Source organism: Nocardioides eburneiflavus (assembly GCF_004785795.1).
In the GTDB taxonomy this organism is placed as follows: Bacteria; Actinomycetota; Actinomycetes; order Propionibacteriales; family Nocardioidaceae; genus Nocardioides; species Nocardioides eburneiflavus.
Genome location: NZ_SRRO01000001.1, coordinates 2,942,026 through 2,997,246 on the forward strand (window position 1 = coordinate 2,942,026; position 55,221 = coordinate 2,997,246).

55 protein-coding genes and 1 tRNA gene (2 of these 56 cut by a window edge) are annotated in these 55,221 nt (G+C 72.1%); 33 read left to right on the forward strand and 23 right to left on the reverse strand.

All coding sequences use genetic code 11. The annotated features are described in order from the left end of the window. A protein-coding gene (locus EXE59_RS13835) for a M36 family metallopeptidase (RefSeq protein ID WP_210428995.1) crosses the window boundary here: on the reverse strand, positions 1-173 show its start. Its footprint begins 3,664 nt before the window's first position; 173 of the gene's 3,837 nt are visible here — the first part of the coding sequence; its start codon is at positions 171-173; the stop codon falls past the left edge of the window. 92 nt (positions 174-265) lie between these two features. Here EXE59_RS13835 and glgP point away from each other — a divergent pair, with 92 nt between their 5' ends. Continuing rightward, positions 266-2,848 (forward strand): alpha-glucan family phosphorylase, encoded by a 2,583-nt coding sequence (glgP, locus tag EXE59_RS13840; RefSeq protein WP_135839428.1) that lies wholly within the window; start codon positions 266-268, stop codon positions 2,846-2,848. Positions 2,849-2,901: 53 nt separating this feature from the next. Here the strand turns inward: glgP and EXE59_RS13845 are convergent, their stop codons facing one another. Next, complete coding sequence (locus EXE59_RS13845; protein ID WP_135839429.1) at positions 2,902-3,267, reverse strand: hypothetical protein; 366 nt, start codon at positions 3,265-3,267, stop codon at positions 2,902-2,904. Positions 3,268-3,366: 99 nt separating this feature from the next. Between EXE59_RS13845 and EXE59_RS13850 the strand changes: the two genes are divergently transcribed. Beyond that, the gene (locus EXE59_RS13850; RefSeq protein WP_135839430.1) at positions 3,367-4,278 is read left to right on the forward strand and encodes a helix-turn-helix transcriptional regulator; all 912 of its coding nucleotides are present in this window, start codon (positions 3,367-3,369) and stop codon (positions 4,276-4,278) included. Positions 4,279-4,361: 83 nt separating this feature from the next. Next, positions 4,362-4,739 carry a VOC family protein gene (locus EXE59_RS13855; RefSeq protein WP_135839431.1) on the forward strand — a complete coding sequence of 126 codons (378 nt, stop codon included), beginning with the start codon at positions 4,362-4,364 and terminating at the stop codon, positions 4,737-4,739. 6 nt (positions 4,740-4,745) lie between these two features. Here EXE59_RS13855 and glgX read toward each other — a convergent pair whose 3' ends face one another. Next, on the reverse strand, positions 4,746-6,923 hold the full coding sequence (glgX, locus tag EXE59_RS13860; protein ID WP_246056787.1) for a glycogen debranching protein GlgX: 2,178 nt from the start codon (positions 6,921-6,923) through the stop codon (positions 4,746-4,748). A gap of 101 nt (positions 6,924-7,024) precedes the next feature. On the opposite strand from glgX, the gene EXE59_RS13865 reads away from it, so the two are divergent. The 13 genes from EXE59_RS13865 to EXE59_RS13920 all read left to right on the forward strand — a co-directional run bounded on the left by EXE59_RS13865 (position 7,025) and on the right by EXE59_RS13920 (position 16,587). Beyond that, complete coding sequence (locus EXE59_RS13865; RefSeq protein ID WP_135839432.1) at positions 7,025-7,801, forward strand: enoyl-CoA hydratase/isomerase family protein; 777 nt, start codon at positions 7,025-7,027, stop codon at positions 7,799-7,801. 92 nt (positions 7,802-7,893) lie between these two features. After that, the gene (locus tag EXE59_RS13870; protein ID WP_135839433.1) at positions 7,894-8,196 is read left to right on the forward strand and encodes a hypothetical protein; all 303 of its coding nucleotides are present in this window, start codon (positions 7,894-7,896) and stop codon (positions 8,194-8,196) included. A 158-nt stretch (positions 8,197-8,354) separates the two neighbouring features. Continuing rightward, positions 8,355-9,137, forward strand: a complete 783-nt coding sequence (locus EXE59_RS13875; RefSeq protein WP_246056788.1) for an electron transfer flavoprotein subunit beta/FixA family protein — start codon at positions 8,355-8,357, stop codon at positions 9,135-9,137. Positions 9,138-9,160: 23 nt separating this feature from the next. Beyond that, positions 9,161-10,114 (forward strand): electron transfer flavoprotein subunit alpha/FixB family protein, encoded by a 954-nt coding sequence (locus EXE59_RS13880; protein WP_135839435.1) that lies wholly within the window; start codon positions 9,161-9,163, stop codon positions 10,112-10,114. Between the two features lie 135 nt (positions 10,115-10,249). Next, positions 10,250-11,500: a glutamate-5-semialdehyde dehydrogenase gene (locus EXE59_RS13885; protein WP_135839436.1), complete on the forward strand. Its 1,251-nt coding sequence runs from the start codon at positions 10,250-10,252 to the stop codon at positions 11,498-11,500. Between the two features lie 18 nt (positions 11,501-11,518). Next, positions 11,519-11,665, forward strand: a complete 147-nt coding sequence (locus EXE59_RS23810; protein ID WP_168218513.1) for a hypothetical protein — start codon at positions 11,519-11,521, stop codon at positions 11,663-11,665. A gap of 4 nt (positions 11,666-11,669) precedes the next feature. Continuing rightward, positions 11,670-12,338 carry a nicotinate-nucleotide adenylyltransferase gene (gene nadD / locus EXE59_RS13890; protein ID WP_281280315.1) on the forward strand — a complete coding sequence of 223 codons (669 nt, stop codon included), beginning with the start codon at positions 11,670-11,672 and terminating at the stop codon, positions 12,336-12,338. Then, positions 12,335-12,694 (forward strand): ribosome silencing factor, encoded by a 360-nt coding sequence (gene rsfS / locus EXE59_RS13895; RefSeq protein ID WP_135839437.1) that lies wholly within the window; start codon positions 12,335-12,337, stop codon positions 12,692-12,694. The genes nadD and rsfS overlap by 4 nt, the downstream gene beginning before the upstream one ends. Then, positions 12,691-13,281: a histidine phosphatase family protein gene (locus tag EXE59_RS13900; protein WP_168218514.1), complete on the forward strand. Its 591-nt coding sequence runs from the start codon at positions 12,691-12,693 to the stop codon at positions 13,279-13,281. Before rsfS ends, EXE59_RS13900 begins: the two co-directional genes overlap by 4 nt. After that, positions 13,278-13,628, forward strand: a complete 351-nt coding sequence (locus EXE59_RS13905) for a DUF4112 domain-containing protein (protein WP_210428996.1) — start codon at positions 13,278-13,280, stop codon at positions 13,626-13,628. Before EXE59_RS13900 ends, EXE59_RS13905 begins: the two co-directional genes overlap by 4 nt. A 65-nt stretch (positions 13,629-13,693) precedes the next feature. After that, positions 13,694-13,769 (forward strand) — tRNA-Ala (locus EXE59_RS13910). A gap of 139 nt (positions 13,770-13,908) precedes the next feature. Further along, on the forward strand, positions 13,909-15,162 hold the full coding sequence (gene rocD, locus EXE59_RS13915; RefSeq protein ID WP_135839438.1) for an ornithine--oxo-acid transaminase: 1,254 nt from the start codon (positions 13,909-13,911) through the stop codon (positions 15,160-15,162). Positions 15,163-15,201: 39 nt separating this feature from the next. After that, complete coding sequence (locus EXE59_RS13920) at positions 15,202-16,587, forward strand: DUF6226 family protein (RefSeq protein WP_135839439.1); 1,386 nt, start codon at positions 15,202-15,204, stop codon at positions 16,585-16,587. Here EXE59_RS13920 and EXE59_RS13925 read toward each other — a convergent pair. From EXE59_RS13925 to EXE59_RS13945, 5 genes are read right to left on the reverse strand one after another with little or no spacing between them, the layout of a single operon-like run. Further along, positions 16,580-16,861: an ankyrin repeat domain-containing protein gene (locus EXE59_RS13925; protein ID WP_135839440.1), complete on the reverse strand. Its 282-nt coding sequence runs from the start codon at positions 16,859-16,861 to the stop codon at positions 16,580-16,582. The genes EXE59_RS13920 and EXE59_RS13925 overlap by 8 nt on opposite strands. After that, complete coding sequence (locus EXE59_RS13930) at positions 16,848-18,095, reverse strand: low temperature requirement protein A (RefSeq protein WP_135839441.1); 1,248 nt, start codon at positions 18,093-18,095, stop codon at positions 16,848-16,850. The genes EXE59_RS13925 and EXE59_RS13930 overlap by 14 nt, the downstream gene beginning before the upstream one ends. Positions 18,096-18,141: 46 nt before the next feature. After that, a complete protein-coding gene (locus tag EXE59_RS13935) occupies positions 18,142-18,903 on the reverse strand; it encodes an SDR family NAD(P)-dependent oxidoreductase (protein ID WP_135839442.1) in 762 nt (253 codons plus the stop codon). Positions 18,904-18,912: 9 nt separating this feature from the next. After that, the gene (locus EXE59_RS13940; protein ID WP_135839443.1) at positions 18,913-20,163 is read right to left on the reverse strand and encodes an MFS transporter; all 1,251 of its coding nucleotides are present in this window, start codon (positions 20,161-20,163) and stop codon (positions 18,913-18,915) included. After that, the gene (locus tag EXE59_RS13945; RefSeq protein ID WP_135839444.1) at positions 20,160-20,729 is read right to left on the reverse strand and encodes an ArsR/SmtB family transcription factor; all 570 of its coding nucleotides are present in this window, start codon (positions 20,727-20,729) and stop codon (positions 20,160-20,162) included. Before EXE59_RS13945 ends, EXE59_RS13940 begins: the two co-directional genes overlap by 4 nt. Before the next feature lie 293 nt (positions 20,730-21,022). Here EXE59_RS13945 and EXE59_RS13950 point away from each other — a divergent pair, with 293 nt between their 5' ends. Continuing rightward, the gene (locus EXE59_RS13950; RefSeq protein ID WP_210428997.1) at positions 21,023-21,496 is read left to right on the forward strand and encodes a DUF4870 domain-containing protein; all 474 of its coding nucleotides are present in this window, start codon (positions 21,023-21,025) and stop codon (positions 21,494-21,496) included. Here the strand turns inward: EXE59_RS13950 and EXE59_RS13955 are convergent, their stop codons facing one another. After that, positions 21,497-22,285: a hypothetical protein gene (locus tag EXE59_RS13955; RefSeq protein ID WP_135839445.1), complete on the reverse strand. Its 789-nt coding sequence runs from the start codon at positions 22,283-22,285 to the stop codon at positions 21,497-21,499. A gap of 165 nt (positions 22,286-22,450) precedes the next feature. On the opposite strand from EXE59_RS13955, the gene leuS reads away from it, so the two are divergent. Next, complete coding sequence (leuS, locus tag EXE59_RS13960) at positions 22,451-24,934, forward strand: leucine--tRNA ligase (RefSeq protein WP_135839446.1); 2,484 nt, start codon at positions 22,451-22,453, stop codon at positions 24,932-24,934. An 86-nt stretch (positions 24,935-25,020) separates the two neighbouring features. Here leuS and EXE59_RS13965 read toward each other — a convergent pair whose 3' ends face one another. Further along, on the reverse strand, positions 25,021-26,598 hold the full coding sequence (locus EXE59_RS13965) for a S8 family peptidase (protein ID WP_135839447.1): 1,578 nt from the start codon (positions 26,596-26,598) through the stop codon (positions 25,021-25,023). An 86-nt stretch (positions 26,599-26,684) separates the two neighbouring features. Then, positions 26,685-27,554: a helix-turn-helix domain-containing protein gene (locus EXE59_RS13970; RefSeq protein WP_135839448.1), complete on the reverse strand. Its 870-nt coding sequence runs from the start codon at positions 27,552-27,554 to the stop codon at positions 26,685-26,687. Positions 27,555-27,650: 96 nt separating this feature from the next. On the opposite strand from EXE59_RS13970, the gene EXE59_RS13975 reads away from it, so the two are divergent. The 4 genes from EXE59_RS13975 (at position 27,651) to holA (ending at position 32,710) form a co-directional block, all read left to right on the forward strand. Next, positions 27,651-28,508, forward strand: coding sequence for a DegV family protein (locus tag EXE59_RS13975; RefSeq protein WP_135839449.1), 858 nt, complete (start codon positions 27,651-27,653; stop codon positions 28,506-28,508). A 70-nt stretch (positions 28,509-28,578) separates the two neighbouring features. After that, positions 28,579-29,424, forward strand: a complete 846-nt coding sequence (locus EXE59_RS13980; RefSeq protein ID WP_135839450.1) for a ComEA family DNA-binding protein — start codon at positions 28,579-28,581, stop codon at positions 29,422-29,424. Between the two features lie 19 nt (positions 29,425-29,443). Further along, complete coding sequence (locus tag EXE59_RS13985) at positions 29,444-31,711, forward strand: ComEC/Rec2 family competence protein (RefSeq protein ID WP_135839451.1); 2,268 nt, start codon at positions 29,444-29,446, stop codon at positions 31,709-31,711. 12 nt (positions 31,712-31,723) lie between these two features. Then, positions 31,724-32,710 carry a DNA polymerase III subunit delta gene (gene holA, locus EXE59_RS13990; RefSeq protein ID WP_135839452.1) on the forward strand — a complete coding sequence of 329 codons (987 nt, stop codon included), beginning with the start codon at positions 31,724-31,726 and terminating at the stop codon, positions 32,708-32,710. A 58-nt stretch (positions 32,711-32,768) separates the two neighbouring features. Here the strand turns inward: holA and rpsT are convergent, their stop codons facing one another. The 3 genes from rpsT to EXE59_RS14005 all read right to left on the reverse strand — a co-directional run bounded on the left by rpsT (position 32,769) and on the right by EXE59_RS14005 (position 35,091). Further along, complete coding sequence (gene rpsT / locus EXE59_RS13995) at positions 32,769-33,029, reverse strand: 30S ribosomal protein S20 (RefSeq protein WP_129453524.1); 261 nt, start codon at positions 33,027-33,029, stop codon at positions 32,769-32,771. Positions 33,030-33,181: 152 nt separating this feature from the next. After that, entirely contained in the window at positions 33,182-34,135 is a 954-nt protein-coding gene (locus EXE59_RS14000) for a phosphotransferase (RefSeq protein ID WP_135839453.1), read from the reverse strand. Further along, entirely contained in the window at positions 34,132-35,091 is a 960-nt protein-coding gene (locus tag EXE59_RS14005; protein ID WP_135839454.1) for a phosphotransferase family protein, read from the reverse strand. Before EXE59_RS14005 ends, EXE59_RS14000 begins: the two co-directional genes overlap by 4 nt. Before the next feature lie 106 nt (positions 35,092-35,197). On the opposite strand from EXE59_RS14005, the gene EXE59_RS14010 reads away from it, so the two are divergent. Beyond that, positions 35,198-35,995: a maleylpyruvate isomerase family mycothiol-dependent enzyme gene (locus EXE59_RS14010; protein ID WP_135839455.1), complete on the forward strand. Its 798-nt coding sequence runs from the start codon at positions 35,198-35,200 to the stop codon at positions 35,993-35,995. A gap of 59 nt (positions 35,996-36,054) precedes the next feature. Beyond that, positions 36,055-36,570: an SGNH/GDSL hydrolase family protein gene (locus tag EXE59_RS14015; protein ID WP_135839456.1), complete on the forward strand. Its 516-nt coding sequence runs from the start codon at positions 36,055-36,057 to the stop codon at positions 36,568-36,570. Positions 36,571-36,816: 246 nt separating this feature from the next. On the opposite strand, the gene EXE59_RS14020 is transcribed toward EXE59_RS14015, so the two are convergent. After that, a complete protein-coding gene (locus EXE59_RS14020; protein ID WP_135839457.1) occupies positions 36,817-38,256 on the reverse strand; it encodes an HNH endonuclease signature motif containing protein in 1,440 nt (479 codons plus the stop codon). Between the two features lie 174 nt (positions 38,257-38,430). Between EXE59_RS14020 and EXE59_RS14025 the strand changes: the two genes are divergently transcribed. Continuing rightward, entirely contained in the window at positions 38,431-38,958 is a 528-nt protein-coding gene (locus tag EXE59_RS14025) for a GNAT family N-acetyltransferase (protein ID WP_135839458.1), read from the forward strand. Here the strand turns inward: EXE59_RS14025 and EXE59_RS14030 are convergent. Beyond that, positions 38,937-39,866, reverse strand: a complete 930-nt coding sequence (locus EXE59_RS14030) for a DMT family transporter (RefSeq protein WP_135839459.1) — start codon at positions 39,864-39,866, stop codon at positions 38,937-38,939. The genes EXE59_RS14025 and EXE59_RS14030 overlap by 22 nt on opposite strands. Positions 39,867-39,958: 92 nt before the next feature. Between EXE59_RS14030 and lepA the strand changes: the two genes are divergently transcribed. Further along, positions 39,959-41,833: a translation elongation factor 4 gene (lepA, locus tag EXE59_RS14035; RefSeq protein ID WP_135839460.1), complete on the forward strand. Its 1,875-nt coding sequence runs from the start codon at positions 39,959-39,961 to the stop codon at positions 41,831-41,833. Next, on the forward strand, positions 41,830-42,321 hold the full coding sequence (locus tag EXE59_RS14040) for a HutD/Ves family protein (RefSeq protein ID WP_135839461.1): 492 nt from the start codon (positions 41,830-41,832) through the stop codon (positions 42,319-42,321). The genes lepA and EXE59_RS14040 overlap by 4 nt, the downstream gene beginning before the upstream one ends. A 119-nt stretch (positions 42,322-42,440) precedes the next feature. Here the strand turns inward: EXE59_RS14040 and EXE59_RS14045 are convergent, their stop codons facing one another. Continuing rightward, entirely contained in the window at positions 42,441-43,532 is a 1,092-nt protein-coding gene (locus EXE59_RS14045; protein WP_135839462.1) for a winged helix DNA-binding domain-containing protein, read from the reverse strand. Between the two features lie 2 nt (positions 43,533-43,534). Continuing rightward, positions 43,535-43,999 (reverse strand): XdhC family protein, encoded by a 465-nt coding sequence (locus EXE59_RS14050; protein ID WP_135839463.1) that lies wholly within the window; start codon positions 43,997-43,999, stop codon positions 43,535-43,537. Positions 44,000-44,022: 23 nt separating this feature from the next. Between EXE59_RS14050 and EXE59_RS14055 the strand changes: the two genes are divergently transcribed. The 3 genes from EXE59_RS14055 (at position 44,023) to hemW (ending at position 48,266) form a co-directional block, all read left to right on the forward strand. After that, positions 44,023-44,955 carry an aminoglycoside phosphotransferase family protein gene (locus EXE59_RS14055; protein WP_135839464.1) on the forward strand — a complete coding sequence of 311 codons (933 nt, stop codon included), beginning with the start codon at positions 44,023-44,025 and terminating at the stop codon, positions 44,953-44,955. Positions 44,956-45,130: 175 nt separating this feature from the next. Continuing rightward, complete coding sequence (locus EXE59_RS14060; RefSeq protein WP_135839465.1) at positions 45,131-46,972, forward strand: AMP-dependent synthetase/ligase; 1,842 nt, start codon at positions 45,131-45,133, stop codon at positions 46,970-46,972. A gap of 76 nt (positions 46,973-47,048) precedes the next feature. Beyond that, entirely contained in the window at positions 47,049-48,266 is a 1,218-nt protein-coding gene (gene hemW, locus EXE59_RS14065; protein ID WP_135839466.1) for a radical SAM family heme chaperone HemW, read from the forward strand. A gap of 152 nt (positions 48,267-48,418) precedes the next feature. Here the strand turns inward: hemW and EXE59_RS14070 are convergent, their stop codons facing one another. The 3 genes from EXE59_RS14070 to EXE59_RS14080 all read right to left on the reverse strand — a co-directional run bounded on the left by EXE59_RS14070 (position 48,419) and on the right by EXE59_RS14080 (position 50,629). Next, positions 48,419-49,267, reverse strand: coding sequence for a DUF3097 domain-containing protein (locus tag EXE59_RS14070; RefSeq protein ID WP_135839467.1), 849 nt, complete (start codon positions 49,265-49,267; stop codon positions 48,419-48,421). Between the two features lie 88 nt (positions 49,268-49,355). Then, positions 49,356-49,709 (reverse strand): hypothetical protein, encoded by a 354-nt coding sequence (locus tag EXE59_RS14075; protein ID WP_135839468.1) that lies wholly within the window; start codon positions 49,707-49,709, stop codon positions 49,356-49,358. A 56-nt stretch (positions 49,710-49,765) separates the two neighbouring features. Then, positions 49,766-50,629, reverse strand: a complete 864-nt coding sequence (locus tag EXE59_RS14080; protein ID WP_135839469.1) for an MBL fold metallo-hydrolase — start codon at positions 50,627-50,629, stop codon at positions 49,766-49,768. Positions 50,630-50,717: 88 nt separating this feature from the next. On the opposite strand from EXE59_RS14080, the gene hrcA reads away from it, so the two are divergent. From hrcA to EXE59_RS14095, 3 genes are read left to right on the forward strand one after another with little or no spacing between them, the layout of a single operon-like run. Continuing rightward, positions 50,718-51,740, forward strand: coding sequence for a heat-inducible transcriptional repressor HrcA (hrcA, locus tag EXE59_RS14085; protein WP_135839470.1), 1,023 nt, complete (start codon positions 50,718-50,720; stop codon positions 51,738-51,740). Continuing rightward, on the forward strand, positions 51,737-52,900 hold the full coding sequence (gene dnaJ / locus EXE59_RS14090) for a molecular chaperone DnaJ (RefSeq protein ID WP_135839471.1): 1,164 nt from the start codon (positions 51,737-51,739) through the stop codon (positions 52,898-52,900). Before hrcA ends, dnaJ begins: the two co-directional genes overlap by 4 nt. A 4-nt stretch (positions 52,901-52,904) precedes the next feature. Continuing rightward, positions 52,905-53,645 (forward strand): 16S rRNA (uracil(1498)-N(3))-methyltransferase, encoded by a 741-nt coding sequence (locus EXE59_RS14095; protein ID WP_135839472.1) that lies wholly within the window; start codon positions 52,905-52,907, stop codon positions 53,643-53,645. A 41-nt stretch (positions 53,646-53,686) separates the two neighbouring features. On the opposite strand, the gene EXE59_RS14100 is transcribed toward EXE59_RS14095, so the two are convergent. Together EXE59_RS14100 and EXE59_RS14105 are read right to left on the reverse strand one after the other, a co-directional pair. Further along, complete coding sequence (locus EXE59_RS14100) at positions 53,687-54,748, reverse strand: Gmad2 immunoglobulin-like domain-containing protein (protein WP_135839473.1); 1,062 nt, start codon at positions 54,746-54,748, stop codon at positions 53,687-53,689. After that, on the reverse strand, positions 54,745-55,221 hold the 3' portion of the coding sequence (locus EXE59_RS14105; RefSeq protein ID WP_246056790.1) for a SigE family RNA polymerase sigma factor. The gene runs 66 nt beyond the window's last position; 477 of the gene's 543 nt are visible here — the last part of the coding sequence; its start codon lies off the right edge, out of view; it ends in the stop codon at positions 54,745-54,747. Before EXE59_RS14105 ends, EXE59_RS14100 begins: the two co-directional genes overlap by 4 nt.

Consider the following 55,221-nt stretch of genomic DNA (forward strand, 5'->3'; position numbering starts at 1 on the left):
GCCGGACCGGCCACCGGGTCGCCGAGCGTACGCACGTCGCGTGGGGCGGGGCCGGGAGTGATCGTCTCGGGCTCGGCGGTGGCCGGCGTGGCGATCGTGGTGAGCGTGGAGATCGCGAGGAGCGAGGCGGCCGCGAGGATGGTGCGGCCGAGGCGGTGGCGGGGCTGCGTCATGCCGCAACAACGGCGGGACGAGCCGCGAGGTTACTCATGAGTCGGGCCCGCGCGCTTGGATCGTTCCAAGAAATGCCCTAGCGTGCAGGACCGTGCGAGCGTTCCGACGATTCACCGTCCGTCCTGTCCTGCCCGAGCCCCTGGGCGCGCTGTCCGTCCTGGCCGGCAACCTCCGCTGGTCGTGGCACCCGCCCACGCAGGACGTGTTCTCCTCGATCGACCCCTCGCTGTGGCGTGAGGTCAAGCGCGACCCGGTCCGGTTCCTCGGCGCGGTCGGGCGTGAGCGGCTCGACCAGCTCGTCGACGACGGCGACTTCCGGGCTCGCCTCGACGCGGCCCACGACGACCTCCAGCGCTACCTCACCGAGGACCGCTGGTACGCCCGCAAGGCCGGCACCGACGCGCCCCGCGCGGTCGCGTACTTCTCGTCCGAGTACGGCATCACCTCGGTGCTCCCGCAGTACTCCGGCGGTCTCGGCATCCTCGCCGGCGACCACCTCAAGGCGTCCTCCGACCTCGGCATCCCCCTGGTCGGCATCGGTCTGTTCTACCGCCACGGCTACTTCAAGCAGGCGCTCGACCGTGACGGCTGGCAGCTGGAGTCCTACCCGGTCCTCGACCCCGACGAGCTGCCGCTGAGCGTCCTCCGCGAGGCCGACGGCAGCCGGGCGACGGTCACGATCGCGCTGCCCGACGGCCCCGACCTCGTGGCGCGCATCCTCGTCGCACACGTGGGCCGCGTGCCGCTGCTGCTGCTCGACACCGACATCGAGGAGAACAGCGCCCACTACCGCGACGTCACCGACCGGCTCTACGGCGGCAACTCCGAGCACCGGCTGCGCCAGGAGCTGCTGCTCGGCATCGGCGGCGTGCGCGCGCTGCGGGTGTGGTCGCGCATCACCGGGGCGCCGGCCCCGGAGGTCTTCCACGCCAACGAGGGCCACGCCGGCTTCCTCGGCATCGAGCGGATCCGCGAGCTCACCGTCGCCGAGGACGGCCCGCACCTCGACTTCGACACCGCGCTCGAGGTGTCCCGCGCCGGCACGGTCTTCACGACGCACACCCCGGTCCCCGCGGGCATCGACCGCTTCCCGCGCGAGCTGGTCTCCCAGTACTTCGGCGGCAACAGCCCGACCCCGGGCGTGCCGGTCGACCGGATCCTCGCGCTCGGCGCCGAGGACTACGACGGTGGCGACGCCGGCGTGTTCAACATGGCGGTGATGGGTTTCCGCCTCGCCCAGCGCGCCAACGGCGTCTCGCAGCTGCACGGCCACGTGTCGCGGGGGATGTTCAACGGCCTCTGGCCCGCCTTCGACGAGGCCGAGGTCCCGATCACGTCGATCACCAACGGGGTGCACGGCCCGACCTGGATCGCCCGAGAAGTCATCGAGCTCGCCGCGAGCCGCGGCGCGGACGTCGACGGCGACGACACCGACGCACTCTGGCCGATGGTCGACCAGTTCGGCGACCGCGAGATCTGGGACCTCAAGCGCACCCTGCGCACCCGCTTCATCGAGGACGCCCGCGACCGGATGAAGAAGTCGGCGTCCAAGCGCGGCTACGCTCCGGCCGAGACCACCTGGATCGACACCGCCCTCGACCCCGACGTGCTGACCATCGGCTTCGCGCGACGCGTGCCGACGTACAAGCGCCTCACCCTGATGCTGCGCGACCCCGCCCGGCTCAGGAAGCTCCTGCTCGACCCCGAGCGCCCGATCCAGCTCGTGATCGCCGGCAAGGCCCACCCGGCCGATGAGACCGGCAAGCGACTCATCCAGGAGATGGTGCGCTTCGCCGACGACCCTGAGATCCGCCACCGCATCGCGTTCCTGCCCAACTACGACATCGCGATGGCGCAGCCGCTCTACCCGGGCTGCGACGTCTGGCTCAACAACCCGCTGCGCCCCTACGAGGCCTGCGGCACCTCCGGGATGAAGGCCGCGCTCAACGGCGGGCTCAACCTGTCGATCCTCGACGGCTGGTGGGACGAGTGGTACGACGGCAACAACGGCTGGGCGATCCCGTCGGCCGACGGCATCGACGACCCCGACCGTCGTGACGACCTCGAGGCCAACGCGCTCTACGACCTCCTCGAGACCGAGGTCGTCCCGCGGTTCTACGAGACCAACGACGAGGGCGTGCCGCCGCGTTGGCTGGAGATGGTGCGCCACACACTGAAGTCGCTCGGTCCCAAGGTGCTGGCCACCCGTCAGGTGCGCGACTACGTCCGCGAACTCTACGCGCCCGCGGCGCACACCGCGCGGTCGCTCAACTCCGACTACGCCGGCGCGCACTCGCTCTCGGAGTGGAAGCAGTCCGTACGCGCCGCCTGGCCCGGCGTGCGCGTCGAGCACGTGGACTCCGAGGGTGTCGGCGACCAGGCCGAGGTCGGCGCCACGCTCGCCGTCCGCGCCTGGGTCGCGCTCGGCTCGCTGTCGCCGTCCGACGTGGAGGTCCAGGTCGTGCACGGCAGGATCGGTTCGGACGACGAGCTGACCGCCACCTCCGTCACGCCGATGACCGTGGGGGAGTCCTACGACGGCAACCGCCACCGGTTCGACGCCCTCGTGCCGCTCGCGGTGTCCGGACCCTTCGGCTACACGGTGCGCGCCCTGCCCCGGAACGAGGCGCTCGCCTCGGTGGCCGAGCTGGGGCTGGTGGCCGAGCCGGCCTGAGGTCCTTCGCGTTCGATCCTCATCGGCTCCGACGTCGCGAAGGCAGCGTCGGGTCAGGCGAGGATCAGCCAGAGACCGACGGCAGTCGGGACCACCCCGAGGAGCAGCCAGGGGGAGAGCACGCGCTTGCCGTGGATGGCGAGCCCGGCGGCAACCGCGCCGGCGCCGAAGACGCCCGAGATGACGGCCAGGCCGACTCGTGAGCTGGTCGGACCGTCGAGCATCACGGCCGCGACGAGGATGCCGACCACGAGGTGCAGGATCGTCGTCACGGCCAGCGTGGACATCACCCAGCGCTGCACCCGGGCGAGGTCGCGGGCGTCCTTCTCCGGGTCCTTGATGACCCGACGCGGGGCGTCGAGGTCGAGCAGGTGGCCGCGACCCTTCTCGGTGCGGCGGGCAGGAACGCTGCTGGCCATGCGTCCATTGTCCCAGCCCGGGCCCACGTACGTCGATTCGGTGCAGAATGCGCACGTGCGATCAAGCCGGGAGGTCCACGCGGCCGCAGGCTGGGGGACATGACGACAGCGGCCGACACCTTCGCCGCGTTCCTCGACGTCCTGGCCGAGACCCTCGACCTGGGCGGCGAGGAGCGGGCGCAGCGGCTCCACCTGTCCCGCTTCCACCTCGCGCGCGTGGTGTCGGCGGCGGGTGGTGAGCCGCCGGAGCGGATGCGGCGCCGCCTGCTGCTCGAGCGCGCGGCGTACCGGCTCGTGACGAGCGAGGCACCGGTGGTCGACGTCGCGTTCGAGGCGGGCTTCGGCTCCCACGAGGCGTTCACCCGGGCGTTCTCGCGGGAGTACGGCGCGGCGCCGAGCCGCTGGCGACGCCACCCCACCGGGACCCGGATCGAGGGTCCGAGCGGGGTGCACTTCCACCCGCCCGGGAGCCTCCGGCTGCCGACCTCACGAAAGGTGACGCCGATGGACCTGATGACGCGCATGATCGAGCACCACGTCTGGCTGACCGGTGAGATGATCGACCGCGCCGCCCGCCTCACCGACGAGCAGCTCGACGCCGCGATCGAGGTGCCCATCGGGACGATCGACGACGACATGTCGATCCGCTCGGTGCTCGGGCGGCTCGTCGGCCAGCTCGCCCAGTGGAACGCCGCGGTCTCCCAGCGGTCGTACGACTGGGACCAGGAGCGCGGCAAGTCGGCCAGCACGCTGCGGCGCGAGCTGGCCGAGGAGGGCCCGGCGTTCCTCGCGCAGGTGCGCTCCACCGTCGACGAGGGCCGGCTCGACGACACCTTCGTCGACGTCACGTGCGAGCCCCCGCGGGTGTTCACGTACGGCGGGATGGTCGCGCACGTGCTCACGTTCGCGGCGGTCCGCCGCCTCGTCGTGCTCGGGGCGTTCGAGAACCTCGGGATCACCGACCTCGACGCCGGCGACCCCATGGAGTGGGTGGCCGAGCCCGTGTCCTGACGACCCGCTGCGCGCCCTTGACCCCTGCCGGGACCGGGGCCGAGTGTGGGAGGGCAGCAGCCCGGCCAGCAAGGAGGTCCGCCGTGCCTGACGACCAGTACGCCAGCGTCCGCTACCTCGTCGACGACGTCGACGCGGCGGTGGCGTTCTACACCGACGTCCTCGGTTTCACGGTGCTGAGCCGCCCGGCGCCCCCGTTCGCCGACGTCGTGCGGGGACACCTGCGCCTGATGCTGTCGGGACCGCTGACCTCCGGGGCGCGTGCGACACCGGACGGGCTCGCCGGTCCCGGGCGCAACCGGATCCACCTGGTGGTGGCCGACCTCGACGCCGAGCTCGTGCGCCTGCGGGAGGCAGGGGTGGAGCCCCTCGGGGACGTCGTCGAGGGACCGGGCGGTCGCCAGGTCCTCGTCGTCGACCCGGCCGGCAACCCCGTCGAGGTGTTCGAGCCGGCTTCCTGAGGACCGTCAGGTCTGGCGCAGGACGAGCACGGACCGGGCCTGGAGGTCGAGGGTCCCGCCGGCCACGACCGGCGTGCCCACCGCGAGCTCGGCGTTCGTCGAGAGCACGACCTCGCCGTGGTGGACCCACTGGTTGGCCGGCAGCACCAGCTCCACGTCGTGGGCACCGGAGTTGAGCCAGATCATGAAGGACTGGTCGCGCACCTGCTCGCCCCGCGGCCCGGGGGAGCGCAGCGGTGCTCCGTTGAGGAACATGCCGATCGTGCGGATGGCGTCGTCGTTCCAGTCGGCCACGGTCATCTCGCGGCCGCTGGGGTGCACCCACACCAGGTCCTTGATCCCGCCCTTGATCGTCGGGCGCCCCTCGAACCAGTGGCGCTGCCGCAGCACGGGGTGCTCACGTCGCAGGCGCAGCGCGGCCTTGGTGATCTCGTAGACGTCGAGCCACGCGTCGTCGGGACGCCAGTCGATCCACGAGGTCTCGTTGTCCTGGCCGTAGGCGTTGTTGTTGCCGCCCTGGGTCCGGCCGCGCTCGTCGCCGGCCGTCAGCATCGGCACGCCGCTGGAGAAGCACAGCGTCGCCATCAGGTTGGCAGCCTGGCGGCGCCGCAGCGCGACGATCTCGGGGTCGTCGGTCTCACCCTCGACCCCGCAGTTCCACGACCGGTTGTTGTCGGTGCCGTCGCGGTTGTCCTCGCCGTTGGCCTCGTTGTGCTTGTGGTCGTACGACACCAGGTCGCGCACGGTGAAGCCGTCGTGGGCGGTGATGAAGTTCACCGACGCGTAGGGCGAGCGGCCGTCGTCGGCGTACAGGTCGCTCGAGCCGGCCAGCCGGGTCGCGACGGTGCGCACGCCGCCGGAGTGGCCGCGCCAGAAGTCGCGGACCGTGTCGCGGAACTGGTCGTTCCACTCGATCCAGGGCGGCGGGAACTGCCCCACGCGGTAGCCGTCCATCGAGGCGTCCCAAGGCTCGGCGATCAGCTTGACGTGGCGCAGCACGGGGTCCTGCCCGATCGCGGTGAGCAGGTGCGAGCCCATGTCGACGACCTGGTTCGTCCGGGTGATCGCGCTCATGAGGTCGAAGCGGAAGCCGTCGACGTGCATCTCGCTGACCCAGTAGCGCAGCGAGTCCAGGATCATCCGCAGGCTCTGGGTGTGGGTCGAGTCGACGGTGTTGCCGCAGCCGGTGACGTCCCAGTAGGCCACCGGGCCGGGATCCTCGCCCGCCGCCCCGGGGGCGGTGGTCACCCGCTGGTAGTAGCCGCGGTCGTCGAGCCCGCGGAAGCTGAGCGTCGGACCGCGCGGGCCCGCCTCGGCGGTGTGGTTGTAGACCACGTCGAGGATCACCTCGAGGCCGGCGGCGTGGAAGTCCTTGACCATCTGCTTGAACTCGGTGACCTGCTGGCCGCGGTCGCCGGAGGCGGCATAGGCGTTGTGCGGGGCGAAGAAGCACAGCGAGTTGTAGCCCCAGTAGTTGACCAGTCCCCGCTCGGCGAGCGCCGGCTCGGAGAAGAACTGGTGCACCGGCAGCAGCTCGACCGCCGTCACCCCGAGGTCCCTGAGGTAGTCGGTCACTGCGGGCGTCGCGAGCCCGGCGTACGTGCCGCGCAGGTCCTCCGGCACCCGGTCGTGCAGCATCGTCATGCCCTTGACGTGCATCTCGTAGATGACCGTGTCGCGCCACCGGCGGCGCGGCGAGGTGTCCGGGCCCCACTGGAAGTCGTCGTAGACGACGACGCTGCGCGGCACGTACGGCGCCGAGTCGAAGTCGCTGATCGTCTCGGGGTCGTCCTTGGTGTAGCCGAAGATCGCGTCGTCGACGACGAGGTCGCCCGACACCGCCTTGCCGTACGGGTCGAGCAGGAGCTTCTGCGGGTTGAACCGCAGCCCGGCCTCGGGGTCCCACGGGCCGTCGGCGCGGTAGCCGTAGCGGGCGCCGGGTGCCACGGCGGGCACTGCGCCGTGCCACACGCCGAGCGAGTGCTCGGTCAGCCGGTGGCGGACCTCGGTGCCGTCGTCCTCGAACAGGCACACCCACATCGCGGTGGCGGCCGGGGCGTACACGGCGAAGTTGGTCGACTCGGAGGACCACGTGGCCCCGAGGGGGTAGTTGCGGCCCGGCCAGACTGCCGTCGTCTCGCCGTCGTGGTTCCAGGCCGTCGTCGTCTCGGGGGGCGGTGTCACGCAGGACATTGTGGTGGCATCGTCCACGCACGGCACAATGCGCCCCACGATGCGCCCCGCGCGGCGCCGCGCCCACGACCGCACCACGATGAGGAGCCACCATGGAGTTCGTCTCGATCGACGTGACCGACGGGGTCGCCGTCCTGCGCCTGGACCGCCCGAAGATGAACGCGATCAGCGTGCAGGTCCAGGCCGACCTGCGCGAGGCGGCCGCCGAGCTCACCGAGCGCGACGACGTCCGCGCCGTGGTCCTGTGGGGCGGCGAGCGCGTCTTCGCGGCCGGCAACGACGTCAAGGAGATGGCCGACCTGACCTACTCCGACATGGTGAAGGTCTCCGCGTCCGTCAGCTCCGCCACCACCGCGATCGCGCGCATCCCCAAGCCGGTGGTCGCTGCCGTCAACGGGTACGCCCTGGGCGGCGGGTGCGAGCTCGCCCTGGCGGCCGACCTGCGCTTCGCCGCCGAGGACGCCGTCCTCGGGCAGCCCGAGGTGCTGCTCGGCATCATCCCCGGGGCCGGCGGCACCCAGCGGCTCGCGCGGCTGGTGGGCGCCTCCCGGGCGAAGGACATCATCTTCACCGGCCGCTTCGTCAAGGCCGACGAGGCCCTGCGCATCGGGATGGTCGACCGGGTCGTCCCCGCGGACCGCGTCCTGGAGGAGTCGGTGGCCTGGGCCGCGCAGTTCAGCGGAGCGGCTGCCCTCGCGATCAGGGCCGCCAAGGAGTGCATCGACCGGGGGAGCGAGGTCGACCTCGACACCGGCCTGGAGATCGAGCGCCAGCAGTTCGCCGGAGTGTTCGCGACGGAGGACCGTACCCGCGGCATCACCTCGTTCGTTGAGAACGGACCGGGCAAGGCGACCTTCGTGGGTCGGTGACCGACAGCACGACAGCACGACAGCACGACGGCGCGACGTCCGAGAGCGGACGAGCAGGAACTGACAACCAGGGACCAAGGGAGAACACGACTGTGGCAACGAAGATCCGGGCGAGGCTCGCACAGCTGATCTGGCTGGTGTGCGCGCTGTGCGCCCTGGTGCTGGCGGTCGGCGCCCTGCTGATCGCCCTGGACGCCAACACGTCCAACGCGCTGGTCGACTCCGTCCTGCGGGCCGCCGACTACGTCGACGTGGGGGTCTTCTCCCGCCAGGACGGCATCAAGCAGTTCCGCGGCGACGGGGCGCAGGTCAAGAACGCGCTCTTCAACTGGGGGCTCGGTGCGATCGCCTGGCTCGTCGTGGGCCGGGTCCTGGACCGCATCGTCAAGCCCTGAGACGGCCCCGACCGTGACCTGACCGTGACAGTGTCACTGTGAGCGACCACACCCGGATCGCCATTCCGGTGGGCGCTGACCGGCTAGTAACCTCACGATCACATCCGATTGCACAGGAGGGGCCGCGAGGCCACACCACCATGAACATTGTTGTCTGTGTGAAGTACGTGCCGGACGCCACGGCCGACCGCAAGTTCGAGGACGACTTCACGGTCGACCGCGTCGGCGTGGACGGGCTGCTGTCCGAGCTCGACGAGTACGCCGTGGAGCAGGCCCTGCAGTTCCGGGAGAAGCGCGAGGGTGAGGAGATCACCGTCACCGCGCTGACCGTGGGCCCGGAGAAGGCGGTCGACGCGGTCCGCAAGTCGCTGCAGATGGGTGCCGACTCCGGTGTCCACGTGGTCGACGACGCGATCGCGGGCTCCGACTACCTGGGCACCTCGCTGGTGCTGGCCAAGGCGATCGAGAAGATCAAGGCCGACACCGGCGTCGACCTCGTCGTGTGCGGCATGGCGTCCACCGACGCCTCGGGCTCCGTGGTGCCGGCGATGCTGGCCGAGCGCCTGGGCATGCCGCAGGTGACGCTGGCGTCGGTGATCGAGTCGCAGGGCGACCAGGTCCGGATCAAGCGCGACAACGAGGGCTCGACCGAGGTCATCGGCGCCACGCTGCCGATCGTGCTCAGCGTGACCGACCAGTCGGGCGAGGCCCGCTACCCGTCGTTCAAGGGCATCATGGCGGCGAAGAAGAAGCCGCTGGAGACGTGGTCGCTGACCGACCTGGGCCTCGACGCCGACCAGGTCGGCCTGTCGGTGGCGTACACGCAGGTCGAGGACACCACGGCCCGTCCGCCCCGTACGGCCGGCGAGGTCGTCACCGACGAGGACGGCTCGGGCGCTGGTGCGCTGGTCGACTTCCTCGCGTCCAAGAAGTTCATCTGAGCAGGGACTGGAGGAGATCACACATGTCTGAGGTTCTTGTCGTCATCGACCACGCCGAGGGCGAGGTCAAGAAGCCGACCTACGAGCTGCTGACCATCGCGAAGCGTCTCGGTGAGCCGTCCGCGGTGTTCTTCGGCTCGCCCGAGCAGGGCGACGCCGTGGCGGAGAAGGTCAAGAAGTACGGCGCCGCGAAGGTCTACGTCATCGACGACGCCCAGATCAAGGGCTTCCTCGTCGCACCCAAGGCCGAGGCCCTGCAGCAGCTCGCCGAGAAGACGAGCCCGGCTGCGGTCCTGCTGCCCTCGACGTTCGAGAACAAGGAGGTCGCCGGTCGCCTGGCGATCAAGCTGGGCTCGGGCCTGATCACCGACGCCGTCGATGTCGCCGACGACGGCACGACCACGCAGAGCGTGTTCGCCGGCAACTACACGGTCCAGGCCAAGGTCACCACCGGCACGCCGATCATCACCGTCAAGCCCAACTCGGCTGCTCCCGAGGAGGCCGAGGGTGCCGGAGCGGTCGAGGCGTTCGCCGCGACGATCTCCGACGCGGCCAAGGGCGCGCAGATCGTGGCGACCCAGCCGCGCCAGTCCACCGGTCGCCCCGAGCTCACGGAGGCCGCGATCGTGGTCTCGGGTGGTCGTGGCACGGGCGGCAACTTCGAGCCCGTCGAGGGGTTCGCCGACAGCCTGGGTGCTGCGGTGGGTGCCTCGCGTGCCGCGGTCGACTCGGGCTGGATGCCGCACGCGTTCCAGGTCGGCCAGACCGGCAAGACGGTCTCGCCCCAGCTCTACGTCGCCAACGGCATCTCGGGTGCGATCCAGCACCGCGCCGGCATGCAGACCTCGAAGACCATCGTCGCGGTCAACAAGGACCCCGAGGCCCCGATCTTCGAGCTCGTCGACTTCGGCGTCGTGGGCGACCTCCACACGGTCCTCCCGGCGGCCACCGAGAAGATCACCGAGCGCAAGGGCTGAGGCCGCACCACACGCACGACGACCCGGCGGGGTGACCTGCCGGGTCGTCGTGCGTCCGGAGCGGTCGTCACTAGCAGCTCCCCGTGATGCGAGACACGGTTCGAGGACAGGCTGGATCGGCCTACGCTCGGTCCCATGAGCAGCGAGGAAGCCGTCCGACAGGCCGCCGTGCGCGCCCGGACCGCGAGCCACGAGCTGGCCACGGCCACGCGGGCGGCCAAGGATGCCGCGTTGCACTCGATGGCGGAGGCCCTCGTGGAGCGCGCCGCCGACGTCCTGGCCGCCAACGCCGAGGACGTCGCCCGCGCCGAGGCGGGCGGCACCCCCGCCAACGTCGTCGACCGGCTGCGTCTGGACCAGGGCCGGCTCGAGGCGATGGCCCAGGGCCTGCGCGACGTCGCCGCGCTGCCCGACCCCGTGGGCGAGGTGCTGCGCGGCAGCACCCTGGCCAACGGGCTGGAGCTGCGCCAGGTGCGCGTGCCGTTCGGGGTGGTCGGGATGATCTACGAGGCCCGCCCCAATGTCACCGCCGACGCGGCGGGCATCTGCCTCAAGTCGGGCAACGCGGTCCTGCTGCGGGGCTCGTCCAGCGCCCGCTCGAGCAACACGGCGATCGTCGCCGCGATGCGCGGTGCGCTCGCCGGGACCGGCTTGCCCGAGGACGCCGTACAGCTGGTGCCGGGCGAGACCCACGACTCGGTGAAGGCGCTCACGCGGGCACGCGGGCTCGTCGACGTGTTGATCCCGCGCGGCGGTGCCGGGCTCATCCGCAGCGTGGTGGAGGAGTCGACCGTTCCGGTGATCGAGACCGGCGTCGGCAACTGCCACGTCTACGTCGACGCCTCGGCGGACCTCGGGCAGGCGCTCGCGATCGTGATGAACTCCAAGACGCACCGCACGAGCGTCTGCAACGCGGCCGAGTCCCTGCTCGTGCACGAGGACGTCGCCGACGAGTTCCTGCCGCTGGTGGTCGAGGCGCTGCAGCAGGCCGGGGTGCTCGTGCACGGCGACAGCGCGTTCGCGGAGTACGACGACGTCGTGCCGGTCACCGACGAGGACCACGCCGCGGAGTTCCTCGGGCTGGAGATCTCCGCTGCCGTCGTGGCCGACGTCGAGGCCGCGATCGGGCACGTCCGCCGGTTCTCCTCCGGCCACACGGAGGCGATCGTGGCGCGCGACCAGGCGACGATCCGCCGCTTCGTCGCCGCGGTGGACTCCGCCGCGGTGATGGTGAACGCGTCCACGCGCTTCACCGACGGGGCTGAGTTCGGGTTCGGGGCCGAGATCGGCATCTCCACGCAGAAGCTGCACGCGCGGGGCCCGATGGGGCTTCCGGAGATGACGTCGAGCAAGTACGTCGTGGTCGGCGACGGTCACGTGCGGTGATGCCGGTAGGGTGAGCCCATGCTGAGCACCGTCATCACGCTTGCCGCCGAGGCCGAGAGCGAGCCCGCCGTCCACCCCTACGTCATCGGTGGCGTGACCCTGGTCCTCCTCATGGTGCTGCTCCTGGCCGTGGTCTCCTTCGGCGGCGGTCGCGAGCACAGCTGAGCCGGTGGCGACTCCTGTGGCACGGCGTCGCGTCGGGGTGATGGGCGGCACGTTCGACCCGATCCACCACGGCCACCTCGTCGCCGCGTCCGAGGTGCAGGCCTGGTTCGACCTCGACGAGGTGGTCTTCGTGCCGACCGGCGACCCGTGGCAGAAGAGCGACCGTACGGTCACGCCGGCCGAGCACCGCTACCTGATGACGGTGGTGGCCACGGCCGCCAACCCCCGCTTCAACGTCTCCCGGGTCGACATCGACCGGGCCGGCCGGACGTACACGATCGACACGCTGCGCGACCTCCACGCCGAGATGCCCGACGCCGACCTGTTCTTCATCACCGGCGCCGACGCCCTGGCCGACATCTTCACCTGGCGCGACGCCGAGGAGCTCTTCGAGCTCGCGAACTTCGTCGGCTGCACCCGGCCCGGCTATGAGATGGACCCCGCGGCGCTCGCCAGGATCCCCGCCGACCGGGTCACCATGGTCGAGATCCCGGCCCTGGCGATCTCGTCCACCGACTGCCGCGAGCGCAAGCGCCGCGGGGAGCCCGTCTGGTACCTCGTGCCGGACGGTGTGGTGCAGTACATCGCCAAGCACGACCTCTACGCAGCACCCGCCCCCAGCGCCACTGCCCGCACCACCACCAGCACCAACACCAGCAAGGACACTGCATGACTGCCACCGACCACGCCCTCGAGCTCGTCGCCGTCGCGGCCCAGGCCGCGCACGACAAGAAGGCCGACCAGGTCCTGGCCTTCGACGTGAGCGAGCAGCTCGCGATCACCGACGCGTTCGTGCTGGCCAGCGCGACCAACGAGCGGGCCGTCGGCGCGATCGTCGACGAGGTGGAGGACAAGCTCCGCGAGTCCGGTGCGAAGCCGATCCGGCGCGAGGGCCACAAGGAGGGTCGCTGGGTGCTGCTCGACTACGGCGAGATCGTGGTGCACGTGCAGCACGAGGAGGAGCGCTCGTTCTACGCCCTCGAGCGCCTTTGGAGCGACTGCCCGCTCATCCCGCTGACCCTCACGTGACGCGACTCGTCCTGCTGCGGCACGGCCGCACGGAGTGGAACGCCGCCGGTCGCTACCAGGGCCACGAGGACGTCGACCTGTCCGAGGAGGGGCTCGCGCAGGCGCAGTCCGTCGCTCCGGCGATCGCCGCGATGTCGCCCGTGGCGCTGTGGAGCTCCGACCTCTCGCGCGCGGCCACCACGGCGGCGCACGTCGGCGAGGCCTGCGGGCTGCCGGTGACCACCGACCCGCGCCTGCGTGAGCGCCACGTCGGGGTCTTCGGCGGGATGACAGCGGAGCAGATCCGCGCGTCGCACCCGGCCGAGGCCGGCGAGTTCTTCGCCGGTGCCGGGCCGCTGGACACCGAGAGCGAGCGGGAGGTCGAGGGCCGGATGACCGAGGCGCTGCAAGACCTGGGCCGCATCGTCGGTGCGCACGGAACGGTCGTGGCGATCTCGCACGGCTGGGCGATCCGGATGGCGGTCACGTCGCTGGTGGGCGCATCACCGACCGCCCTGCACGGGCTGGACAACTGCGGCTGGGCAGAGCTGGTGCATCGCGGCGACCGCTGGTCGCTTCTTGCCTGGAACCGGGTCGCGACCTCGTGAGCGACCGGGCGCGCGAGATCGACGTCGCGTTGAGCCGGCAGCTCGCCAGGGTCATGGACGACGCCGTGACGGTGCCCGGCACCCGTGTCGGTGTCGGCCTCGACGCGGTGATCGGACTGGTGCCGGGGATCGGCGACCTCGTGGGCAGCGCCCTGTCGGGCGTGATCGTCCGCGCCAACCGCAAGAACCTGCGACTGCTGCTCCGCGAGGTCGAGCGCGAGCCGCTGCGCGAGCCCCCGAGCCCGGCGTACGTCGCCGGCGCGGTGGCCCTCATGCTGGTCCCGGTCCTCGCCGGGATCGTGGTCGCGGTGCTCGGGATCTGGCTCCTGTGGCGCCTCCTCACCTGACGTCGACGTGACGGGGGACCCCGATTTCACCTCCGCTGGACCGTCCGCTAATGTTCTCGGCTGTTGGGGCTGTGGCGCAGCTGGTAGCGCATCTGCATGGCATGCAGAGGGTCAGGGGTTCGAGTCCCCTCAGCTCCACCAACGAGAAGTCCGGCGCAGAGCGCCGGACTTCTCTTCGTTTCCGGGCGTCGAGGGGGAGGGCTGGCTTGCCCAGAGCGAGCCAGCACTCCCCGACGTCGCCGAGTCGGCGAACGGATCGGGGCGGTGGCACCATGTGCTCATGACCGCGACCGACCTCTCCACGAGCACCACTCCGGCCGTCTCCGAGCGCACCGCCGCCCACATCGAGGCGACCGAGCGCTACGCGGCGCACAACTACCACCCGCTGCCCGTGGTCCTCGCGGAGGGCGACGGCGCGTGGGTGGTCGACGTCGACGGCAAGCGCTACCTCGACTGCCTCGCCGGCTACTCCGCGCTCAACTTCGGTCACTCCAACGAGCGCCTGGTCGCGGTCGCCCGCGAGCAGCTCGGCCGGCTCACGCTGACGAGCCGCGCGTTCTTCAACGACAAGCTGAGCGGCTTCGCCGAGGCGCTGTGCCGCCTGACCGGCAAGGACATGATCCTGCCGATGAACTCCGGCGCCGAGGCAGTCGAGACCGCCATCAAGGTCAGCCGCAAGTGGGGCTACGAGGTCAAGGGCGTGCCCGCCGGACAGGCCACGATCATCACGATGGAGGGCAACTTCCACGGCCGCACCACCACCATCGTGAGCTTCTCCGACGACGAGGTGGCGACGTCGGGCTACGCCCCGTTCACGACCGGCTTCCGGGGCGTGAAGTACGGCGACATCGAGGCGATCGCCTCAGCCATCGACGACACGACCGTCGCGGTCCTCTTCGAGCCGATCCAGGGCGAGGGCGGCGTCGTGATGCCCCCCGAGGGCTTCCTGCGCGACCTCCGCGCGCTCTGCACCGAGCGCAACGTGCTGATGGTCGCCGACGAGATCCAGTCCGGCCTGGCTCGCTCCGGCAGGACGTTCGCGTGCGACCACGAGGACGTCGTCCCCGACATCTACGTCATGGGCAAGGCGCTCGGCGGCGGCATCTACCCGGTCTCGGCGATCGCAGCCGACCACGAGGTCATGGACGTCATCACGCCCGGCTCGCACGGCTCCACCTTCGGCGGCAACCCGCTCGCCGCGGCCATCGGCACCGAGGTCGTCGCCATGCTCGAGGAGGGCACCTTCCAGGCCCGCTCCGCCGAGATCGGGGAGCTCCTCGAGGCCGGCTTCGGCCCGCTGGTGGGCAAGGGACTGTCCGACGTACGGGTCCGTGGCGCCTGGGCAGGCATCGACATCGACCCCTCGCTGATGTCCGGTCGCCAGATGTCCGAGGCGCTGATGGCCCGCGGCATCCTCGCCAAGGACACCCACGGCTCGACCGTCCGCTTCGCGCCGCCGCTGGTGGCCAGCGACGAGGACATCGCCGGCCTCGTCACCGCCGTCACGGAGATCCTCGGCGCGGCGCGTACCTGACCAGCAAACCCGCTGGACGGAGCTCCTAGCCTGTCAGGCATGGGAGCGCGGTTCGACCACCTCGTCGTCGCCGTCGAGGACCTCCACGACGCGATGGCCCGGTGGACCGCGGCCGGCGTCCCGGCCGTACGCGGGGGAGCGCACCCGGTCGGCACGGTCAACGCGCTGGTGCGCGGGCCCGGGCCGGCGTACGTCGAGCTGATCGCGGCCGGGAGCGACGAGTCCAACCCGTGGCTGGAACGCGTCCGCTCCGCCTGCGGCCCGATCTCGTGGGCGATCGCGGTCGACGACATCGAGGTGGCGCGTACGGCGCTGCTGGCCGCCGGATTCGAGCCGGAGCCCGCCGTGCCCGGCTCGCGCCGCACGCCGGACGGTGACGTCGTGGAGTGGAAGGTCTGCGACGTCGGACCCGGGCCGTACGACGGGTCGCTGCCGTTCCTCATCGAGTGGACGGCGCCGATGGGAGCCGGGCCGGCGGACGGCCCCGTCCTCGAGTGGGTGGTGCTGGCGCCGCCCGACCCCGACCGGGTCGCCGACGTCCTGCTGGCCCTCGGGTTCACCGGGGACCGCCACTTCCCCAGACGGGTCTTCGCCGCAGGCGAGGGCGTCTCGATCACGCTCGCCCCGCTCGGCGAACCTGAGCACGCCGACGAGGCAGCGTGGATGAGCATCGAGTCGGACGAGCCCCAGCCACCCGTGTCGATCGGACTGGCGACGCCGGGGGAGCGATCCGTGACCGAGGTGCTGGACGAGGTGGAGGTGACGACCAGACCGGACCGGCGTCGGTTCCCGGCGGCGGCACTCGTGCCTGCCGTCGACGTCGCGTTCGCACGGCTGCGCGGCGATCTCGCCGACTGGCCGCACCCGCGCCCCGACGGTCGCCCGGCCGCGCCGGAGGAGTACTCGGAGGTGACCGACGCCGGGCGCTACCGGCTGCTCGCCGCCCGTGCGGCCGCCTGGGTCGACGCGATCACCGCGACCGGGCTCGGCACCGCGCGCGACGTCGACCCCGGCGCGGTGCGCTGGGCGGGGGATCGGGTCATCGTCCCGACGCGGGTCACCCTCGTCGAGGGACGACCGGGCACCCGTCCGGTCGTCATCGGCACCGCACCCCTGCACGACGCGGACGACGCGGTCGTACAGGTCGGGGTGGGTGACCCCGCCGAGGTCCTGGAGCTCCAGCCGGACTGCGGGTGCGACGCCTGCGACACGGGGTCTGCCGACCTGCTCGGGGCCATCGACGACGCGTTCGTGCTGGCGCTGACGGGCGGGGTGTACGCCGTGCGCGAGGGAGACCGGGTCGTCCGGCGATCCCTGGACGGCTGGCGAAGCACGGGCGTGAGGGACGCCGAGCGGTGGCTCGACGACGCAGCCGCAGGACGGCGTACGGACGGGGTCGTCGCCGGCGAGCCCTGGCTCAGCTGAGCCGGGCGACCACCCGCTCGAGCCGGGCCGCGCGGGCTGCCTCCAGCGGCGTCATGCCCTCGAGCGGCGAGCGGAGGGTGGGGGACGCGCCGCGGTCCAGCAGCAGGAGGGCCACGGCCTCGTGCCGCTCCTCGATCGCCGCCACGAGGGCGGTCGACTGGAGCTCGGGGTGCACGAAGTCGATGTCGACTCCGGCGTCCAGGTGGTGCTCGGCGAGCGCGACGTCTCCGATGCAGGCGGCGGCGAAGAACGCCTTGTAGTCACCGTGCGACATCGCGGGTGGCCCCGGCGACCTCGTCGATGTGGCGGTAGCCGCGCAGCTCGTAACCGAGCACGGTGACCCAGGGCGCGAGCATCAGCACGAGGAGGGCGAGCGCCAGCGGGGCACCCCACGCGGCCAGCGCACAGGCGGCCGCCAGGAAGACGAGGGTGCCGACGAGCAGCCAGTGGTGCAGCGGGTCGCGGCCGGGGAAGAGGAGGTGGAAGACCGTGAAGAGCGCCAGTACGAAGACCGCGACCGGCATCGCCATCGTCAGCATCGTCTGTGCGGCGTCGAGCTCGGAGTGGTGCTCCACGTAGTAGGCGGCGGCGTGCAGGCCGGCGCCGGTCGCCGCGATCGAGGCGTAGAGGACGAGGTGGCCGAAGCCGAAGACCATGCTGCGGGCGTTGCTCGCCGTGAGCGCGTGGGCGAACGGGACCGTGAAGTAGCACCACCACAGCCCGACGGCGAGCGCGACGCCCGCGAGCGCGATCACGGCGGCCTCGACGCTCCACCCCTGGTCGGTCACGACGGCCTCGATGGCAGTCGTCGTCCCGAGGACGACCTCGCCGAAGGTGATGATCGCGAGCAGGCCGTAGCGCTCGGCGATGTGGTGAGCGTGCCACGGAGTGGGCGGGAGGTGGGTCTCGATCCACACGATGCCGCCGAGCTCGAGGGCGAACAGTGCGAGCGCCAACCCGATCTGCACCGGGACGGGCAGCACGTCGGTCGCGGTGACGACCCAGCCGACCTGCGCGACCGCGATCAACCGGACGTACGCCAGGCAGGTGCGGCGCCGATCCCGGTCGTGGGCCGCGGCCCGGGACCACAGCAGGATCATCGAGACGCGCATGGTCACGTAGCCCGCGACGACGACAGCGTTGTCGAACTCGCCGTGGTCGAACCCCTCGAACAGGTCGTGCAGGCCCAGTGCGAGGACCAGCACGCCGACCATCTGCAGGAGCGTGGCCAGCCGCATGAAGGCGTCATCGGTGTCGTAGGCCGAGGCGAACCAGGAGTAGTTGATCCAGGCGAGGGTGATCGCGAACATCGCGACGGCGAAGCCGAGCAGGCCCTCGACGAGGTGGTCCTCGACCAGCGCGTGCGCGAACTGCGACCCGGCGAGGCTGAAGGCCACGACCAGGGTGAGGTCGTACAACAGCTCCAGCGGGGACGCGGAGCGGTGCGACTCGCGTGGGTCGCGACCGGTCATGCGTCGCAGGCGGTGGGTCCGGGCAACCTCGCTCATGGCCCCGGATCCTCCCAGATCCGGGCCCGCTGAGGGGGCGTCCGGCTCAGGCGATGGTGAGCCCGCCGTCGACCGGGATCATCTGCCCGGTGACGTAGCCGGCGGCGTCGGACGCCAGCCACACCGCGGTGGCGGCCAGCTCGCGCGGGTCGCCCTTGCGGCCGGCCGGGACGCGCTGCATGGCGAGGTCGAGGTAGCCCTCGGGATAGGTGGCGGTCATCTCCGAGGTGAAGAACCCGGGGGCGAGCGCGTTGACGCGGATGCCCTTGCGGCCAGTCCACTGCTGGGCGAGGTCGCGGGTGAGGCCGCCCAGCCCGGCCTTCGAGGCGGAGTAGGCCGCCTGCGGGAGCCCGCCGGTGGTGATGCCGAGGATCGAGGAGATGTTGATGATGCTCGAGCCGGGCTCCATGACGCGGCCGCAGGCCTGGGCCATCCAGTAGCAGCCGTTGAGGTTCACGTCGATCACCGAGCGGAACTGCTCGGGCGTCTCCCGGGTGGCGGGAACGGCCGTGCCGACGCCGGCGTTGTTGACGAGCACGTCGACGCGTCCGAACTTCTCCATCGCCTCGTCGACGAGCCGCTGGCACTGCTCGGGGTCGGCCACGTCGGTGGCGACGGTGTGCACCCGGCGGCCGGTGGAGCGTACGGAGTCGGCGACCCGCTGCAGCTTCTCCACCCGGCGTGCGCCGAGCACGACGTCGGCGCCGGCCTCGGCGAAGCAGTGGGCGAACGCGACGCCCAGCCCGCTGGAGGCGCCGGTGACGATGACGACCTTGTCGTCGAGGCGGAAGAGATCCATCACGCTCATGACCAGACCCTAGGACGTGCCGCTCGTCACGGCGGGCTCCGGGGTGGTCGGCACGCGCCGCAGCGTCCGTACGGACCGCGAGCTGAGCACGAGCGCGCAGATCACGACGTACGCGACGGCAGAGGTGATCAGGACGGGCCGGTAGCCGAACACGGCCGCCAGGGGACCGAAGGCGATCTGCCCGATCGGGATAGCCACGAAGGAGCCGAGCGCGTCGTAGGAGTACGCGCGCGACAGCATGCCGTCCTCGATGTTCTCCTGCATCGCAAGGTTCCATCCCATGCCGAACACCTCCGTGCCGGCGCCGGCCGCGAAGGCCGCGACGACGAGGATGACCAGGTGCGGTGAGACCCCGAGGACCAGCATCGGCGGTGCCATCAGCAGCGCGCCGAGCATGCCCAGCAGCAGTGGACGCTCCAGGCGGACCCTGAGGAGCACGACGGTCGTGACGAGGAAGCCCGCTGCCTCGGCCGACAGCACGAAGCCCCAGCCCTGTCGACCGATGGTGTCATCGGCGATCGCGGGTCCCAGGGTGGACCACGCGCCGGCATGGATGAGGTTGAGGACGCCGAAGCCGACGACGACGATCCAGAGCCAGGGCGTCCCCCAGAAGAAGCTCCACCCCTCGCGAAGCTCACGGATCGTGTCGGCCGGCGCCCCGGTGGGCTCCTTGGGCGGGATCCTCACCGGGACCAGCAGGAGTGCGGCGAGCGCCCACGTCAGGGCATCGACGGCGAGCGCCCACCCGGACCCGATGGTGACGACCAGCAGGGCGCCGACGGTCGGCCCGAGCACCATCATCGCGCTGCGGGTCAGCGAGATCAGCGCGTTGGCCGGCTGGAGGTCGGAGCGGGCCACCAGCTGCGGGAGCACACTGGCCATGGCGGGGAACCCGATGCCCGAGACGGCGCCGTGGACGACGCTCAACACGACGAGCATCCAGATCTCGGCGTGACCGGACAGCACCAGCACGGCGATCGCACCCTGGCTCAGGGCCGATGCGACGTTGGAGAACTGCAGGACCAACGTGCGGGGGAAGCGGTCCGCGATCACACCCCCGTAGAGGAGCAGGGCAACCATCGGGAGCGTGTGCGCCGCGAGGACCTGGCCCAGGGCGCTGGGGGAGTCGGTGATGTCGAGGACGGCGAAGGCGAGCGCGATGCTGGCCATCATGTTCCCGAGCATGTTGATCAGGCGCGAGGCGAAGTACCACGCGAAGTTGCGGTTGCGCAGGGGGGCGAGCGCGGCGGACCAGGTCATCGGGTCTCCTCGTGGGCCGGCTTCCAGCGGACCGCCTCGCCGGTGAGTCCGCCGCTCATCGTGAACGCCTGGGTCGTGGCACTGACGTGCACGGTCTCGGGTGTCCCCGCCGGCCTGGCGGCCGCGTGCAGCAGGTGCGAGGCCTCGTGGAGGAGGTCGAGGGCCCGGTGCCAGGTCTCGACGTCGACCCAGGTCTCCAAGTCGCTGGAGGACGACGCCCCGGGTGCCGCCTCCTGCAGCCGCCGCTCGACCTCGAGGGCGTTGGCGCGGGCGTAGGCGACGCGCTCGTCGATGCCGGGCCGGTGGGTGCGTACGTCCCGCGAGGCGTCGTACCGGTAGCGCTTGGCGACGCCGCCGCGGATCTTCTCCTCGCTCTCGACGACGAGCTCGCCGGCGTCGTGGAGCTGGCGCAGGTGGTAGGACGCGTTGGCGTGGGTCAGCTCGAGGGCGCGGGCCACCTCGGCGGCACTCATCGCCTCCGCGGTCAGCAGCGACAGGATGCGCAGCCGCACCGGGTGCGCCGTCGCCCGCAGCCGGGTGACGGCGTCGGTGTCGGTCTCGTCCATCTCACCCTCCAATGGTTCTTGGGGAGTGAGTCTGGACGAAGGGAAGGCGACTGTCAAACACTTCTTGGGGAGTAGCGGGTTCGCGGTAGTCCACCGGGACATGGTCGGGACGGGCGCCTTCCGGCAGCCACTTCCCGGTGGACTACCCCGCCAGGGGCAGGCGGCCGAGCCCGGAACCGCCCCTGACGCGACCCTGAACCGACCCCGGAACCAGGTGAATTCGCCTCTCCGGCGTGCTTGGCTGGTGCCATCACCGGGCAGCAGGTCGCCCGGCCCACCGAGGAGTGAGTGCGATGTCCGACCAGTACCCCACCGGCGCGCAGGGGCCCGACCCGACGCGGCCCGACGGCCAGCAGCCCGAGACCACCTACCGCGCCGCCCCGCCGTCCATGTCGCCGCAGGACGAGCGCACGTGGGGCGCGGTCAGCCACGCCGGCGCCGTCGTCGCCATGGTCTGCTCGGCCGGGTTCCTCGGGTTCCTGGCCTCGATCGTGGTCTTCGTGATGTACAAGGACCGGGGCCCGTTCGTCCGCTCGCACGCCGCCAACTCGATCAACGTCCAGATCTCGATGTTCATCTGGCTCGTCGTCGCGGCCGTGCTCTACGTGATCCTGGGCGTCATCACCATCGGCATCGGCTTCGTCGTCTTCTGGCCGGTCTTCTTCGTGCCGCCGGTCGTCGCCGGCATCCTGCACGTCGTGGGGGCGGTCAAGGCCTACAACGGCGAGTGGTGGAACCCGCCGCTCACCCCGCAGCTCGTCAGGTGATCACTGGTTGAGCTCGCGCAGGACCTCGTCCTGCCACGCGAACGCTGCCCGGGCCCGGACCGCCAGGTCCGGCCCGGGCAGCAGTGCCTCCACCCGCTCGGCCATCCCCTCCGGCAGGTCCGTGCGGAGGTAGCGCAGCCCGAAGTCGTGCCGCGCCGGACAGTGCCGGACCCGCAGGAGGCGTACGAGCGGCTCCACGGCGAACCTCAGGTGCAGCGTCGTCGCCTCCGCGAGGTCGCCCCGCGCGATCGCGCGCTCGACGAGCCAGGCGCCGGTCTGCCGCCGCGCGGCGGTCTGCTCCACCGCCTGCCGACGCTGCGCCGCCAGGTCGGCCTCGTCGTCGTCCTCGAGGACCAGCAGCCCGTCGGGGTCGTGGAGGACGAGCGGTACGCCGTGTCGGCGTGTGTCCATGGTCAGCCGGTGGGGCAGCTGCTGGATGACCAGGTCGACCAGCCGGGTCGGTCGCGAGAGGTCGGCGGCGTCGGGCTGGAGGTGCAGGAAGCACTGCCGGCCGGTCGGCCCCCACGTCGTCTCGGGCAGCTCCCACACGTGGTCGACGCCGAGCTGCTCGCGCGCGAGGGCCAGCACGGCGGCGTACGTCGTCGCGGCGTTGCCGGTGCACCAGGCCTCGACGTCGAGGTCCGAGTGGTCGTCCCAGCCGCCCGTCACGGCCGAGCCGTTGACCACGACCACCCGGAGCGCGGGCACGTGGTCGGGCAGCCGGCCGAGGAGGGCCAGGACGTCGTCGTAGCGGTTGAGGTCTGGGTGGTCGGAACCGGGCTCGGGCACGGGAATGAGTATGCGTCGGACGAACCGCTACCATGGACCCATGCGGTCGCAGATCCTGCTTCTTCGACAGCCGCGCTGACTCACCGTCCAGGCAGTCAACGCGGCACCCCTCCATGTGTGAGGGGTTTTTTCATGTCGGGAGCAGGACCCACAGGAGCGAGAGAGATGAACCCCGAGCAGAGCACCCACGGCGAGACCACCTACGACATCGAGGCCACCGAGACGAAGTGGCAGCGGGTCTGGGAGGACCTCCAGCCGTTCCGGGCCGACGACGACAGCCCCCGCGAGAAGCGCTACGCGCTGACGATGTTCCCCTACCCCAGCGGGGACCTGCACATGGGGCACGCCGAGGTGTTCGCGCTGCACGACGTGGTGGCGCGCTACTGGTGGCAGCGCGGCTACGAGGTGCTGAACCCGATGGGCTTCGACTCCTTCGGCCTGCCCGCGGAGAACGCCGCGATCCGCAACGACGAGCACCCCGACACCTACACGCGCGCCAACATCGCGCGCTCGATCGAGTCGTGCCAGAAGTACGCCGCGTCGTTCGACTGGTCGCGGACCTTCAACACCTCCGACCCGGGCTACTACCGCTGGACCCAGTGGCTGTTCCTGAAGTTCTACGAGCGGGGCCTGGCCTACCGCAAGAACAGCCCGGTCAACTGGTGCCCCAACGACCAGACCGTCCTGGCCAACGAGCAGGTCGTCGGCGGTGTCTGCGACCGCTGCGGGGCGGAGGTGACCAAGAAGGAGCTGACCCAGTGGTACTTCAAGATCACCGACTACGCCCAGGAGCTGCTGGACGGCCTGGACGACCTGGAGAAGACCTGGCCCGACCGCGTGGTCACCGCCCAGCGCAACTGGATCGGCCGGTCCGAGGGCGCCCACGTCACCTTCACGCTGCACACCGCTGTCGGTGAGCGCGACATCGAGGTCTACACGACCCGTCCCGACACGCTGTACGGCGCCACCTTCATGGTGGTCGCCGCCGACGCCGCGCTGGCCGCCGAGATCGTGCACCCCGACCGCGCGCAGGCGCTGGAGGACTACCTGGTCGAGGTCCGCAAGGCCTCCGACATCGACCGGCTGGCCACCGACCGGCCCAAGACCGGCGTGGACCTGGGCATCACCGCCACCAACCCGGTCTCCGGCGAGGAGATCCCGGTGTGGGCCAGCGACTACGTGCTGGCCGACTACGGCACCGGCGCGATCATGGCCGTGCCCGCCCACGACCAGCGCGACCTGGACTTCGCCCGCACCATGGGCCTGCCGGTCCGACGCGTCATCGACACCGGTGACGACAACCCCGAGGAGACCGGGGTCGCGACGTCGGGGGACGGCACGTACGTCAACAGCGGGCCGCTGGACGGGCTGGCCGACAAGGCCTCCGGCATCCGCTCGATCATCGAGCGGTTGGAGGCGGACGGACGCGGCTCCGGCGCGGTCAACTTCCGCCTGCGCGACTGGCTGCTGAGCCGCCAGCGCTACTGGGGTGCGCCGATCCCGATCATCCACTGCCCCGTGGACGGCGAGGTGCCGGTGCCCGAGGACCAGCTGCCCGTGACGCTGCCGATGCTGACCGGCGCCGACCTGAAGCCCAAGGGCACCTCGCCGCTGGGCGGCGCGACCGAGTGGGTCAACACGACCTGCCCGACCTGCGGCGGACCGGCGACCCGCGACACCGACACCATGGACACGTTCGTCGACTCGTCCTGGTACATGTTCCGCTACTGCTCGCCGCACGACGACACCCAGGCGTTCGACAGCGCCAAGGTCAACATGTGGATGCCGAGCGACCTCTACGTCGGCGGCGTGGAGCACGCGGTGCTGCACCTGCTGTACGGCCGGTTCTTCACCAAGGTGCTCAACGACATGGGGATGGTGGACTTCCGCGAGCCGTGGGCGGCCCAGCTGAACCAGGGCTTCGTGATCAACAAGGGCAAGAAGATGAGCAAGTCCCTGGGCAACGGCGTCAACCTGGGCGACCAGCTCGCGGCCTTCGGCGTGGACGCGGTGCGCCTGACCCTGGTCTTCGCCGGTCCTCCGGAGGACGACATCGACTGGGCCAACATGTCGCCCGACGGGTCGCTGCGCTTCCTGCAGCGGGCCTGGCGCCTGTCCGGCGACGTCGCCTCGGCGCCGGGCGTCGACGTGACGGCCGGCGACGTGGCGCTCCGGCGTACGACGGCGCGCACCGTCCACGACGCGGCCGAGCTGGTCGAGACCTACCGCTTCAACGTGCTGGTGGCCCGGGTGATGGAGCTGGTCAACGCCACCCGCAAGGCCATCGACTCCGGTGTCGGGCCCGCGGACCCAGCGGTGCGCGAGGCGACCGAGGCGGTGGCGGTCCTGCTGTCACTGGTGGCGCCCTACACGGCCGAGGAGATGTGGGAGCGGCTGGGCCACGAGCCCACGGTCGCCCGCACCGGCTGGCCCGCGGTCGACGAGGCGCTGCTGGTCGAGGACACCGTCACCGCGGTGGTGCAGGTCAAGGGCAAGGTCAAGGCGCGGCTGGAGGTGTCGCCCGGCATCTCCGAGGCCGACCTGGAGGCCGCCGCCCTCGCCGACGCGGGCGTGCAGCGGGCGATCGACGGCGCGACCGTGCGCAAGGTCATCGTGCGCGCACCCAAGCTGGTCAACGTCGTCGTCTGACCCGCCCCCGGGACAGCGAACCGGCCCCGCGGCAGTGCCGCGGGGCCGGTCGTCACTCGAGGTGAGGTGTGCTGGTCAGGAGACCCTCACGGCCGGTCGAGGCCGAAGGTGTAGCTGCCCGACCCGGAGTAGGACTCCACGCGCCACGAGTAGTAGCCCGCGGTGCCGGTGTAGGTGATCTTCTCCTCCGAGGTGCTGCTGATGCCATGCGCGACCACGACCCAGGTGGAGCCGTTCCACTTCTCGAGGTAGAGGTCGAAGTCGGCGCCCGACGGGCCCGAGATGCAGCCCACGTGGGTGCCGGCGCCCGAGTAGTAGTAGTCGTTCGTGCCCGGGTGGTAGGCCACGCCACCGGAGCCCAGGGAGCCGGTCTCGGTCTCGGGCATGGTGCTGCAGGTGGTCGGCTCCGGGTCCGGGGGCGGGGTGGTGCCACCGGTGCCGACGTAGAGCAGGCGGTTCGGCGAGCCCGTGCCGGCGTTGGTGACCTTGTTGGGCGTCGCGTTGGTGATCAGCGCGTTGTTGACCGTCGCAGGGGAGGCCGACGGGTTGCCCTCCAGGTAGAGCGCCGCCGCACCGGCGACGTGCGGGGTCGCCATCGAGGTGCCGCTGATCGTGTTGGTCGCCGAGGTGCCCGTGTGCCAGGCCGACGTGATGTTGGACCCGGGGGCGAACATGTCGAGGCACGAGCCGATGTTGCTGAAGCTCGACCGCGCGTCGGTGTTCGTCGTCGACCCGATGGTCAGGCCGGCCGCGACGCGGGCGGGCGAGCTGTTGCACGCGTTGGCGCCGGAGTCGTTGCCCGCCGCGAGGGCGTACGTCACGCCGTCCGCGATCGAGTTGGACACGGCCGTGTCGAGGGCCGAGGAGATGCCGCCGCCGAGGCTCATGTTGGCCACGGCCGGCGAGCCGGCGGTGTGGTTCTGGGTCACCCAGTCGACGCCGGCGATGACGCCGGAGTTCGAGCCGCTGCCGTTGCAGTCGAGCACGCGGACCGCGACGAGGCGCACGCCCTTGGCGACGCCGTACGTCGATCCGCCGACCGTGCCCGCCACGTGGGTGCCGTGGCCGTTGCAGTCGGTGGTGCCCCGGCCGTCGTTGATCGCGGTGTAGCCCGAGACCGCGCGACCGCCGAACTGCGTGTGGGTGGTGAGCACGCCGGTGTCGATGATGTAGGCGGTGACGCCCGCGCCGGTGGCGTTGTAGGTGTAGGAGTTGTTGAGCGGCAGGTCGCGCTGGTCGATCCGGTCCAGGCCCCAGGTGGCCGGGGACTGGGTCGCCGTGAGCTGCACCGGCTTGTCGGCCTCGATGTAGGCGACGTTGGGGTTCTTGCGCAGCGCAGCCAGCGCCTGGCTGTTGAGCTTGGCGGCGAACCCGTCGATCACCGAGGTGTAGGTGTGGGTGATGTTCGCGCCCTCGGCGCGTACGTCGGCCTTGGCGGCGCGCAGGCTCTTGCCGGGCGCCTCCTTGTCGAGCACCACGATGTAGCGGTCGTTGGCCGAGGAGCCGAGGACGGGCGCGAGGCCGTCGTCGGCGAGGGAGGCCTGCGGGGCCTCCTGGGGCTTCTCCGATCCCGCCGCGTGGGTGGCGGACAGTGCGATCGCGAGTGCGGCACCGGCGAGCGAGGCGATCAGGCCTGCTGCCAGTCGAGGTCGTGCATGGTTCATCGATGGATCCTTCCCGAGACAGATGGACGAGGCTGACCATGACCGTCCGACGCCGTCCCGGGCAAGGGGCAGGCCGCGCTTAACACTTAACTCGGCCAGCTCCAGCGGATCCCCGTCGTCCCCGGTGCGGTGTCGGTGTGGACGAGGTGCGCGCGGCGATCACGGTCGAGCGAGACCGGCTGCTCCCGGCCCTCGGTGAAGGCCCAGACCCCCTGGGGGAGGGCGCCCGGGTCGAACGCCACCTCGAGCAGGTACTCGCGCATCGGCAGGCGCAGGCGGCGGGTGTACTCGTGCTCGCGGGGGCCGGGGGCGGGGGAGACGACGTCGTACGACACGATCACGGTCTCACCGCGGCGCAGCGGCCGGAAGAAGAGCAGCTCGGCACCGACCACGCCGGCCCCGGGGTCGCGCTCGACCCGTCCGAGCGCGCACCCGCGCAGCGGCCGGATCTCGGGCAGGCCCGCCTCGAGGTCGTCCTGGGAGTGCATCACGACGCGACGGTCGGGACCGTCGGCGCGGGCCCGCATCGCCTGACGCACGGTCAGGCTGACCTGGCGTCGGTCCGGGCCGATGTGCAGGACGTCGTGGACCGAGACCCGCGCCAGGTCGGTGTCCCAGCTCGTGTCGAGCCGCCCGAGTATCGCGGAGTGCGGCTCCTCGGGCCACAGTGCGTCGAGTCCCCGTACGGCGTGGCGCGGGGTGCGCTCACGCGTGCTGGGGAGGGTCGCGGTGAGGCTGCCGGCGGGCAGGCCGAGGACGTCCTCGAGGTGTGGCAGGGCCGCCAGGGACGACCTGCGCCCGGGCTCGCTGCGGCCGGACCGCCAGTAGCTGAGGGTCGCCGAGCTCACGGAGATGCCGCGTTGCGCGAGGTGGTCGGTGATCCGGTCCAGGCTCAGCCCGCGCTCGTCGATGGCAGACCGGAGTGCGTCGGCGAAGCTCCCGGGCCTGTCACGCATCCGGCCATCCAAGCGGAGGCCCCCACGGGCTGCAACACGCACCCGCACGGTGAGCGGCTGCCCCGGCACCTCGGTGGCTGCCACTAGCCTTCGGGTGTGTCCGGCACCGTGATCGTCACCGACTCGACCGCGAGCCTGCCCGCCGAGCTGGCGCAGGCCCACGGCATCCGGGTGGTGCCGCTGCAGGTCGTCATCGGCGCCCGGGTGCTCGACGAGGGGCCCGACGGGGCGACCCCCGAGGTGGTGGCGCAGGCCCTGCGTGACTTCGTGCCGGTGAGCACGTCGCGGCCGGCACCGGCGCTCTTCGCCGACCTCTACCGCTCCCTGGAGGCCGAGGGGGTCGAGGAGATCGTCTCGGTCCACCTCTCCGGCCAGATGAGCGGCACCTTCGAGTCGGCCCAGCTCGCCGCGCTCGAGGTCGACCTGCCGGTGCACGTCGTCGACTCCGGCCAGGTCGGGATCGCGACGGGCTTCGCCGCGCTCAGCGCCGCAGCCGTGCTGGAGGCCGGCGGCACCGCCCAGCAGGCGGCCGAGGCCGCGCTGGCCCGGGGGGAGGCGGCGACCTCGCTCTTCTACGTCGACACCCTGGAGTACCTGCGCCGGGGCGGGAGGATCGGTGCGGCCGCGGCGATCTTCGGCAGTGCCCTGTCGGTCAAGCCCCTGCTCGAGATCGCCGGCGGCAAGGTCGTGCCCCGCGAGCGCGTACGGACGGCCTCCCGGGCGCTGGCGCGGCTGGCCGAGCTCGCGGTCGAGGCCGCAGGGGACCGCCCGGTCGACGTGTGCGTCTCCCACCTGGCCAGCCCCGAGCGGGCCGGGGCTCTGGCGGCCACGCTCACCGAACGGCTGGCCGGGGGGCTGGAGGGGCGCGAGGTGATGTGCGGCGAGCTCGGCGCCGTGCTGGGCGCCCACGTGGGTCCCGGCATGGTGGCGGTCTGCGTCGCCCCGCGGGACTGACCACGCGGCTCTCTCCACAGATCGCCGATCACCCCTGTCGGGAGCCACGTCGCGTTCCTAGCGTGGAGGCATGCGTCGATCCCAGTCGTCCTCCGAGCACGCCGAGGCGGTGTCGCGCCGGCTGGCGACGCTGAGTGCGGAGCTCGCGGCCGTCCGCGGTGAGGCCGACGAGCCGCCCGACACCACGCACACCCGGGTCCGCGAGCGTCCCGACGAGCCGCCCGCCCCGGTGGTGCTGCCCGTGCCGGGGCGGCACGCGTCGCGGCGGCTGCGGATCGGTGGGTTCCAGCTCGGGCCGACACACCTGGCGATCGTGTGCTGCGTGGCCGCGCTCGCTGTCGGCCTGGCGGCCTGGTGGGCCGTGCGCGACCAGGCCGAGGTCGTGCCCGTCGCGCCTGCGGACGCGGGCGCGTCACCCGCGCCCCTGGCCCCGGTCGGCACCGCCGCGGACCCAGGGGCCGACGGGGCGGCGGAGGCGGACCCACCGACCGAGGAGCTGGTCGTGGACGTCGCCGGCAAGGTGCGTCGCCCGGGCATCGCGGTGCTGCCGCCCGGCTCGCGCGTGGTCGACGCCCTCGAGGCGGCGGGGGGAGCGCGCCGCGGGGTGGACCTGACGTCGCTCAACCTGGCCCGGCCGGTCGTCGACGGCGAGCAGATCCTGGTCGGCGTCGAGGCGGCGGCCGGGGTGGCCGGTTCGCTCGGCTCGACGGTCCCCGGCGGCGAGACCCTGGTCAACCTCAACACCGCGGACCTCGCGGCGCTCGACACCTTGCCGGGGGTCGGTCCGGTGACGGCCGAGTCGATCATCGGCTGGCGCGACGCCAACGGGGGCTTCACCTCGGTCGACGAGCTGTTGGAGGTCGACGGCATCGGTGAGGCCACCCTCGCCGACCTGGCGCCGCACGTCACCCTCTGAGCACCGCTGACCGCGACCCGTGCCCGACCTGCGCGCGATCGCCCTCGGCGCGGGAGCCTGGGTGGGAGCCCTGCTGGTTCTCGTCCTTCCCGGCTGGGCCGCCCTGGGCGGCACCTGTGCGGTCGTCGTGCTCGTCCTGGCCGGGGTGCTGCGGCGGTGGTGGACGGCTGCCTGGCTCGCGCCGCTCGCGGCACTGGTGGCCGTGGCCGGGGTCGCCGCGCTCCACCAGGTGCTGCTCACCACGTCGCCGCTCACCGCGCTCGCCCAGCAGGGCGCGGTGGTCACCGTACGTCTGGAGGTGACGTCCGACGTGCGCGTCGTGGCCGGCCAGTACGGCGACCTCCAGGTCCTCCGTGCCGACGTGACGCGCCTCGAGGGTCGGGCGAGGACGTGGCGCCTCGACGTGCCGGTCGTCGTGATGGCCCCCGCCGAGTGGCCGCGCCAACCGCTGGGCACCACGCTCGCGACGACCGCGCGGCTGGTGCCGGGCGACGACGACGTGGCGGCGCTGGTCCGGCCGACCGGTGTGCCGCGCGTGATCTCCGGACCAGACGCCTGGTGGGACGCCGCGGCGGCCGTGCGCCGGGCAGTGCGCGAGGCGGTCTCCGGCCGGGACGAGGACGCGCGCGAGCTCGTGCCCGCACTGGTGGTCGGTGACGACGGTGGCCTCGACCCCGGTCTCGCCGACGACTTCCGCACCACCGGCCTCACGCACCTGCTGGCCGTGAGCGGCACCAACCTCACGCTGGTGGTCGGCTCCCTGCTGGTCCTGGGCCGGTGGGTCGGCGTGCGCGGTCCGTGGCTCTACGCCCTCGGCGCGATCGGGATCGCCGGGTTCGTGCTGACCGCGCGGGCCGAGCCCAGCGTCGTGCGCGCCGCCGCGATGGGGGCGGTGGCGCTCGTGGGGATGGGGCGCAACGGGCGCTCCCGAGGCGTCCGCGGGCTCGGTGTGGCCGTGCTGGGCCTCCTCCTCTTCCGGCCCCAGCTGGCGGTGACGGCCGGTTTCGCGCTGTCCGCGCTGGCGACCGCCGGCATCCTGCTCCTGGCACCGGTGTGGCGCGACGCCCTCATGCGGTGGACGCCACGCTGGGTGGCCGAGGCGGTGTCGGTGCCGCTGGCGGCACAGGTGGCCTGCACGCCGGTCGTCGCGGCGCTGTCCGGGCAGGTCAGCCTCGTGGCGGTCGCGGCCAACCTCCTCGCTGCTCCCGCCGTCGCGCCGGCCACCGTGCTCGGCCTCGCCGGCGGTCTGGGCGGGCTGTTGTGGGTGCCGCTCGGCGTCGTGGTGGCCGCGCCGGCCGCGTGGTCCGCCGGATGGATCATCGCCGTGGCCCGCTGGGGAGCGTCGGTGCCGACCGCAGCGGTCGACTGGGGCACCGGTCCGCTCCCGCTCGCCGCCCTCACCGTGCTGTGCCTGCTGTCGGTGCTGCTGGCTCCGCGACTGCTCGGCCGGCCGTCCTCCGCGCTCGCCTGCACCGGACTGCTCGTCGTGGTGATGCTGGCGCGGCCCCCCACGCCCGGCTGGCCACCCGAGGGATGGGTCCTGGCGATGTGCGACGTGGGCCAGGGCGACGGGCTCGTCCTGCGCGCCGGCCCCGGCTCCGCCGTCGTGGTCGACGCCGGACCCGACCCCGTCGTCATGGACGCCTGCCTCGACCGGCTCGAGGTCACCTCCGTCCCGCTGGTGGTGCTGACGCACTTCCACGCCGACCACGTGGGTGGCCTCGCAGGGGTCGTCGACGGGCGCGAGGCGGGCACGATCGAGGCGACGGGCCTGCTCGAGCCGGCGGGCGGGGCGCGGGCGGTCGAGGCAGTGTCCGGACGCGTGCCCACCCCGGCGGCGTACGGACTCACGCGGCGGGTGGGCGAGGTGACGCTCCAGACGGTGTGGCCGCGCCCGGGTGCCGGCGCGGGGGACGCGGGGGAGAGCGCACCCAACAACGCCAGCGTGGTCCTGCTGGCCGAGGTCGCCGGCGTACGCGTCCTGCTGACCGGCGACGTCGAGCCGTCCGCCCAGGCAGCTCTGGCGCGCGACCTCGGCGGACTCCGGGTCGACGTGCTCAAGGTGCCGCACCACGGCAGCCGGCACCAGGACCTCGACTGGCTGACGTCGCTCGGGGCCCGGCTCGCGCTGGTGTCGGTGGGGGAGGACAACGACTACGGACATCCCGCACCCGACCTGGTGGCCGCCCTGGCGGCAGCCGGTGCCGAGGTGTGGCGCACGGACCTCGCCGGCGACGTGGTCGTGGTCGTCTCCGACGGCGAGGTCGGTGTCGCCGCCGGTGGATAGGGTTGACCCACCATGGCACGCACACCCTCCGCCGCTCAGGTCCTCGGCCACGTCGTCCTCGTGACGGGCAAGGAGGAGTACCTCTCCGCCCGCACCGTCGCGTCGGTCCGTGAGGCCGTTCGCGCCCACGACGCCGAGGCTGAGCTGGCCGAGTCCCCCGCGTCGGACCTCACGCTCGCCTCGCTGGGGGAGATGTCGGCGCCGTCGTTGTTCTCCTCGATCAGGTGCGTCGTCGTGCGCGGGCTGGAGGACCTGCCCGACGAGTCGGTCGAGGGCCTGCTGGCCTACTGCGCGGCGCCCGCCGACGACGTCGCGCTGGTGCTGGTGCACTCCGGTGGGCAGAAGGGCAGCGGCGTGCTCACCAAGCTGCGCAAGCTCGGCCCGGTGACCGAGGTGAAGTCCGAGGAGGTCCGTGCCAACGAGATGCCGGCCTTCGTGACCTCCGAGGTCGCCTCGCACGGTGCCCGGATCGACTCCGACGCGGCCGCCTACCTCGTCCAGGCAGTCGGCACCGATCTCCGCTCGCTGGCCGCGGCCGCCGACCAGCTCACCAACGACTTCCACGGCGAGCACCTCACCGTCGACAAGGTCCAGCGCTACTTCGGTGGCCGCGCGGAGGCGAAGTCCTTCACCGTGGCCGACGCCGCCTTCGCCGGCCGGCGGGCGGTCGCGCTGGAGGAGCTGCGCTGGGCGCTCGACTCCGGCACCTCCCCGGTGCTGGTCACCTCGGCCATGGCGGCGTCCGCCCGCAGCCTCGCGCGCTACCTCGGCGCCCCGCGCGGCGCGCGTGACGCCGACCTCGCGCGTGACCTGGGCGTGCCGCCGTGGAAGGTGCGCACGGTCCGGGACCAGTCCCGCTCGTGGAACCCCGGGGGCATCGCCGCCGCGGTCCGGGCGGTGGCGGTCGCCGACGCCGACATCAAGGGCCAGGCGCACGACGCGTCCTACACGCTCGAACGGCTCGTGCTCACCGTGGCAGGGCTGCGCGAGAGCCGCTGACACCCCGAAATGCAGAACACCCGCCACGAGGGCGGGTGTCCAGCGGGAAGGGCGTGCGTCAGAGCGACGCGGCCTTCTTGGCGATCGACGACTTGCGGTTGGCTGCCTGGTTGGCGTGGATGACGCCCTTCGAGGCGGCCTTGTCGAGCGCCTTCATGGCGTCACGACCGGCGGCCACGGCAGCGTCCTTGTCGCCGGCGTCGGACAGCTCGCGGAACTTGCGGACAGCAGTCTTCAGGCGCGACTTCACGGCCTGGTTGCGCTGACGCGCCTTCTCGTTCTGCTTGTTGCGCTTGATCTGGGACTTGATGTTCGCCACGTGTGGATCCTTGGATGCTCGACCTGGTCTGGAATGGAAGTCTGGTGCTGTCGGCTGCCGGGCAACCCCTCCCAAGATCGGCACGGTGAGGGGCGGGCGCCGGACATGCAAGGAGAAACACTACCGGCACGCGTCGTGCGCGCCCAAATCGTTCAGCAGAGGCGGCGGCCGGTGCGCCTGCCCACCGCGTCCAGGATGCGCCGCGACTCCCGCAGACGGAAATCGTTGAGCGTGGGGAGGTTGACGTCGACGGCCACGACCGAGCGTACGGCGAGGTGGGTGCCGAACCCGGCGAGGAAGGCGGTGACGACCTCGTCGCCCGCGTCGACGAGCGCCGGGGAGCCGGCGAGCGAGTCGTCGAACCACGGGGAGTCGACGCGCTCGAGCCGGGCGAGGAGCGGGTCCGCCCACGCCGGGCCGCGAGCGGCCATCCCCCAGTCGAGGAAGACCGTCCGGCCGTCCGGCCGGCGCAGCAGGTTGTCGACGCGGATGTCCCAGTGGGCGACGTGCGAGGTCGGCTGCTCGGCGAGGTCGCGCAGCACGTCGGCCCAGTCAGGCGCCTTCCCGTGCACCCAGGCTGGTACGGGGGCCTCCGGCGGGGCCTGGGGCAGCGAGTCGAGCGTCTCGGCCCAGAGCCGGAAGCGCTGGGACAGCTCGACGAGCGGCACCGATGCCGGCACGGATCGCTGCTGCAGGACCTCCGACAGCCGGTCCACCCCGGTGAGGACGGACCGGAGCTCGGCCGGGTCGGAGAAGTCGGGGTGGCGCCCCTCGACGTCCTCGATCAGCAGGGCGACCCACCCGCCGTCGTCGTAGGACGCCAGCAGCCGCGCCCACAGGTCGTGCTCGCCGAGGTGGGCCAGCACGCCGACCTCCCGCCGGAAGAGCCCGGGGGTGTCGGGGTTGAGCTCCGCGCCCACCGCCTTGACGAAGGCGCGGGTCCCGTCGGCGCAGGTCAGGCGGGTCGCGCAGCCCGGCGACATCCCGCCGACCTGCTCGGCCGTCGCGACGACGGGCGACCCGAGGGTGGCCTCCACCCAGCCGCGGACCGCGCCGGGGATCGCGTCGTAGGCGAGGCGTACGCCGACCGCGCGGGGTGCCGTCACGACCAGCCCCGGCGCTCCGCCAGCCAGTCCCAGCACACCTCGCCCTGCCATCGCTGGTGGTCGCGGATGTGGGGCGACGTCGGCGGCACCGGCAGCTCGCACTGGGTGAAGAAGTAGCCGACGTAGAGGGCGAGGTTGATGTCGTAGGCGTCGGGGTCGACGTCGCGGAGCAGTCGGCGCTCGGCGAGCACCGCGTCGACGTCCAGGCCCTCGCCGCGCGGACCGATGAGCGCGGCGAAGGAGTCGAACCACGTCGCACCCCGCACCGGCCAGTTCCAGTCGCAGAGCAGGGCGCGGCCATCGGGGTCGAGCAGCACGTTGTCGGAGCGGACGTCGGTGTGGACCAGGGTGTCCCCGTCCACCACCTCGGCGTAGCGCCGCGCCAGCGCCTCGGCCTCGGCGAGCTGGGCGGGGTCGAGGTCCGTACGCCGCTCGCGAAGCGTGGGCCACCCCTCGAGGAGCGGGGCGAAGTCGGTGCCGGCGGTGTCGAGGTCGAGCCCCGCGGGCGGCGGCGTGAGCGCGTCGGCCACCTCTTCGAGGGCGTCGAGGACCGCGTCGAGGTCCTCGCGCACCCACGGCCGGCGGGGTGCGTGGGCAGCGACGTACTCGATGCCGAGCACCACCCAGTCGTCGTCGAGGTGCCACAGCAGCCGGGGCGCGGGGACCGACGCCGGGAGGGCGGCGAGCTTGCGCGCCTCCTCGCGGTAGGAGTCGGCGAACGTCCGCTGCGCCTTGACCGACGCGGCCTTCACGAAGTGCCGCGAGCCGTCCTCGCAGACCAGCACCGAGGCGAAGCCGGGCGTGAAACCGCCCGTCTGCGAGATGGCGGAGACGACGCGTGACCCGCACTTGCGCTCGATGTACGCCCGGAGGTTCGGCGGCAGGAAGGCCCACTCCAGCCGCCGGGCGGTCTTCCCGTGCGGGGCGGGGTAGGGCGCCAGGGGCGAGCGGGACATGGCGGCATCCTTCCCCACGGACGTGCCGGGGCTCGACCCGATATCCGGTCTGCACCGGCCTTGACTCCTCACGGTGCGGGGAGAAACGTCGTGGCATGGGCACGCCATGACCACCACCGCGACCCGCGCCGCCTCATTGCCGCAGACCTCGCCCGACACCGCTCGCGACGTCGCGACTGCTGAGTACGACGCCCTGCTCCTGGCCGTCGACGCCTTCGACGCTGCCGACTGGGCCCGTCCCACGGACTGCACCGAGTGGCGGGTGCGCGACATGGTGGCGCACCTGGCGGGCGCTGCGGAGGAGGCGTGCCGGCTGCCGGTGATGCTGCGGCACATGGGCGGGGCGGTCGTCGGTCTGGCGCGTGGTCGCGGCGAGGTGGTCGACCTGCTGTGCGCGGCGCAGATCAGGGATCGGGCGCACATGTCGGACGTCGACCTCGCCGCCGACCTGCAGCGTTGGGCGGCGGGGGCACCGGGTGGGCGGCGTCGGCAGCCGCGGCTGATGCGGCGCACGGTCCTGCCGGCCTTCGCAGGGCTGGGGCGCGGTACCCGGCTGGCCCATCTCCTGGACGTGATCTACGTGCGTGACGTCTGGCTCCACCGAGTCGACCTGCACCGCGCCACCGGACGCGAGATGCCGCTCGCCACGGGCGAGGGCGAGGTCGTCGCCCAAGTGGTGCGTGACCTCGACCTGGGCTGGTCAGGCCCGGCGCACGTCCTCGAGCTCACGGGGAGGGGCGGCGGCCGCTGGCAGGTCGGTGAGGGCACGCCCGTCTCGACGGTGACCGAGGACGCCGTCGCCCTGATGCGCCTGCTGTCGGGCCGCTCGGACGAGTGCGGCCTCACCACCACGGGTGACGCGTCGGTGGCAGACAGGCTGCGGGCCTCGCGCGTTGTCTTCTGACCGGGGGGTTGCCCCGGTCACCGGGATGAGTGACGTCCACGTCCCGGTAGCGCGATGGTGTGCGCATCGTGTTCCTGGGCGACAGCCATCTGGCGAGGGTCCGGAGGGACGTCTCCATCGTCGGCCCGGATGTCTGCAACGCGGCCGAGGGTGGCGCCTGTGCACTTGACCTCGTCCCGCAGGCGGCGACGGCGGGCGTTGAGGAGGACGACCTGGTCGTCTTCTCGGTCGGCACCAACGACGCCGCACCGAGCAAGCAGGTGCCGGTGACCGCGTACGCGCAGGCTGTGCGCCGTTGCATGTGTGCTGTGCCTGCTCGCCGATGGATCTACCTCGCTCCGCCAGGGGTCGACGAGTCTCGACTGACGGGCTCGCATCGGACCACCAACGCGGTCCTCGACGAGTACCGGGACGTCTCCGTCTGCGACGATGCGGGCGCCCGCGTCGTACGCACCGAGCGCGTCATCGGGTCACTCGGAGCCGGTGCCTTCGTCAGCGATGGCCTTCACCTGAGCGGGAGGGCCTACAAGGTGGTCCTGGCTGCGATCGCTGAAGCTGCGCAGGCAACCGCATGAGGCGTGTCACGATCCGTCATGCGATGGCTCAACGGCCAGTTGCCGCAGTCGTACGTGAAGGTTCAGTGCTCCTGGCGAGGTGCCTCACCCGACGGACCGACAGGAATGCCTCGAGGAGCTCGCGCTGCGCTGTCGGCTCGGCAGATCGGTGAACGCTTCAGATCGATGAGGCTGCCGTCGGTGTGCCCGACGCCGGCGCGTGCCTCGAGCCCCCTGCTCGTGCTGCGCAGGGGGTGTGGGGCGGGGTCATCGTCGGCGGGGTCGTGGGATGCCGGGCGGGGCTGCCACATCCGGTGGATGCGGTGGGTCGAGGTCGGTGGTGCCGGTGTGGTCGCGGCGGTAGCGGTGGCCATGGGGGGAGGTCCACTCGAACACTCCGGGCGCGACCATGGCGTAGCGCCAGGGCGAGTGGGTCTTGAATCGGTGGTGGAACCGGCACAGGCAGGCGAGGTTGCTCGTGGTGGCGGGACCGGGTTGCGGGCGGCCCTCGGCATGGGCGTCGTCGTCCCACGGGACGATGTGGTCGACGTCGCAGCGCCGGGCGGGGCGCGAGCAGAACGGGAAGACACACATGCGATCCCGCAGCTGGACCTGTTCGCGGATGTCGGCGGGGACCTTGTAGCCCTGCGCGGTGAGCTCGCTGTTGAGGTCGATGACGGGCGTGATGGTGACCTCGGTGCGGGAGTCGGCGCACCACGACCGGATCTGGTCGAGCAGGACCAAACGCCGGCCGTTCTCCATCCGCCCGGTGGGACCGAAGACGGTGGTGTCGCCGGAGAAGGATGCGTCGAAGTGGGCGTGGATCACGACCTGCCGGGCGGCGGGCAGGTCCCCGGCCTCGTTAGCGTCGGCGGTGGCGGCTTCGGCGGTGAGGCCGGCGATGTCCAGTGCGGTCTGCGTCCTGGCGAGGTCCCCGAGGGCCTTGGCCCGTCGCACGTCCAGGGACTCGGTGGAGCCGAGCGCGGCCCGGGCGGCAGCACGGTGGGCGACGGCACGGTCGAAGTCGAGGGCGTCGGCGATGTCGACCTCCGCCTCGATCCGCATGGTGCCGGCGTAGTGCACGTCGTCGGTGTCCACGGTGACGTGGCGCGGGTCGACGTGCAGGTAGCCGTCCTCCGGATCCGCGGCCGGGTCGGCGGTCGCGAGGTCGTAGCGCCTGATCGTCTCCGCGACGAGCCGGTCCAGCTGCGCGGACCCGACACGTCCGGCGACGGCCGCGACCTGCGCGTCGACGAACCCGGCCGCCTCGACCGTCAGGGGAGGGGTGGAGTGGATGGTGGTGTCCGCGACCACCCGGGCCCGCCACGCCGGCACCGCACCGGCCTGGACCTGAGCCCACAACCGCGGCAGGCGGTGACGCAGCTCGAGGGCCTGACCGATGAGCTTCTTCGCCGCCGTCGACGTGATCCCGAGGACGGTGCCGAGCTCGGCGCAACAGAACTCCGCCACCAGCGGAGCACCCTCACCCGCGATGGGCTCCTCGTGCTGCGACCCCGGCACGGTGAACGACGCCGCGGAGTGGATCGACTCCGGCGGGTGCAGGTCGGCCCAGCGGGCCGCGACATCGAGGAGGTCTGCTGCGGCCCGGTCCTCGGCGGACTTCCGGCTTCGAGCGAGCGCGAGCAGCTCGGCAGCAGAGAGGTCCTCGACCTCACCTGCTCCCGGCACGAACAGCACTTCGCTCATGTAGTCGATCGTAGACGTCGGGTACGACAGTGGCCCTCGCTGTGGACGGTTGCTGGCCCGCCATTCCGGACCGGGTTTCGAGCTTCGCGGAGCTCGGCCCGGTTTAGACCGTCCAGCGCCGTCGCTGCCCAAACCCGCGTGCGGGCCGTCGGCGCTGCACGGCACGATGGCGCCATGCCCGAGCTCGTCCTGCCAACCACGTCCGTCCACGAGTCCTTCCTGGAGGCGATGGATGAGTTCATCGCGGAGGGGGCCGAGAACAGCCAGACCGCCGCGTGGATCGAGCACAACGCCCCCGGGTGGCGGGAGCCCGAGGCGTTCGCGAGGTTCGTCGACGCGGTGAGGGCCGACGCGCTCGAGGAGACGCCGCGGCCCGCGCACCACGTCCCGTGCACGACCCTGTGGTGGGTCGACGGCGAGACGTACCTCGGCCGGCTCGCGATCCGTCACGTGCTCAACGACTTCCTCCTCGACGTGGGCGGCCACATCGGCTACGACGTACGGCCCACGCGGCGGCGCGAGGGCCACGCCACGGCGATGCTCCGGCACGCGCTGCCGTGGGCGGGCGACCTCGGCGTCGACCCCGCCCTCGTGACCTGCGACGACGACAACGTCGGGTCGGTGCGGGTGATCGAGGCCGCAGGCGGGGTGCTGGAGGACGTACGCGGGGACAAGCGGCGCTACTGGGTGCCGACGTCCTGACGGACGGGCGGCACCGGCGCCGGCACTGCCCGGCTGCGAGTCGCGGCCGCGACGCCGACCACCGCGACCACCAGCCCCACCAGCTGGAGGACCGACAGCGTCTCGTCGAGCACCACCCACGCGAGGACCGCCGTCACCGGCGGGCTCAGGAAGAACAGGCTGGCCGCCGCACCCGAGCCACCGCGCAGGACCAGCAGCGAGAGCAGCACGAGCCCGACGATCGAGTTCACGATCGCCAGGAACAGCACCGCGACCAGCGCCTGGCGGCCGTCCGTGACCGGCCAGGCACCCTCGGTGGTCCACCCCAGGACCAGCAGCGGGGGAGCGGAGACGGCGAACTGGACGGCGGCCGACCAGAGCAGGTCGGGCTGCGCGCCGATCCACCGTTGCCCGAGCGTGCCCAGGCTGAGGGTGAGCATGCTGAGGCAGCCGATGAGGACGGCGACCGGACCTCCGGCGCCACCGAGGTCTCCTCCGAGCACCAGCAGCACGCCGACGACGCCGACCACGAAGCCGACGACCTGGAGCGTCGAGACGCGCTCGCCGAGGATCGCAGCGGCCAGCAGCGCGGTCAGCACCGGGCTCAGCGCGTGGAACAGGGAGGCCAGCGTCGCGCCGAGCCCGAGGTCGAAGGCGACGTACATCAGGCCGAACTGGAGCGCGTTCATCACCAGGCCGACCACGGCCACGCGGCCCAGCGTGGCGCGGTCCATCCGGGTCGGCCGCCGCAGGGCGAGCGCCAGCCCGGCCGCCAGCACGGCGGCCAGCACGAAGCGCCAGCCGAGCACGGTGAAGGGTGCGGCAGCGTCGACGGCGGCCGGACCGGAGATGTAGCCCGAGGACCACACGAGGACGAAGGCTGCCGCCGGCACGATCGGCAGATGAGCTGCGTGCGGGGCCCGAGTCACCAGCCCACGCTAACGACCGTCGTCGGTTCGGCCCCCCGCGACCTGCGTGGAAGAATGACCCGACCCCGCCGTCGTACTCCCGAAAGCAGTCCGTGAGCCTCAAGAACGCGCCGCAGCCTGGCTCGACCGACCCGTCGATCATCCGCAACTTCTGCATCATCGCGCACATCGACCACGGCAAGTCGACCCTGGCCGACCGCATGCTGCAGCTCACCGGTGTCGTCGACGAGCGGGCGTCGCGGGCGCAGTACCTCGACCGGATGGACATCGAGCGCGAGCGCGGCATCACCATCAAGTCGCAGGCCGTGCGGATGCCGTGGACCGTCCCTGCCGGCAACGCTGAGGACGCCGAGCCGGGCACCTACGTCCTCAACATGATCGACACCCCCGGCCACGTCGACTTCACCTACGAGGTGTCCCGCAGCCTCGAGGCGTGCGAGGCGGCCGTCCTGCTGGTCGACGCGGCCCAGGGCATCGAGGCCCAGACGCTCGCCAACCTCTACCTCGCGATGGGGGCCGACCTCCACATCATCCCGGTGCTCAACAAGATCGACCTGCCCAGCGCCAACGTGGAGAAGTACGCCGCCGAGCTCGCCGGTCTGGTCGGGTGCGAGCCCGAGGAGGTGCTGCTGACCAGCGCCAAGACCGGTGTCGGTGTCGAGGCGCTCCTCAACGAGATCGTCAAGCAGACCCCGCCGCCAGTGGGTGACGCGGACGCCCCGGCGCGGGCACTGATCTTCGACTCGGTCTACGACACCTACCGCGGCGTGGTCACCTACGTCCGGGTCGTCGACGGCAAGCTCAGCCATCGCGACCGGATCAGGATGATGTCGACCAACGCGGTCCACGAGATGCTCGAGGTCGGCGTGATCAGCCCCGAGCCGGTCAAGGCCGGCGAGATCGGGGTGGGCGAGGTCGGCTACCTGATCACGGGCGTGAAGGACGTGCGCCAGTCCCGGGTGGGCGACACGGTCACCTCCCAGCACCACGGGGCGACCGAGTCGCTCGGCGGCTACAAGCACCCCAACCCGATGGTCTACGCCGGTCTCTACCCGATCGACGGCGACGACTACCCGACGCTGCGCGACGCCCTGGAGAAGCTCCAGCTCAACGACGCGGCGCTGACCTACGAGCCCGAGACCTCCGGCGCGCTCGGCTTCGGCTTCCGGTGCGGCTTCCTCGGTCTGCTCCACATGGAGATCACCCGAGACCGCCTCGAGCGCGAGTTCAACCTCGACCTGATCTCGACCGCGCCCAACGTGGTCTACGGGGTCGTGATGGACGACGGCACCGAGCACGTGGTGACCAACCCCAGCGAGTACCCCGACGGCAAGGTCGCCGAGGTCCGCGAGCCCGTCGTGAAGGCGACGATCCTGGCGCCGTCCGACTACATCGGCACGATCATGGAGCTGTGCCAGCTCAAGCGCGGCAACCTGCAGGGGATGGACTACCTCTCCGAGGACCGCGTCGAGATGCGCTACACCCTGCCGATGGGCGAGATCGTCTTCGACTTCTTCGACCAGCTGAAGTCGCGCACCAAGGGCTACGCCTCGCTCGACTACGAGCGGTCCGGCGAGCAGGCCGCCGACCTGGTCAAGGTCGACATCCTGCTGCAGGGCGAGCCGGTCGACGCGTTCAGCGCGATCGTGCACCGTGACGCGGCCTACTCCTACGGCGTGATGATGGCCGGCAAGCTCAAGGACCTGATCCCGCGCCAGCAGTTCGAGGTGCCCATCCAGGCCGCCATCGGCGCCCGGGTGATCGCCCGCGAGACCATCCGCGCGATCCGCAAGGACGTGCTCGCCAAGTGCTACGGCGGCGACATCAGCCGCAAGCGCAAGCTGCTGGAGAAGCAGAAGGCCGGCAAGAAGCGGATGAAGAACATCGGCTCCGTCGAGGTTCCGCCCGAGGCCTTCGTCGCTGCACTGTCGACCACGCAGGCTGCGGAGAAGCCCGGCAAGAAGTGACCGTCGTCCGCGCCGGCGACGTCGCGCCGCAGCCCTGGCCCAACGGCGGTGGCACGACGCGCGAGCTGCTCCGCGCAGCCGACCGATCGTGGCGGATCAGCCTGGCCGACATCGTCTCCGACGGTCCGTTCTCGGTGTTCGCCGGCCAGCACCGGCTGCTCACCGTGGTCGACGGCCCGGTGCTCTCGCTCGACGTCGACGGCGAGACGCACGTCGTGGAGCCGCAGCGGCCGTTCGCCTTCCCCGGTGACGCCGAGGTCGTCGCCTCGGTGCCCGAGGGTCCGGTGCGCGCGCTCAACGTGATCGCCGACCCCGCCGTCACGGTCCACGTCACGGTTCTGGAGCTCGGCCGTTCGTCCACCCTGCCGCTCGCGGAGGACCAGGCGGCGTACGTCGTGAAGGGCGCGGACCAGGGCAGCCTGGTCGCCGGACCCGGCGAGGTCGCGGGCCGGTGCACGGTCGCGGTCGTCACCCTCGAACGGAGCTGACCCGGGCCGACCAGGGTGGTGCACGAGGTGACCCCGGACGTCGACCACTACCTCCTGACCGAGGACCCGGGTGCGTGCCCGCACCACGATGGCGACGGTGGCCGAGGAGATCCGCGCGGCTACACCTGTTCGCGGGTGAGCGAGACCTCGCTGACGGTGACGTCGAGGGCCGCCTCCAGCGCGGCGACCGGCGCGTCGAGCTCGCTCCGGCGCGGCCGTCGGGTCCGGGCGAACCAGGTCACCTCGACCGGACGCCGCCTCGCGGTCCCGGCGGCCCGCCAGAACCCGGTGATCCGGCCGTCGACGAGCAGCGGCGGCAGCAGCATCCCGTTGGACTCGTTCCACAGCCGTCGGTGGTGCTCCGGCGTCACGAACCGGTCGCGGACCCTGGAGTCGTAGCCGCACAGCAGGGCGTCGAACTCCGGGAGCAGGCGTACGCCCGGCAGGTCCCGCGGCGGCGGTGCGTCGGCCAGGTCGAGGTACGCCCGGCCGTCGGGGCCCTCGTCCTCCACCACGTCGAGGCCGGCCAGCCCCTCCTCGACGGCCGTCAGCGGCATGCCCGACCACCATGCGACGTCCTGGCGCGAGGAGGGTCCGTGGGCGGCGAGGTGCAGGCTCACGACGTCGGCGAGCGTCGCCGGCCCCGTCCGCTCGAAGGTCGCGTAGACCGGCCTGCCCTGTCCCTCCCACCTCTCGCCCGACGCGGGCCGACGGACGAGCGCGCCGTGGGCGAAGCCGAGGTAGCGCCCCGGCCCGGCGGCGGCCGCGGCCAGCGAGCCGGGCGCGTGCCGGCCCAGCCAGTCGTCGACGTGGGCGCGCAGCTCGTCGGGCGTGCGCCACTCACGCGCGAAGTCCTCGATGGAGGACCAGAGCGTCGCGAGCTGCTCCTCGGTGATCCCCAGCATCCGCGCCCACCGCGGGTGCTGCCCGACCCGGGTGGCCTCGGCCAGCACCGTGTAGGCCCTCGGGCTCGCGGTGTGCACCGTCCCGCGGATGGTGCTGCCGCGCACGATCGCTCCGGCGGCGTACGCCTCGCTGATCTCCGCGTGGGTCGTGCCGGGGAAGCGCGCCCCGAGGCCGATGAACGCCGACCGGGCGGTCTGGGTCTGCATGTCGCCGATCGCGTCCACCCGCGCAGCCACCGTGCCCGGGTCCTCGGGGAACTGCCGGGCGAGCGACGCGGCTGCCAGGTCGTCCCAGCCGAGCGCCACGATCAGCCGCGCATCGGGCCGCCGGTGCGGCCGTAGGACTCGGCGACGATCTCCGCCACCACGGACAGGGCGATCTCGCCCGGAGCCTTGCCGCCGAGGTCGTGGCCGGCCGGCACGTGCAGGGTGGTCACGTCCACGCCTTCCGCGACGAGGTCGTCGAGCAGCCCCGCGGCTCGCCCTCGGCTTGCCATCATCGCGACGTACGCCGCGTCCGAGGCGAGTGCCGCCCGGAGCACACCGGGGGCGTCCGGGGCGTCGTGGTCGCACAGCACCACCGCGTCACCGCGTCGCGGGTCCAGGCCCGGACCGCCATCGTCAGCGGCCTCGACCACGACGGTGCGCCCGACGGTGGAGGCGATCACGGCGATGCTGCGCGCGATGGGGTTGTCGCTGAGGACCAGGATCCGTCCCTGCTCGACGGGCTCGTCGGACCACGGCTGCTGACGCTCGCCGGTGCGCGTGCTCATGGCCGCCAGCCTAGGCTCGCCGCATGCCCGTCGCCATCCCTCCGGGACTGCTGGCCCAGCGGACGCTCGGGGAGGACTGGGGTCGCTGGCTCGACCGGCTGCCCGGGCTCGCGGACGAGCTCCTGCACGCGTGGCACCTGCGTCCGACGGGCGACTCCCTGCACGGCTACTGCTCGCTGGTCGTGCCCGTGGCTGACGCCGACGGGGAGCCGGGCGCCCTCAAGATCAGCTTCGACGGCGACGAGGAGTCCCGCCACGAGGGCCTCGCGCTCCAGCACTGGGGCGGTCGCGGCGCCGTACGGCTGCTGCGGGCGGACCCCCGCCGCCGCGCGCTGCTCCTCGACTGGCTACCCGGCCCGGACCTCGGTGACGCGTGGGACGTCGAGGCGTGCGAGGCGGTCGGCGGCCTCTACGCCCGCCTCCACGTCCCCGCGATGCCCCGGCTGGCGAGCCTCGGGTCGTACGTCGAACGCTGGCTGCGCGACCTCGACGAGCTCGGCCGCGACATCCCCGTCCCGCGGAGGTACGTCGAGCAGGCGCTGTCGCTGGGGCCGGAGCTGCTGGCGTCCGCGGGGAGCGCCGTGGTGGTGCACGGCGACCTCCACTACGCCAACGTGATGGCGGACGCGGCGGGGGAGTGGGTCGCCATCGACCCCAAGCCGATGGCCGGGGACCCGCACTACGAGCCCGCGCCCCTGCTGTGGAACCGGATGGACGAGCTGAGCGGTCCCGGAGCCGTCGGCTCCCTGCGCGCCGGGCTGCGCCGGCGCTTCCACGCTGTCGTGGACGCGGCCGGCCTCGACGAGGACCGGGCGCGCGACTGGGTCGTCGTCCGCATGGTGCTGAACGCCGGCTGGACGATCCAGGACGCCCGGCGGGCGGATCGTCGCCCCAGTGCCGACGAGCGGATGTGGATCACCCGCTGCATCGCGATCATCAAGGCCGTGCAGGAGTGACGCCGGGGCGTCGGAATGGGCCGAAAGTCGGCTTCTGGGCTTCAGCACGTGAGAATTCGCCGTGTTTGCTACCGCTCGGTAAACCCCGTGATCTAGGTTACAGCCCAAGTCAGCCAGCACGCCCCCGCTGTGTGGCGCCGCCGCGTCACGCCTTCGACGAATGAGTAGGTAACAGATGCCGATCACCATCGACACGGCGTTCCTCGACACGATGCCCCCCAACGTGGCCGTCCAGTTCTTCGACCGGGTCTCCGCGACCCCCGACGCCGAGGCCTTCCGGTTCCCGCGCGGCGAGGCCTGGGAGTCGGTCACGTGGAAGCAGGCCGGCGACAAGGTCGAGGCGCTCGCCGCCGGCCTGATCGCGCTCGGTGTCGAGCCCGAGCAGCGCGTCGGCATCGCGTCCGGCACGCGCTACGAGTGGATCCTCGCCGACCTCGCGATCATGTGCGCGGCCGGTGCCACCACGACGGTCTACCCGACCACCAACGCCGAGGACACCGTCTACATCCTCGGCGACTCCGAGAGCCGCGTGGTCTTCGCCGAGGACGACGAGCAGCTCGCCAAGCTCACCGCCCACCGCTCCGAGCTGCCGCACGTCACGAAGGTCGTGACCTTCGACCCTTCGACAGGCTCAGGACGAGGGGCAGAACAAGGGGACTGGGTGATCACCCTCGACGACCTCGCCGCCCTGGGCGCCGAGAAGCTCGCCGCCGAGCCCGACGTGGTGCGTACGACGTCGCAGGCCATCCGCCCCGACCAGCTCGCCACCCTCATCTACACCTCCGGCACGACCGGGCGCCCCAAGGGCGTGCGGCTGCGGCACGCCTCCTGGGTCTACGAGGGCGAAGCCATCAAGGCCCAGGACATCCTGTCCCGGGACGACCTGGAGTTCCGCTGGCTGCCCCTCGCACACTCGTTCGGCAAGGTGCTCATGTCGGTGCAGCTGGCCATCGGCTTCCCGTGTGCCATCGACGGTCGCGTCGAGAAGATCGTGGACAACCTGGGTGTGGTCAAGCCGACCTTCATGGGTGCCGCTCCGCGCATCTTCGAGAAGGCCCACGGTCGCGTCGTGACCATGACCGCGGCCGAGGGCGGCGCCAAGGAGAAGATCTTCAAGAAGGCCTTCCAGGTCGGCCTCGAGGTCGAGCGCCTCAAGCGCGAGGGCAAGTCGGTGCCGATCGGCCTCAAGGTGCAGCACGGCCTGTTCGACAAGCTCGTCTTCAGCAAGGTCCGCGACCGCTTCGGCGGGCGGGTGCGCTTCTTCATCTCCGGCGCAGCTGCCCTCAACCGGGACATCGCCGAGTGGTTCAACGCCGCCGGCATCGTGATCCTCGAGGGCTACGGCATGACCGAGAACTCCGCCGGCGCAACGGTCAACCACCCCGACGACAACCGCATCGGGACCGTCGGTCGGGCCTTCCCGGGCGCCGAGGTGAGGATCGGCGACGGTGACGAGGTGCTGCTCCGTGGCCCCCACATCATGGACGGCTACCACAACCTCCCGGAGGAGACGGCCAAGGCGCTCGACGCCGACGGGTGGCTGCACACGGGTGACAAGGGCTCGCTCGACGCCGACGGCTTCCTCACCATCACGGGCCGGATCAAGGAGCTCTTCAAGACCTCCGGAGGCAAGTACATCGCCCCGCCGGCGATCGAGTCGAAGTTCAAGGCCATCTGCCCCTACGCCAGCCAGTTCATGGTCTTCGGCGACGAGCGCAACTACTGCGTCGCGCTCGTCACGCTCGACCCGGACGCGATGGCGGGCTGGGCCGAGGAGAACGGCATGAGTGGCGCCTCCTACACCGAGATCGTGCAGTCCGACGCGGTGCAGAAGATGGTCGGCGACTACGTCAACGAGCTCAACACCCACCTCAACCGGTGGGAGACCATCAAGAAGTGGAAGCTCCTCGACCACGACCTCACGGTCGAGTCGGGTGAGCTGACGCCGTCGATGAAGGTCAAGCGCAACGTCGTGCAGGACAACAACAAGGCGCTCATCGAGGAGATGTACGCCTGACGCGTCGTCGCAGGACGGGTGCCGGTGGATCGCCGCCGGCACCCGTTCGGCGTTTCGGGCGTGGTTGGATACCGGCGTGCCCCCCGCGCAACCCGACGGCGACGTCGCCCCCGAGGACGGCCTGCTGCCCGACGAGGCATGGGCCGAGTTCGGCTCCAGGCCGTTCGGCCTCTACGTCCACGTCCCGTTCTGCTCGGTGCGGTGCGGCTACTGCGACTTCAACACCTACACCGCCTACGAGCTCGGTGACGAGGTGGGCGCGAGCCGGTCGTTGTACGCCGAGGCGGCGATCCGCGAGATCCGGTTCGCCCGCCAGGTGCTGGGCCACCGTGACGTGCCGATCGAGACGATCTTCTTCGGCGGCGGCACGCCGACGCTGCTGAAGCCTGCCGACCTCGGCGCCATCGTCGCCAGCGCGGCGGCCGAGTTCGGGCTGGTCGACGACGTCGAGATCACCACCGAGGCCAACCCCGACAGCGTCGCGGCCTGGGACCTCGACGAGCTGCGCACCGCCGGTTTCAACCGGATCAGCTTCGGCATGCAGTCGGCGGTCGACCACGTCCTGCGCACGCTGGATCGCACCCACGACCCGATGCGGGTGCCGGCCGTGGTGGAGTGGGCCCGGCAGGCGGGGTTCGAGGACATCTCCCTCGACCTGATCTACGGCACGCCGGGGGAGTCGCTCGCCGACTGGGAGACGTCGGTGGACGCAGCCCTCGGGTGTCGCCCCGACCACGTCTCGGCCTACTCCCTCATCGTCGAGGAGGGCACCGCGATGGGACGGCAGGTCGCCCGCGGCGAGCTGCCGATGCCCGACGAGGACGACCTCGCCGACAAGTACCACCTCGTCGACGAGAAGCTCTCCGCCGCCGGGATGGGCTGGTACGAGGTGTCCAACTGGGCGACCTCGCCCGACCACTGGTGCCGCCACAACCTCCTCTACTGGACCGGCGGCCACTGGTGGGGCGTCGGGCCCGGCGCGCACTCGCACGTCGGCGGGGTGCGCTGGTGGAACGTCAAGCACCCGGCCGCCTACGCCGAGCGGCTCGCGCGCGGGGTCTCGCCCGCGCTGGCCCGCGAGGTGCTCGGCTACCACGACCAGCGGGTCGAGCGGATCATGCTCGAGATCCGGCTCGTCGAGGGGCTCCCGGTCACCGCCCTCGACGCCTCGGGGCGCTCGCACGTCGCCCGCATGGTCGCCGACGGCCTCGTCGAGCTCTCCGCCGAGCGCCTGGTCCTGACCCAGCGCGGCCGCCTGCTCGCCGACGCCGTGGTCCGCGACCTCACCGACTGAGCACTGCTTCGCTGGTCGAGGAAGGCGCTCTGGCGCCTGTCACGAGACCCGGCTGGTCCGCGGGTTTCGAGACGGGTCGGCCAGTCCTTCGCTTCGCCCAGGCCTGTCCGAGCCCTCCTCGACCTCCCGACCTCGTCAGCCCTTCGCTCCGCTCAGGGCTGGGTCGTGAAGTCGATGAGCTCCTCCACGCGGCCCAGGAGGGCGGGCTCGAGGTCGGCGAAGGACGTGACCCGGCCGAGGATGTGCTTCCAGGCGCGCGCGATGTCGGCCTGGTCGCGGTGGGGCCACCCGAGCTGCTGGCAGGTGCCGGTCTTCCAGTCGATGCCCTTCGGGACGTGCGGCCAGCGCGGGATCCCGAGGCGGTCGGGCTTGACCGCCTGCCAGACGTCGATGAACGGGTGCCCGACGACGAGCACGTGCTTGCCGACGGGGGAGCGCGCGATGCCCTGCGCGATCCGCGCCTCCTTCGACCCCGGGACCAGGTGGTCGACGAGCACGCCGACGCGGCGCTGCGGACCCGGCTTGAAGTCGCGCAGGTGGTCGGCCAGGTCGTCGACGCCGCCGAGGTACTCCACGACGACGCCCTCGATGCGCAGGTCGTCGCCCCAGACCTTCTCGACGAGCTCGGCGTCGTGGCGGCCCTCGACGAAGATCCGGCTGGCCCGGGCCACGCGGGCCCGCGCGTTGGGCACCGCGACGGAGCCCGAGGCCGTACGGGTGGGTGCGGCGGGTGCGCCGGCCCGGACGGGACGGGTGAGGACCACGGGCCTGCCCTCGAGCAGGAAGCCGGGGCCGAGGGGGAACGTACGGCGCTTCCCGCGCCGGTCCTCCAGCGTCAGGGTGTCGATGTCGCGATCGATCGCGACGACCTCGCCGCACCAGTCCGTGGTCACCTCCTCGACGACCATGCCGAGCTCGGTGGGCATCTCGGTGGCGCGACCGTTCCTGGGGACACGCCAGTCGCCGGAGAGGACGTCGGTTCCGTAGCGATCCTGAGGCACCGGTCCACGTTAGGCGGCCGACGGCTCGAGACGGTGGTGGCACGCCGTGCGGTACCCATGACCCCTCGTCGGCTCACTCCTCGTCGGCTCACTCCTCGTCGGAGGAGTCACCGGCGGGGGTGTCGCCGGCACCGTCGCCCTGGGTGGGCGCCTGGCTCGCGCCGTCGTCGTTGCCGAGGTCCTCCTGGGTGGCGTCCATCTCGAGCTCCTCGCGGCTCTTGGTCTCCTCCGCGTCCGGGTCGAGGGGCTCGGCCAGCGGGTTGTCCTCGCCGGGCTGGAGGTCCTCGGGGAGCTGGTCGTCGGAGATGCCGCCGAGGCTCGCGTCGTCGGGCGCCGCGGAGTCGCCGGAGTGGTCGGAGTCGGCGGGGCTCGTGCCGCTCCCGGCCTTGGGCGTGTCGGTCGACTCGGGGTTGTCGGTCTGGGACTCGCTGTTCTCGGTCATGTGCCAGTCCTACCCATCCGGCCCGCACCGGGCCAGCCCCGTGGGGGTGGGACGGCTCAGACCAGGGGGAGGCGCTTCTGGCTGCGCGGCAGGTGCTCGTAGCCGAGGCGTACGGCGCTCTCCAGCAGCGCCGGGTCCCACGGCCACTCGCCCTGCGCGAGCGCCTGCGACCGGGGGACGCCGCGGGAGGCCAGGTCCCGGATCGTCTCGGCGATCACGCCGAGGTCGACGCGCTGGTCCTGCACGAAGGCCTTGTCGACGACATTGCCGTGCCCGGGGACCACGACCGTGGCGTCGGTCATCAGCCCGAGCACGAGGTCGAGCGTCGTCGGCCACTCCAGGGGCCACGAGTCGCCGCCGATGAAGGGCGGGTCGGACTCCTCGACCAGGTCGCCGCCCAGCAGCACGTCCGCGTCGGGCACGCGTACGACGAGGTCGCCGGCCGTGTGCCCGCGGCCGGGGTGGATCAGCTCGACGGCGCGGTCCCCGAGGTCCAGCTGGACCGCCGAGGAGAACGTGTGGGTGGGCAGGCGCAGGGTCGTCGCGAGGATCTCCTCGCGGCGCGGGTCGTCGAGGTCCTGCTCGTAGCGGGCGAACGTGTGGCGGGCCGAGACCTCCATGTGCTCGGCCGCCCAGTCGGTGGCGTGGATCGGCACGTCGCCGAGCTGCTCGACCATGGTGGCGTTGCCGAAGTGGTGGTCCCAGTGCTCGTGGGTGTTGACCAGGCCCGTCAACGGTCCCGCGCCCAGGCGGCGTACGTCGTCGGCGACCCGGCGGGCCTCGGCGGCGGAGCCGTGCGTGTCGACCATCAGCAGGCCGTCGGAGCCGCCGACGAGCGTGATGTTGACGTGCATCCAGTCGTAGTGCGCCACCCACACCCGCGGCGCGACCTCGGTGAAGCGGGGAGTGGAGTCGGGCATGCCCGGGAGCCTACGGTTCCCTTGTAGAGTTGGCACTCCGGGCGAACGAGTGCCAACAACCGGATCCGACGTGCAGAGGAGGGGCTCGATGGTGGACGACCGCAAGCTCGACGTGCTCCGCGCGATCGTGGAGGACTACGTCGCCACCGAGGAGCCCGTCGGCTCCAAGGCGCTCGTCGAGAGGCACGGCCTCGGTGTCTCGCCGGCCACCGTCCGCAACGACATGGCGGCGCTCGAGGACGAGGGCTACATCCACCAGCCCCACACGAGTGCCGGCCGGGTCCCGACCGACAAGGGCTACCGGCTCTTCGTCGACAAGCTCGCCACCCTCAAGCCGATGAGCGTCGCCGAGCGGCGGGCGATCTCGACGCTGCTCGACGGCGCCGTCGACCTCGACGACGTGGTGCAGAAGTCGGTGCGCCTGCTGAGCCAGCTGACCCGCCAGGTCGCGATCGTCCAGTACCCGACGCTCTCGCGGTCCACGGTCCGCCACATCGAGCTCGTCCTGCTGACGTCGACCCGCGTGATGGTGATCCTGATCCTCAGCACCGGCCGGGTCGAGCAGCGCCTCGTCGAGCTCGACGAGGCGATCGTCGACACCGACCTCGCCGAGCTGCGGGTCGCGGTCAACCAGGCCTGCGCAGGCGTGCAGATCGCGGCCGCCGCGGCCGCGCTCGGCGACCTGCCCGACGCCGTACGCCCCGCGCACGCCGACTCGGCCCGCGCCATCGTGGGCGTGCTCACCGAGGCGATGTCCGACCACCGCAACGACGAGCGCGTCGCGGTCGGCGGCACCGCCAACCTCGCCCGCTACGGCGACTTCGACACCGCCGTCCGGCCGCTGCTCGAGGCGCTCGAGGAGCACGTCGTGCTGCTCAAGCTCCTCGGGGAGTCGGGCACCGACGCCCTCACCGTGCGCATCGGCCACGAGGGCCCCTACTCCGAGCTCGCGGCCACCAGCGTCGTGGCCACCGGATACGGCCCGCAGGAGTTCCACCTCGGCTCCCTCGGCGTCGTCGGCCCCACCCGCATGGACTACCCCGGATCCATGGCAGCCGTGCGCGCGGTCGCGCGCTACGTCTCCCGGATCCTCGATGAAGGAAACCAGTGACCCAGGACCCCTACGAGATCCTCGGCGTCTCGCGTGACGCCGGCGCCGACGACATCAAGAAGGCCTACCGCAAGCTCGCGCGGCAGCTCCACCCGGACGTCAACCCGGACCCGGCCACGCAGGAGCGCTTCAAGGACGTCTCCCGCGCCTACGAGGTGCTCAGCGACCCCGGCAAGCGCGCGGCGTACGACCGCGGCGGCGACGCGTTCAGCCAGGGCTTCGGTGGCGCCGGGCAGGGCTTCAGCTTCACCGACATCATGGACGCGTTCTTCGGCGGCGGGGCTCCGGGCGCCGGTCAGTCGCGCGGCCCGCGCTCGCGGGCACGTCGCGGCCAGGACGCCCTGATCCGCCTCGACGTCGAGCTCGCCGAGGCCGCCTTCGGCGTCACCCGCGACCTCAAGGTCGACACGGCGCTGCGCTGCGAGGCGTGCGAGGGCGAGGGCACCGCGCCGGGCACGAAGCCCACCGCCTGCGAGACCTGCCACGGCCAGGGCGAGGTCGCCGTCGTGCAGCGCTCGTTCCTCGGCGAGATCCGTACGCTCCGCCCGTGCGCGGCCTGCCGCGGCTACGGCTCGATCATCCCCGACCCGTGCCGCGAGTGCTCCGGCGACGGCCGGGTCCGGTCGCGTCGCACCCTGACGGTGAAGATCCCCGCCGGCGTCGACCACGGCACCCGCGTCCAGCTCACCGGCCAGGGCGAGGTCGGTCCCGGCGGCGGTGCCGCCGGTGACCTCTACGTCGAGATCCACGTCGCACCGCACCCGACCTTCACCCGCAACGGCAGCGACCTCCACACCACGATCTCGCTGCCGATGACGGCGGCCGCGCTCGGCACCCAGCTGACGCTGCCGCTGCTCGAGGCGGACCTGCCGACGTCCGAGGGCTCGGAGACGGCCACGACCTACGACCTCGAGGTCCGCCCGGGCACCCAGTCGGGCAGCGAGCAGGTGATCCGCGGCTTCGGGGTGCCCAGCCTGCGCGGCGGTCGCGGAGACCTGGTGGTCAGCATCTCCGTCGACACCCCGACCCGCCTCGACCCGCGCCAGGAGGAGCTGCTGCGCGAGCTCGCGGCGATCCGCGGCGAGGAGTCGCCCGACGGCCAGGTCGAGGCTCCGCACAAGTCGATGTTCGGACGCCTGCGCGACGCCTTCCAGGGCTGAGCCCGTGTCCCTGCCGGTCCACCTCGTGGAGTCCCTGGCCGACGTGTCGGTGGGCTCGCTCGTCGAGGTCACCGGCGACGAGGCCCACCACGCCGTCGCCGTGCGCCGACTGCGCGAGGGGGAGCAGGTCGTGCTCACCGACGGCCTCGGGACCTCGGTCACCGGCAGCGTCGCCTCGACCGGCAAGCGGGTCTTCACCGTCACCGTCGCGGGGATGACGCGTGACGGACGCCCCGAGCCGGCGTTCACGGTGGTCCAGGCGCTGCCCAAGGGCGACCGCGGCGAGCTGGCCGTCGAGGTGCTGACCGAGGTCGGGATCGACGTCGTCGTCCCGTGGGCCGCGTCGCGATCCGTCGCCGTCTGGAAGGGCGAGCGGGCCGCGAAGTCCCACGCCAAGTGGCAGGCCACCGCCCGCGAGGCCGCGAAGCAGTCGCGCCGCTCGTGGCTCCCGACCGTCACCCCGCTCGCCTCGACCGCCGACCTCGCCGCACTCGTCGCCGAGGCCGACCTCGCCGTCGTCCTCCACGAGGACGCCACCCTCCCGCTCAGCTCGCTCGACGTCCCCGCGTCCGGTCGCATCGTGGTCGTCGTCGGCCCGGAGGGCGGGATCGCCCCCGACGAGCTGGCTGCGCTCGCCGACGCCGGCGCGCATTCCGTACGCCTCGGCGCCGAGGTGCTGCGCACGTCGACCGCCGGCGTCGCCGCGGTCGCCGCGCTGCTCGCGCGTACGCCCCGCTGGGGCTAGCCCCTGTTCTCGCGCCGCGACCACCGATGGACCGCCCGCGATCAGTCGACGATGGTGATCCGGCGATCGTCGACGTGGACGCGACCCTCGCCCGACGGGTCGTCGGTCCGTGAGACCACGAGGTAGTCGCCCGGTGGCACGGCCGTGAGGTCGAAGGTCACCTCGAACGGGAAGAGGCGGTCCTCGTAGGTCCCGGCGATGGCGGGCTCCTCGGCGACGACCTCCCCCGCGTCGGAGAAGCGCTGGATGCGGGTGACGATGTTGCCCTCGAACGAGTTGCCGACGCCGGTCACCGTGAACGGGTGGTCGTTGTCGACGAGCAGTCCCTCGGAGGGGTTGGACAGCGACACGTGGGCGAGGACGGCGAGGTCGGAACCCGGCGACAGCGGCTCGGAGGTCGGGACGCCGAGGACCTGGTCGATCGGGTTTCCGCCGGAGAAGAACTGGACGGCCGCCCGCGCCCGGGCTGCGGCCTGGACGGTGCGGACCACCTGCTCGATCGCGACCGCGGCCTCGGCCTCGGTCATGCCCGCCGGGCGTTCCCGGTGGGCCGGGTCCACCGTCACGCCGATCACGCCGTCGTCCCCGACGCCGTCGAAGGAGATCGTCTGGATCGCATCGGCCGGCCACAGGTTCGCGTAGTCGGGATCCTCCGGCGGCAGGGACAGTGCCGCAACGGCCGCGCCGAACGGATCGCCCGCCTCCACCCTCCGGAACTCCCGGTAGAGCCGGAGGCCGTCCGGGGTGTCGCCCGCGTAGTAGGCGGCGACGGTGGTCGTCGACCCGCCGTTCTCGGCCTCGGCAGCGCGACGCATCTCCTCGAGGCGTTCCTTCCGCTCCTGCAACGAGCCGGACCCGTCGGGCGCGGGCGCAGGCGTCGTGGCCTGCTCGGCGGGGGGAGGCTCGGTGCTCTGCGGCGTACCTCCCGTGCCCAGCGCCAGCGCCGTCACCACCGACGCCGCGACCAGCCCGACGCCACCGGCGGCCCACCAGCCGCGGCCGGGACGACGTACGCCGGTCGCCGCACGGATCGCGTCGAGCCGCTCACCCGGCTCGACGCCGTCGGCGACCTCGTGGAGCAGGTCCGTGATCCGCTCGCTCATGACTCGTCCTCCCACCAGTCACCGAGGAGGTCGCGCAGGGCCGCGCGTCCCCGGTGTGCGTGTGCCTTGACCGCGCCGCGGGTGATGCCGAGCGCATCGGCGACCTGCGCCTCCGACCAGTCCAGGTAGTGCTGGAGCACGAGCACCTCGCGCTGCCGGTCCGAGAGCTGGCGCAGCGCCTGCTGCACGGCGTCGCGGCGTGACCCGCCGAGTCCCGGGCCGTCGACGACGGCGTCGCCGTGCGGAGTGTTCCGAGCGTGGCGCTCGACGACCACGCGGTGCCGCAGCGCCGAGCGGGAGCGGTTCACCACGGCCTGGCGCAGGTAGGCGAGCGCCTTGTCGGGGTCGCGCAGCCGCGACCACTTCCCGTGCATCGCGACGAACGCGTCCTGCACGACGTCCTCGGCCGACGCCTGGTCGTGGACCAGCAGGACGGAGAGGCGGACGAGCTGGCGCCAGTGGGCGGCGTAGAG

What these genes read in the sequence shown, in the direction of transcription:
- EXE59_RS13845 (WP_135839429.1), bottom strand. Translation starts at nt 3,267, where the DNA reads ATGGCCAGCAGCGTTCCTGCCCGCCGCACCGAGAAGGGTCGCGGCCAC.
- EXE59_RS13850 (WP_135839430.1), top strand. Translation starts at nt 3,367, where the DNA reads ATGACGACAGCGGCCGACACCTTCGCCGCGTTCCTCGACGTCCTGGCC.
- EXE59_RS13865 (WP_135839432.1), top strand. Translation starts at nt 7,025, where the DNA reads ATGGAGTTCGTCTCGATCGACGTGACCGACGGGGTCGCCGTCCTGCGC.
- EXE59_RS13880 (WP_135839435.1), top strand. Translation starts at nt 9,161, where the DNA reads ATGTCTGAGGTTCTTGTCGTCATCGACCACGCCGAGGGCGAGGTCAAG.
- EXE59_RS13885 (WP_135839436.1), top strand. Translation starts at nt 10,250, where the DNA reads ATGAGCAGCGAGGAAGCCGTCCGACAGGCCGCCGTGCGCGCCCGGACC.
- EXE59_RS23810 (WP_168218513.1), top strand. Translation starts at nt 11,519, where the DNA reads ATGCTGAGCACCGTCATCACGCTTGCCGCCGAGGCCGAGAGCGAGCCC.
- rsfS (WP_135839437.1), top strand. Translation starts at nt 12,335, where the DNA reads ATGACTGCCACCGACCACGCCCTCGAGCTCGTCGCCGTCGCGGCCCAG.
- rocD (WP_135839438.1), top strand. Translation starts at nt 13,909, where the DNA reads ATGACCGCGACCGACCTCTCCACGAGCACCACTCCGGCCGTCTCCGAG.
- EXE59_RS13920 (WP_135839439.1), top strand. Translation starts at nt 15,202, where the DNA reads ATGGGAGCGCGGTTCGACCACCTCGTCGTCGCCGTCGAGGACCTCCAC.
- EXE59_RS13925 (WP_135839440.1), bottom strand. Translation starts at nt 16,861, where the DNA reads ATGTCGCACGGTGACTACAAGGCGTTCTTCGCCGCCGCCTGCATCGGA.
- EXE59_RS13930 (WP_135839441.1), bottom strand. Translation starts at nt 18,095, where the DNA reads ATGAGCGAGGTTGCCCGGACCCACCGCCTGCGACGCATGACCGGTCGC.
- EXE59_RS13935 (WP_135839442.1), bottom strand. Translation starts at nt 18,903, where the DNA reads ATGAGCGTGATGGATCTCTTCCGCCTCGACGACAAGGTCGTCATCGTC.
- EXE59_RS13940 (WP_135839443.1), bottom strand. Translation starts at nt 20,163, where the DNA reads ATGACCTGGTCCGCCGCGCTCGCCCCCCTGCGCAACCGCAACTTCGCG.
- EXE59_RS13945 (WP_135839444.1), bottom strand. Translation starts at nt 20,729, where the DNA reads ATGGACGAGACCGACACCGACGCCGTCACCCGGCTGCGGGCGACGGCG.
- EXE59_RS13950 (WP_210428997.1), top strand. Translation starts at nt 21,023, where the DNA reads ATGTCCGACCAGTACCCCACCGGCGCGCAGGGGCCCGACCCGACGCGG.
- leuS (WP_135839446.1), top strand. Translation starts at nt 22,451, where the DNA reads ATGAACCCCGAGCAGAGCACCCACGGCGAGACCACCTACGACATCGAG.
- EXE59_RS13965 (WP_135839447.1), bottom strand. Translation starts at nt 26,598, where the DNA reads ATGAACCATGCACGACCTCGACTGGCAGCAGGCCTGATCGCCTCGCTC.
- EXE59_RS13970 (WP_135839448.1), bottom strand. Translation starts at nt 27,554, where the DNA reads ATGCGTGACAGGCCCGGGAGCTTCGCCGACGCACTCCGGTCTGCCATC.
- EXE59_RS13980 (WP_135839450.1), top strand. Translation starts at nt 28,579, where the DNA reads ATGCGTCGATCCCAGTCGTCCTCCGAGCACGCCGAGGCGGTGTCGCGC.
- holA (WP_135839452.1), top strand. Translation starts at nt 31,724, where the DNA reads ATGGCACGCACACCCTCCGCCGCTCAGGTCCTCGGCCACGTCGTCCTC.
- EXE59_RS14005 (WP_135839454.1), bottom strand. Translation starts at nt 35,091, where the DNA reads ATGTCCCGCTCGCCCCTGGCGCCCTACCCCGCCCCGCACGGGAAGACC.
- EXE59_RS14010 (WP_135839455.1), top strand. Translation starts at nt 35,198, where the DNA reads ATGACCACCACCGCGACCCGCGCCGCCTCATTGCCGCAGACCTCGCCC.
- EXE59_RS14020 (WP_135839457.1), bottom strand. Translation starts at nt 38,256, where the DNA reads ATGAGCGAAGTGCTGTTCGTGCCGGGAGCAGGTGAGGTCGAGGACCTC.
- EXE59_RS14025 (WP_135839458.1), top strand. Translation starts at nt 38,431, where the DNA reads ATGCCCGAGCTCGTCCTGCCAACCACGTCCGTCCACGAGTCCTTCCTG.
- EXE59_RS14050 (WP_135839463.1), bottom strand. Translation starts at nt 43,999, where the DNA reads ATGAGCACGCGCACCGGCGAGCGTCAGCAGCCGTGGTCCGACGAGCCC.
- EXE59_RS14055 (WP_135839464.1), top strand. Translation starts at nt 44,023, where the DNA reads ATGCCCGTCGCCATCCCTCCGGGACTGCTGGCCCAGCGGACGCTCGGG.
- EXE59_RS14060 (WP_135839465.1), top strand. Translation starts at nt 45,131, where the DNA reads ATGCCGATCACCATCGACACGGCGTTCCTCGACACGATGCCCCCCAAC.
- EXE59_RS14075 (WP_135839468.1), bottom strand. Translation starts at nt 49,709, where the DNA reads ATGACCGAGAACAGCGAGTCCCAGACCGACAACCCCGAGTCGACCGAC.
- EXE59_RS14080 (WP_135839469.1), bottom strand. Translation starts at nt 50,629, where the DNA reads ATGCCCGACTCCACTCCCCGCTTCACCGAGGTCGCGCCGCGGGTGTGG.
- hrcA (WP_135839470.1), top strand. Translation starts at nt 50,718, where the DNA reads ATGGTGGACGACCGCAAGCTCGACGTGCTCCGCGCGATCGTGGAGGAC.
- EXE59_RS14100 (WP_135839473.1), bottom strand. Translation starts at nt 54,748, where the DNA reads ATGAGCGAGCGGATCACGGACCTGCTCCACGAGGTCGCCGACGGCGTC.